Annotated in this window: 46 protein-coding genes (1 of these 46 only partly in view); 28 read left to right on the top strand and 18 right to left on the bottom strand. The window is 66.5% G+C overall.

Annotation, left to right across the window (positions count from 1 at the left end):
* The 6 genes from LPW26_RS13150 to atzF all read left to right on the top strand — a co-directional run.
* A partial coding sequence (locus tag LPW26_RS13150; RefSeq protein ID WP_238735814.1) for an ABC transporter ATP-binding protein occupies nucleotides 1-916 on the top strand: 916 nt, incomplete at its 5' end.
* A gap of 144 nt (nucleotides 917-1060) precedes the next feature.
* Nucleotides 1061-1252, top strand: a complete 192-nt coding sequence (locus LPW26_RS13145; protein ID WP_406677524.1) for a DUF4089 domain-containing protein — start codon at nucleotides 1061-1063, stop codon at nucleotides 1250-1252.
* 28 nt (nucleotides 1253-1280) lie between these two features.
* The gene (locus LPW26_RS13140; protein WP_238735818.1) at nucleotides 1281-2657 is read left to right on the top strand and encodes an AtzE family amidohydrolase; all 1377 of its coding nucleotides are present in this window, start codon (nucleotides 1281-1283) and stop codon (nucleotides 2655-2657) included.
* Nucleotide 2658: 1 nt separating this feature from the next.
* Nucleotides 2659-3054 carry an oxalurate catabolism protein HpxZ gene (hpxZ, locus tag LPW26_RS13135; protein WP_238735810.1) on the top strand — a complete coding sequence of 132 codons (396 nt, stop codon included), beginning with the start codon at nucleotides 2659-2661 and terminating at the stop codon, nucleotides 3052-3054.
* Entirely contained in the window at nucleotides 3051-3779 is a 729-nt protein-coding gene (locus tag LPW26_RS13130) for a GntR family transcriptional regulator (protein WP_238735808.1), read from the top strand. The genes hpxZ and LPW26_RS13130 overlap by 4 nt, the downstream gene beginning before the upstream one ends.
* Before the next feature lie 12 nt (nucleotides 3780-3791).
* Nucleotides 3792-5591: an allophanate hydrolase gene (gene atzF / locus LPW26_RS13125; protein WP_238735806.1), complete on the top strand. Its 1800-nt coding sequence runs from the start codon at nucleotides 3792-3794 to the stop codon at nucleotides 5589-5591.
* Nucleotides 5592-5705: 114 nt separating this feature from the next.
* On the opposite strand, the gene LPW26_RS13120 is transcribed toward atzF, so the two are convergent.
* The gene (locus LPW26_RS13120) at nucleotides 5706-7511 is read right to left on the bottom strand and encodes a chloride channel protein (protein ID WP_238735804.1); all 1806 of its coding nucleotides are present in this window, start codon (nucleotides 7509-7511) and stop codon (nucleotides 5706-5708) included.
* A gap of 239 nt (nucleotides 7512-7750) precedes the next feature.
* Between LPW26_RS13120 and LPW26_RS13115 the strand changes: the two genes are divergently transcribed.
* Nucleotides 7751-8554, top strand: coding sequence for a gamma-glutamyl-gamma-aminobutyrate hydrolase family protein (locus LPW26_RS13115; protein ID WP_238735802.1), 804 nt, complete (start codon nucleotides 7751-7753; stop codon nucleotides 8552-8554).
* Between the two features lie 171 nt (nucleotides 8555-8725).
* Here LPW26_RS13115 and ilvD read toward each other — a convergent pair whose 3' ends face one another.
* The gene (gene ilvD, locus LPW26_RS13110) at nucleotides 8726-10582 is read right to left on the bottom strand and encodes a dihydroxy-acid dehydratase (RefSeq protein ID WP_238735800.1); all 1857 of its coding nucleotides are present in this window, start codon (nucleotides 10580-10582) and stop codon (nucleotides 8726-8728) included.
* Nucleotides 10583-10882: 300 nt separating this feature from the next.
* Here ilvD and LPW26_RS13105 point away from each other — a divergent pair, with 300 nt between their 5' ends.
* A complete protein-coding gene (locus LPW26_RS13105) occupies nucleotides 10883-12094 on the top strand; it encodes a GTP-binding protein (RefSeq protein ID WP_238735798.1) in 1212 nt (403 codons plus the stop codon).
* 20 nt (nucleotides 12095-12114) lie between these two features.
* Here the strand turns inward: LPW26_RS13105 and LPW26_RS13100 are convergent, their stop codons facing one another.
* Nucleotides 12115-12861, bottom strand: coding sequence for a Crp/Fnr family transcriptional regulator (locus tag LPW26_RS13100; RefSeq protein WP_238735796.1), 747 nt, complete (start codon nucleotides 12859-12861; stop codon nucleotides 12115-12117).
* Between the two features lie 160 nt (nucleotides 12862-13021).
* Between LPW26_RS13100 and LPW26_RS13095 the strand changes: the two genes are divergently transcribed.
* The gene (locus LPW26_RS13095) at nucleotides 13022-13246 is read left to right on the top strand and encodes a hypothetical protein (RefSeq protein ID WP_238735794.1); all 225 of its coding nucleotides are present in this window, start codon (nucleotides 13022-13024) and stop codon (nucleotides 13244-13246) included.
* Nucleotides 13247-13377: 131 nt separating this feature from the next.
* Here the strand turns inward: LPW26_RS13095 and LPW26_RS13090 are convergent, their stop codons facing one another.
* Complete coding sequence (locus LPW26_RS13090) at nucleotides 13378-13848, bottom strand: hypothetical protein (RefSeq protein WP_238735793.1); 471 nt, start codon at nucleotides 13846-13848, stop codon at nucleotides 13378-13380.
* Nucleotides 13849-14125: 277 nt separating this feature from the next.
* Between LPW26_RS13090 and LPW26_RS13085 the strand changes: the two genes are divergently transcribed.
* On the top strand, nucleotides 14126-15652 hold the full coding sequence (locus LPW26_RS13085; protein WP_238735791.1) for an acyl-CoA synthetase: 1527 nt from the start codon (nucleotides 14126-14128) through the stop codon (nucleotides 15650-15652).
* Between the two features lie 6 nt (nucleotides 15653-15658).
* Here the strand turns inward: LPW26_RS13085 and LPW26_RS13080 are convergent, their stop codons facing one another.
* From LPW26_RS13080 to LPW26_RS13055, 6 genes are all read right to left on the bottom strand, one after another.
* On the bottom strand, nucleotides 15659-16435 hold the full coding sequence (locus tag LPW26_RS13080; protein WP_238735789.1) for an enoyl-CoA hydratase-related protein: 777 nt from the start codon (nucleotides 16433-16435) through the stop codon (nucleotides 15659-15661).
* Between the two features lie 41 nt (nucleotides 16436-16476).
* A complete protein-coding gene (locus LPW26_RS13075; protein ID WP_238735787.1) occupies nucleotides 16477-17622 on the bottom strand; it encodes an acyl-CoA dehydrogenase family protein in 1146 nt (381 codons plus the stop codon).
* A gap of 9 nt (nucleotides 17623-17631) precedes the next feature.
* Nucleotides 17632-18459, bottom strand: a complete 828-nt coding sequence (locus tag LPW26_RS13070) for an SDR family NAD(P)-dependent oxidoreductase (protein ID WP_238735785.1) — start codon at nucleotides 18457-18459, stop codon at nucleotides 17632-17634.
* A 228-nt stretch (nucleotides 18460-18687) separates the two neighbouring features.
* A complete protein-coding gene (locus tag LPW26_RS13065) occupies nucleotides 18688-19098 on the bottom strand; it encodes a MaoC family dehydratase (RefSeq protein ID WP_238735783.1) in 411 nt (136 codons plus the stop codon).
* Between the two features lie 5 nt (nucleotides 19099-19103).
* Nucleotides 19104-19550: a MaoC family dehydratase N-terminal domain-containing protein gene (locus tag LPW26_RS13060; RefSeq protein WP_238735781.1), complete on the bottom strand. Its 447-nt coding sequence runs from the start codon at nucleotides 19548-19550 to the stop codon at nucleotides 19104-19106.
* Between the two features lie 8 nt (nucleotides 19551-19558).
* Nucleotides 19559-20743, bottom strand: a complete 1185-nt coding sequence (locus LPW26_RS13055) for a lipid-transfer protein (RefSeq protein ID WP_238735779.1) — start codon at nucleotides 20741-20743, stop codon at nucleotides 19559-19561.
* A 99-nt stretch (nucleotides 20744-20842) separates the two neighbouring features.
* Here LPW26_RS13055 and LPW26_RS13050 point away from each other — a divergent pair, with 99 nt between their 5' ends.
* Nucleotides 20843-21556, top strand: a complete 714-nt coding sequence (locus LPW26_RS13050; RefSeq protein WP_238735777.1) for a TetR/AcrR family transcriptional regulator — start codon at nucleotides 20843-20845, stop codon at nucleotides 21554-21556.
* 31 nt (nucleotides 21557-21587) lie between these two features.
* Nucleotides 21588-23144, top strand: a complete 1557-nt coding sequence (locus LPW26_RS13045; RefSeq protein WP_238735776.1) for an acyl-CoA synthetase — start codon at nucleotides 21588-21590, stop codon at nucleotides 23142-23144.
* A 14-nt stretch (nucleotides 23145-23158) separates the two neighbouring features.
* On the opposite strand, the gene LPW26_RS13040 is transcribed toward LPW26_RS13045, so the two are convergent.
* Genes LPW26_RS13040 through LPW26_RS13030 form a run of 3 tightly spaced genes read right to left on the bottom strand, consistent with a single transcriptional unit; the run spans nucleotide 23159 to nucleotide 25733 of the window.
* Nucleotides 23159-23863 (bottom strand): DUF1045 domain-containing protein, encoded by a 705-nt coding sequence (locus LPW26_RS13040; RefSeq protein WP_238735774.1) that lies wholly within the window; start codon nucleotides 23861-23863, stop codon nucleotides 23159-23161.
* Between the two features lie 21 nt (nucleotides 23864-23884).
* Nucleotides 23885-25078 carry an alpha-D-ribose 1-methylphosphonate 5-triphosphate diphosphatase gene (locus tag LPW26_RS13035; RefSeq protein ID WP_238735772.1) on the bottom strand — a complete coding sequence of 398 codons (1194 nt, stop codon included), beginning with the start codon at nucleotides 25076-25078 and terminating at the stop codon, nucleotides 23885-23887.
* A 22-nt stretch (nucleotides 25079-25100) separates the two neighbouring features.
* Complete coding sequence (locus LPW26_RS13030; protein WP_238735770.1) at nucleotides 25101-25733, bottom strand: transferase hexapeptide repeat family protein; 633 nt, start codon at nucleotides 25731-25733, stop codon at nucleotides 25101-25103.
* 173 nt (nucleotides 25734-25906) lie between these two features.
* Between LPW26_RS13030 and phnC the strand changes: the two genes are divergently transcribed.
* The 4 genes from phnC (at nucleotide 25907) to phnE (LPW26_RS13010) (ending at nucleotide 29532) form a co-directional block, all read left to right on the top strand.
* On the top strand, nucleotides 25907-26719 hold the full coding sequence (gene phnC, locus LPW26_RS13025) for a phosphonate ABC transporter ATP-binding protein (RefSeq protein ID WP_238735768.1): 813 nt from the start codon (nucleotides 25907-25909) through the stop codon (nucleotides 26717-26719).
* A 74-nt stretch (nucleotides 26720-26793) separates the two neighbouring features.
* Entirely contained in the window at nucleotides 26794-27735 is a 942-nt protein-coding gene (gene phnD / locus LPW26_RS13020) for a phosphonate ABC transporter substrate-binding protein (RefSeq protein WP_238735767.1), read from the top strand.
* 73 nt (nucleotides 27736-27808) lie between these two features.
* Nucleotides 27809-28687 (top strand): phosphonate ABC transporter, permease protein PhnE, encoded by an 879-nt coding sequence (phnE, locus tag LPW26_RS13015; RefSeq protein ID WP_238735766.1) that lies wholly within the window; start codon nucleotides 27809-27811, stop codon nucleotides 28685-28687.
* Nucleotides 28684-29532, top strand: a complete 849-nt coding sequence (gene phnE, locus LPW26_RS13010) for a phosphonate ABC transporter, permease protein PhnE (protein WP_238735765.1) — start codon at nucleotides 28684-28686, stop codon at nucleotides 29530-29532. Before phnE (LPW26_RS13015) ends, phnE (LPW26_RS13010) begins: the two co-directional genes overlap by 4 nt.
* Nucleotides 29533-29545: 13 nt before the next feature.
* Here the strand turns inward: phnE (LPW26_RS13010) and phnF are convergent, their stop codons facing one another.
* The gene (phnF, locus tag LPW26_RS13005; protein WP_238735764.1) at nucleotides 29546-30274 is read right to left on the bottom strand and encodes a phosphonate metabolism transcriptional regulator PhnF; all 729 of its coding nucleotides are present in this window, start codon (nucleotides 30272-30274) and stop codon (nucleotides 29546-29548) included.
* A 125-nt stretch (nucleotides 30275-30399) separates the two neighbouring features.
* Between phnF and phnG the strand changes: the two genes are divergently transcribed.
* The 9 genes from phnG to LPW26_RS12960 are packed head-to-tail and all read left to right on the top strand — an operon-like array spanning nucleotide 30400 to nucleotide 37330.
* Nucleotides 30400-30858 (top strand): phosphonate C-P lyase system protein PhnG, encoded by a 459-nt coding sequence (phnG, locus tag LPW26_RS13000; RefSeq protein ID WP_238735763.1) that lies wholly within the window; start codon nucleotides 30400-30402, stop codon nucleotides 30856-30858.
* A 1-nt stretch (nucleotide 30859) separates the two neighbouring features.
* Nucleotides 30860-31468, top strand: a complete 609-nt coding sequence (gene phnH / locus LPW26_RS12995) for a phosphonate C-P lyase system protein PhnH (RefSeq protein ID WP_238735761.1) — start codon at nucleotides 30860-30862, stop codon at nucleotides 31466-31468.
* The gene (locus LPW26_RS12990; RefSeq protein ID WP_238735759.1) at nucleotides 31468-32574 is read left to right on the top strand and encodes a carbon-phosphorus lyase complex subunit PhnI; all 1107 of its coding nucleotides are present in this window, start codon (nucleotides 31468-31470) and stop codon (nucleotides 32572-32574) included. The genes phnH and LPW26_RS12990 overlap by 1 nt, the downstream gene beginning before the upstream one ends.
* Nucleotides 32571-33452, top strand: a complete 882-nt coding sequence (locus tag LPW26_RS12985; RefSeq protein WP_238735758.1) for an alpha-D-ribose 1-methylphosphonate 5-phosphate C-P-lyase PhnJ — start codon at nucleotides 32571-32573, stop codon at nucleotides 33450-33452. Before LPW26_RS12990 ends, LPW26_RS12985 begins: the two co-directional genes overlap by 4 nt.
* Nucleotides 33445-34242: a phosphonate C-P lyase system protein PhnK gene (phnK, locus tag LPW26_RS12980; protein ID WP_238735757.1), complete on the top strand. Its 798-nt coding sequence runs from the start codon at nucleotides 33445-33447 to the stop codon at nucleotides 34240-34242. The genes LPW26_RS12985 and phnK overlap by 8 nt, the downstream gene beginning before the upstream one ends.
* A 7-nt stretch (nucleotides 34243-34249) precedes the next feature.
* Nucleotides 34250-34948 (top strand): phosphonate C-P lyase system protein PhnL, encoded by a 699-nt coding sequence (gene phnL, locus LPW26_RS12975; protein ID WP_238735756.1) that lies wholly within the window; start codon nucleotides 34250-34252, stop codon nucleotides 34946-34948.
* A gap of 14 nt (nucleotides 34949-34962) precedes the next feature.
* Nucleotides 34963-36117 carry an alpha-D-ribose 1-methylphosphonate 5-triphosphate diphosphatase gene (locus LPW26_RS12970; protein ID WP_238735755.1) on the top strand — a complete coding sequence of 385 codons (1155 nt, stop codon included), beginning with the start codon at nucleotides 34963-34965 and terminating at the stop codon, nucleotides 36115-36117.
* Nucleotides 36114-36716 (top strand): phosphonate metabolism protein/1,5-bisphosphokinase (PRPP-forming) PhnN, encoded by a 603-nt coding sequence (gene phnN, locus LPW26_RS12965; protein ID WP_238735754.1) that lies wholly within the window; start codon nucleotides 36114-36116, stop codon nucleotides 36714-36716. Before LPW26_RS12970 ends, phnN begins: the two co-directional genes overlap by 4 nt.
* A complete protein-coding gene (locus LPW26_RS12960) occupies nucleotides 36713-37330 on the top strand; it encodes a pyridoxamine 5'-phosphate oxidase family protein (protein WP_238735753.1) in 618 nt (205 codons plus the stop codon). Before phnN ends, LPW26_RS12960 begins: the two co-directional genes overlap by 4 nt.
* A 16-nt stretch (nucleotides 37331-37346) precedes the next feature.
* Here LPW26_RS12960 and LPW26_RS12955 read toward each other — a convergent pair whose 3' ends face one another.
* The 4 genes from LPW26_RS12955 to LPW26_RS12940 form a co-directional block, all read right to left on the bottom strand.
* Entirely contained in the window at nucleotides 37347-38543 is a 1197-nt protein-coding gene (locus LPW26_RS12955) for an amidohydrolase family protein (protein WP_238735751.1), read from the bottom strand.
* A 123-nt stretch (nucleotides 38544-38666) separates the two neighbouring features.
* A complete protein-coding gene (locus LPW26_RS12950) occupies nucleotides 38667-39440 on the bottom strand; it encodes a ferredoxin--NADP reductase (RefSeq protein WP_238735749.1) in 774 nt (257 codons plus the stop codon).
* A gap of 195 nt (nucleotides 39441-39635) precedes the next feature.
* Nucleotides 39636-43187, bottom strand: a complete 3552-nt coding sequence (locus LPW26_RS12945) for a molybdopterin cofactor-binding domain-containing protein (RefSeq protein ID WP_238735747.1) — start codon at nucleotides 43185-43187, stop codon at nucleotides 39636-39638.
* A 14-nt stretch (nucleotides 43188-43201) separates the two neighbouring features.
* On the bottom strand, nucleotides 43202-43702 hold the full coding sequence (locus LPW26_RS12940; RefSeq protein ID WP_238735746.1) for a (2Fe-2S)-binding protein: 501 nt from the start codon (nucleotides 43700-43702) through the stop codon (nucleotides 43202-43204).
* Nucleotides 43703-44008: 306 nt separating this feature from the next.
* Here LPW26_RS12940 and LPW26_RS12935 point away from each other — a divergent pair, with 306 nt between their 5' ends.
* The 3 genes in view from LPW26_RS12935 to LPW26_RS12925 are tightly spaced (at most 4 nt apart) and all read left to right on the top strand, a layout consistent with a single transcriptional unit that may run on beyond the window.
* Nucleotides 44009-45502, top strand: a complete 1494-nt coding sequence (locus LPW26_RS12935) for a 6-hydroxynicotinate reductase (RefSeq protein ID WP_238735745.1) — start codon at nucleotides 44009-44011, stop codon at nucleotides 45500-45502.
* Nucleotides 45503-45506: 4 nt separating this feature from the next.
* On the top strand, nucleotides 45507-46421 hold the full coding sequence (locus tag LPW26_RS12930) for a UPF0280 family protein (RefSeq protein ID WP_238735744.1): 915 nt from the start codon (nucleotides 45507-45509) through the stop codon (nucleotides 46419-46421).
* Nucleotides 46414-46893 carry the 5' portion of an amino acid synthesis family protein gene (locus LPW26_RS12925; protein WP_238735743.1) on the top strand. 105 nt of this gene lie beyond the right edge of the window, so the window shows 480 of its 585 coding nt (coding positions 1-480); it begins with the start codon at nucleotides 46414-46416; its stop codon lies off the right edge, out of view. The genes LPW26_RS12930 and LPW26_RS12925 overlap by 8 nt, the downstream gene beginning before the upstream one ends.

Raw genomic sequence — 46893 nt, 5'->3', positions numbered from 1 at the left:
CCAAGTCGCAGCGCTCGGCACCGTGGAGACGCCCCCTCACCCCAGCCCTCTCCCCGCAGGCGGGGAGAGGGAGACAGCGGCACCCCTCCTCGTCGTCGAAAAGCTGGTCAAAGAATATCCGCGCCAGGGCGCCACTGCGACGCTGAGCCGGCTGTTTTCACGCGGCCCTGCGGTCGAGCCAGACGCCTTCCGCGCGGTCGATGGCATCAGCTTCCAGGTCGGCCATGGCGAGAGCGTCGGGCTGGTCGGCGAGTCCGGCTGCGGCAAGTCAACCACGTCGATGATGGTGATGCGGCTGCTGGATCAGACATCAGGACGGATCACATTCGACGGCGAGGAGATCGGCGCGATTCTGCCGCACGCCTTCGCGCGACTGCCGCAGCGCAAGGCGATCCAGATGGTGTTTCAGGATCCGACCGACAGCCTCAATCCGCGTTTCACCGCCGCGCGCGCGATCATCGATCCGATCCTGCAGCTCGGTGATATCAAGGGCCGCGACGCCCTGCGGGCGTGCTGCGAAGAACTGGCCACGCAAGTCGGGCTGCCGCTCGATCTGCTCGACCGCTTCCCGCATCAGCTCTCCGGCGGCCAGAAGGCCCGCGTCGGCATCGCCCGGGCGATTGCGCTCAGGCCGAAGCTGATCATCCTCGACGAGCCGACTGCCGCACTCGACGTGTCGGTGCAGGCCGTGGTGCTCAACCTGCTGCAGGATCTGAAGCAGTCGATGGGCATGAGCTACCTGTTCGTGTCGCACGACCTCAACGTGGTGCGGCTCCTGTGCGATCGTGTCATCGTGATGCGCGCGGGACGAATCGTCGAACAGGGAACGAGCGAACAGGTGCTGGGCGCCCCGAAGGACGCCTACACTCGCGAACTCCTCACGGCGATCCCGCATCCGCCGCTGCCGGTGACGTGATGAGTGATCCGTGCACCACTTCTCCACCGTCATTCCGGGACGCGCCCCTTGGCGCGGGCCCGGAATCCATACTCACTGTCGGTGGCTATGGATTCCGGGCTCGCGCTGCGCGCGCCCCGGAATGACGAACGCTATTGATCTTTGATGAGGCCCGCTTTGACCGACTCCCTTGATAACTACATCGACGCCGTCGGCTCCGCCCTCGGCCTCAGCATCGATCCCGCATGGAAGCCTGCCGTGCGCGCCAATCTTGAGGTGTCGCTGAAGCTGGCGCGGCAGGTCGATGAGTTCGCGCTGCCCGACGAGACCGAACCGGCGAGCGTGTTCAGTGCCTGAGGTGAAGTCAGCGATGCCCAGCGACTGGATGACCGCCGCCGAGATCGCCGCCGCCGTCAAAGGCCGGACGATGACGGCTCTACAGGCCACCGAGGCCGCGCTGGCGCGGATCGGCAAAGCCGATGCGACGCTCAACGCCTTCACCGCCGTCGTCGCGGATCGCGCGCGCACCCGCGCCCGCGTGATCGACGCCGCGATTGCCCGTGGTGAATCCGTGGGTCCGCTCGCCGGCGTGCCGTTCGCGGTGAAGAACCTGTTCGATGTCGAGGGGCTCACCACGCTGGCGGGATCGAAGATCAATCGTGATCTCCCACCGGCGCGGCGCGACGCGACGCTGATCGAGCGGCTCGAAGCCGCCGGCGCGGTGCTGATCGGCGCGCTCAATATGGGCGAATACGCCTACGACTTCACCGGCGAGAACATCCACGATGGCCCGTCGCGCAATCCGCACGATCCGACGCGGATGACCGGCGGCTCGTCAGGCGGCTCCGGCGCTGCGGTCGGGGGCGGCGAGGTGCCGCTGGCGCTCGGCTCCGACACCAACGGTTCGATCCGCGTGCCGTCGTCGTTCTGCGGCATCTTCGGGCTGAAGCCGACCTATGGACGACTGCCGCGCAGCCGCAGCTTTCCGTTTGTCGCCAGCTTCGATCACCTCGGCCCGTTCGCGCGCAGCACTGCGGACCTCGCTCTGGCGTACGACGCCATGCAGGGCCACGACGCGGATGATGCCGGCTGCGCGGAGCGTCAGCCCGAGCCCGTCGGCGCCGCGCTGGCGCAGGGGCTTGATGGCCTGCGTTTCGCCCGCGCCGGCGGTTACTTCGCACAGAACCTGTTTCCGGAAGCCCGCGAGGCGGTCGACCGTGTTGCGAAGGCGCTCGACATCACCGCCACCGTCGAACTGCCCGAGGCGGCCCGCGCCCGCGCCGCGGCGTTCGTCATCACCACCGTGGAGGGCGCGTCGCTGCATCTCGACCGGCTGCGGCAGCGGCCGGACGATTTCGATCCGGCCGTGCGCGACCGGCTGATCGCCGGCGCGATGATCCCGGCGCCGCTGGTCGATCGCGCCCAGAAATTCCGCCGCTGGTATCGCGCCCGCGTGCTCGAGCTGTTCAAGCGCGTCGACGTGATCATCGCGCCGGCGACGCCCTGCACGGCACCCAAGCTCGGGCAGCAGACGTTCGTGCTCGACGGCGTCGAGCTGCCGGTCCGCGCCAATATCGGCATCCACACCCAGCCGATCTCGTTCATCGGCCTGCCCGTCGTCTCGGTGCCGATCCCGCTCGATCCGCTGCCGATCGGGGTGCAGATCATTGCCGCGCCGTGGCGCGAAGACATCGCGCTGCGTGTTGCGCACGCGCTCGAACAGACCGGCGTCGCTCGTGCGCCACGCCTAAGGGATTTCTGACATGGACATCGATCTGCCCGACGTGCTCGCCGAAGTCGGCGAAGCCTTCGCCCGCTACGAGACCGCGCTGGTGACCAACGACGTCGCCACGCTCGGCGAACTGTTCCGCAACGATCCGCGCACGCTGCGCTATGGCATGGGCGAGAACCTTTACGGCTACGACGAAATCCAGAACTTCCGCTCCGGACGCTCGCCGGTCGGACTGATGCGACGGACCGCCCGGACCGTGATCTCCTCTTACGGCCGCGACACCGCGGTGGCGTCGACGCTGTTCTATCGCGACAACGCGCCCGGCAAGGTCGGGCGCCAAATGCAGACATGGATCCGCTTTCCCGAAGGCTGGCGCATCGTCGCCGCCCATGTCAGCGTCATCGACGAGCCGTCGGCAGCGCCATGAGCCTCGATCCGCTTCCCCTGCCGCCTCGCATCGCCGCGCAACCGCCGGGCCCGGCCGCACCGACACGGCCGGTGACGGTGATCGGCAAGACCACGCGCGCCGAAGAACTGCGCCGGCAGGTCGCCGACGAGATCGTCCGGGGCGCGCTGGCGCCCGGCGCGCCGCTCGACGAGACCGAGCTTGCTGCCCGTTTCAAGGTGTCGCGCACGCCGGTGCGCGAGGCTCTGCGGCAGTTAGTTGCCAGCGGCCTCGTCGAGTCGCGGCCGCATCACGGCGCGGTGGTGGCTCGTCCGTCGTTCGCGCGGCTCACCGGCATGTTCGAGGCGATGGCCGAACTCGAGGCGATATGCGCGGGCTTTGCGGCGGAGCGGATGTCGCCGCTGGAGCGCCGCGATCTCGAGGCGATCCACGCCGAACTGCGGCAGATCAGCCACCACGGCAACCCCGAGCGCTTCCACGAAATGAACGAACACTTCCACAACGCCATCTATGCCGGATCGCACAACGACTACATCGCCGAGATCACGCTGGCGACGCGGGTTCGCGTGCAGCCGTTCCGGCGGGCCCAGTTCCGCAATCTCGGTCGGCTGGCGAAGTCGCACGCCGAACACGACCGCGTCGTCGTCGCGATCATGCGCGGCGATCGCACCGGCGCGGCAGCGGCGATGCGCGGCCACATCGAGCTGGTGCGCGACGAATATGAAATCTACGCCGTCTCGGTGTAAGCGGAGTACCACGTGACTGAAACCATCGCCGAAATCGTCGCCGCGCACCGTGCCGGCACCACCACGCCGGCGCAGACCATCGCGCGCTGCTATCAGCGGATCCGCGCCCACGGCGATCCGGCGATCTTCATCACCTTGCGGGACGAAGCCGATGCGATCGCCGAAGCGGTCGCGCTCGCCGCCAAGGACCCGGCATTGCCGCTGTACGGCGTGCCGGTCGCAGTGAAGGACAATATCGACGTCGCCGGCTTGCCGACCACGGCCGCCTGCCCGGCCTTCGCGTATCAGCCGTCGCAGGATTCCACCGCGGTCGCGCGGCTACGCGCCGCCGGCGCGATCGTGATCGGCAAAACCAATCTCGATCAGTTCGCCACCGGCCTGGTCGGCGTGCGCTCGCCCTACGGCATCCCGCGCAATGCGATGCGCGCCGATCTCGTGCCCGGCGGATCGAGCTCGGGGTCGGCAGTCGCGGTCGGCGCCGGCCTGGTGCCACTGTCGCTCGGCACCGACACCGCCGGCTCCGGCCGCGTGCCGGCGATGCTCAACAACATCGTCGGACTGAAGCCGAGCCTGGGGCTGATTTCGAGCACCGGCCTGGTCCCGGCCTGCCGCACGCTCGATTGCATCTCGGTGTTCGCCCTGACGGTCGACGACGCGGTCGCGGCGCTACGCGTGCTCGGCGCGCCGGATCCGGCTGACGCCTATTCCCGCGAGCGGCCGGTGGCGGCGCTCACCGCGATGCCATCGAAGCTGAAGCTCGGAGTGCCGTTGGACGGCCAGTTGCAGTTCTTCGGCGATCAGCAGGCCGAGCAGGCCTACGCGGCTTCGCTGCAGCGCTGGACCGGGCTCCGCGCCGAGCTGATCGAGGTCGACATCGCGCCGCTCTACGAAACCGCGCGGCTGCTCTACGAAGGCCCATGGGTCGCCGAGCGCTATCTGGCGATCCGCGAGCTGATCGACACACAGCCGGATGCCTTGCACCCGGTCACGCGCGAGATCACGCTCGGCGGCAAGCCGATCTCGGCGGCCGATACGTTCGCGGCCTTGTATCGACTGCAGGCGCTGCGCAAGATCGCCGATCAGATGTTCGCGGGCTTCGACGCGTTGGTGCTGCCGACGGCGCCGACGACCTACACGGTCGATCAGGTGCTGGCCGATCCGATCACGCTGAACAGTCGGCTCGGCACCTACACCAATTTCGTCAACCTGCTCGACCTGTGCGGGCTTGCGGTGCCGGCGTCGATCGACGCTGACGGCCTGCCGTTCGGAATCACCTTGCTGGCCCCGGGAGGCCGCGACGCCCAGCTCGCCAGCATCGGCCGCACCTTCCACGCCGACACGGCGCTGCCGCTCGGCGCGACCGGCAGGCCGCAGCCGCGCCTCCCCGCCGTCGAAGCGGCAAGCAATGTCGAGGCGATCAACATCGCGGTGGTCGGCGCCCATTTGTCCGGCATGGCGCTGAATGGCGAACTCACCAGCCTCGGCGGCGAACTTGTCGGCGCAACTGCGACGGCGCCGGACTACAAGCTCTATGCGCTGAAAGGCACCGTGCCGCCGAAGCCCGGCATGCTTCGCGTTGCGCCTGGCAGCGGCGCTGCGATCGCGGTGGAAGTCTGGGCGCTGTCGCCGGCGGCCTTCGGCCGCTTCGTCGCAGCGATTCCGCAACCGCTGTCGATCGGCACGATCACGCTGACGGGCGGCACAACAGTCAAAGGCTTTCTGGTGGAGCCAGCGGCGCTCGACGGCGCGCGTGATATCACGCAGTTCGGCGGCTGGCGCGCCTATATGGCGGACCTTGCCAAGGCCGGATGAACTCAGGAATAACAGCCGGGACAGCGCGTTGCGCTGTTTCGGGACCTGCACAATTCGAACGAACCGCTTCGCCGACCGGCCTTCGCGAATGGGCTGATGCACGAGGCGGTGAAATCAGCGGAAATACAATTCCTGATTGCGCCGCTCGAGCTCGGTCGAATAGGTGCGCAGCACATGCGCCTCGCTGACCGTGCCGACGACGCGGCGATCCTGCGCGTTGTCGATCACCACGAGGATATCGACCTCGCCGCGATCGAACGCCGCAAGCATGTTGCGAATGCTCGTGCCCGGGAACAGAAACTGATCGTGCTGTTGGGCCACGCTGGCCAGCGTCGCGCCCTCGGTCGCATCGATATCGTGAACGTCGGGCGCGCCCACCACGCCGGCGTAGCGGCCTTCGGCATCGAGCAGCACCAGATGCTTGATCCGCCCCGGCGGAAACAGTTTTTGCGCTTCGGCCAATGGCAAGTCGGCGCGAGCCGTGTCGAAATCCGTCCGCATCAGCGTGACGGCACAGATCTGGTCGACCCAGCCGATGTCCTGCGGCCCGCGGATCGCCTCGCCGCGCAGATGGAAGCGCCATGTCGCGAAGCTGTAGCCGAACAGCTCGCGCACGATCATCGCACTGACCGACGCGGCGACGACGCCGCCGACCGTCACCGAGAAATCGCCAGTGAGTTCGAGCGCCAGACAGATCATGCTGAACGGCGCGCCGAGCACGCCGGTCGCGACCGCCACCATGCCGGCGACCGCCGCCGTCCCCGGCTGCAAGGCGAACATGGGAAAGATCGGACCGAGCACGGTGCTGTAGAGCTGGCCGATCAGCGCGCCGAGCATCAGCGAGGCGAAGAACAATCCGCCGCGATAGCCCGCGCCAAGCGAGATCGCCGAGGCGGCGGTCTTCAGCAGCAGGGTGGTCACCAGCATCAGCCAGGTCGGGTTGCTCAGCAGCAGGATCTGCATCGCGCCGTGCCCGGAGCCGAGCACGGTCGGCGTCAGCATCGCGAGCCCGCTCAGCAGCAGCGCGCCGAGGACGAAGCGCAGCGCGCCACGCAGCACGCTGATGCGCTGGAACGCCCGTTCGGAGAACGCCACCGCCAGCATCACCACGATGCTGAACAGCGCCCCCAGCACGCCGATCGCCATGATCTGGCCGATCATCTCGACCGAGACCGGCGACGGCACCCCCGGAACGATCAGAAACGACGGCCGCACCAACTGCCGCATCACCAGCCATGCCGCGACGGAGCTGGCGATCACCGGGACGAGGCTGGCCGCCGTGTAGGCGCCGAGCACGACCTCGAAGGCGAAGAACGCGCCGGCAAGCGGGGCCGTGAACGCCGCGCTGATCGCGCCGGCTGCGCCGCAGGCGACCAGCAGCCGCATATCGGCACGCCGCGCGGCCAGACGTTTGCCGATCTGCGAGCTGAAGGCCGCACAGATCTGCGTATACCCGGCTTCCAGGCCGACCGACGCGCCGCAGCCGTTGGACAACAGCGTCTGCAGCGAGATCAGAAGGCTGCCGCGCATCGACACCCGCCCGCCATACAGCGCGTTGGCCTCGATGGCGTCCGCGAGCTGGCCCTTGAAGCGCTGGACATAGAACGCACTGATCACCGCCAGCAGCAGGCCGCCGCACAACGGCACCAGCACGATGCGTTGCCAGGGGATGACGCCGTTGGCGCTGAGACGGGTGCCGAACGGAATGCTGAACAGAACCGCATGGGCGAATTCGCTCGCCCGCCAGATGATCGCCACCAGGAGACCGGACAGCAGCCCGATCACCACCGCGACGAGCACTAGCCCGACTTCGCGGGTCCGGACGAAGTTTCGCACCCCGGCCGGCAACCGCCACGGGCCGCTCGCCGCGCGAGCAGCCGCGACGGCGGCTTCCGCCTCGGGGCCGGGCACGACGCTCATCGGCTGCCCCCGGCTGGAAAAACCTTCACCAACATGATGCGGGGCACATTTCTACGGGCATAGGGTTGGCGAGAGGTTGGTTACTGCGGGCGGGCGACGGGCCGCTTGGGCCGTCAGGTTCTACGGGCAGGCCCAGGGCTTTGCCAGCGCAGAGCTGGCCACCGAATTCGGCACCACCCTTGTGTTCGATTTTCGTGACTTTGGCTGTATGGTTCAAAGACATCTCGAGGAGGACTGGAATGAGGCGCAGAGCGGTGGTCGGCGTGATCGGCAACGCCCATCTCGTCGATAATCGGTTTGCGGTCCAGCACGTCGGCGAGCGCAATCTGCGCGCGGTGTCGGAAGTCGCCAATGCGCTGCCGCTGATGTTTGCGGGCTGTCCACAAATCACCGACATCGAAGAGCTACTCGACATTGTCGACGGCATCCTGCTCACCGGCGGGCGCGCCAACGTCCATCCGACCCATTTCAACACCGAGCCCAATCCCAAGCACGAGCCCTATGACGAGGCCAGGGACGGCCTTGCGCTGCAGCTGGTACGGACCTGTGTGGACCGCGGCATCCCGCTGCTCGGCATCTGCCGGGGCCTGCAGGAGATGAACGTGGCGTTCGGCGGCTCGTTGCATCCGGAGATCCGAGAGATCCCGGGCCGGATGAACCACCGCATGCCACGGCTCGAAAACGGCGACATCCATCCCGACGCCACCGTAGTGTTTGCCGATCGCCACGACGTGCAGCTCAAGCCGGACGGCACCTTCTCGCAGCTGTTCGGCCGCGACCTGATCCGGGTGAATTCGCTGCACGGCCAGGGCATCCTCGAGCCGGGCGGCCGGGTGGTGATCGAAGGCATCGCCGAGGACGGCACCATCGAGGCGATCCGGATCGAAGGCGCCCCGGGCTTCGCGCTGGGCGTGCAATGGCACGCCGAATACGACCCGCAGCACAACCCGATCAACCGCGCGATCTTTCTAGCTTTCGGCGAAGCGCTCCGCGCGTATCAGGTGAGTCGGCATCAGCCGGTGAGTTTGAGAAAGTCAGGGTGAGCTGGCCCCGGCATTCCTAAGCGCTGCGTGAGCCGCTTAGTTCGCTTTGTTCTTCCTCCGTCATGGCCGGGCTTGTGCCCGCCATGACGGGTAGAAACGAAACGAGCGCCCTCAGGCGCTCGTCGTGCATGGCCTTCTGGGCGAGCGCACAGGCGCCCGACACGAGCCTTGTTACTTGCGGCCCAGCCGCCGGTTGACGTCGCGGACTGCGCCGTTCGCCGCGCTGGTGGTCAGCATCGCGTAGGCCTGCAGCGCGGCGGAGACGACGCGCTTGCGGTCCTTCGGGGTCCACGCATCGTCGCCGCGGGCGTTCTCTTCCTCGGCGCGCTTCGCCAGTTCGGCCTCGGAAACGTCGAGCGTGATGCTGCGGTTCGGAATGTCGATCGAGATCCGGTCGCCATCGCGCACCAGGCCGATCAGGCCGCCTTCGGCCGCTTCCGGCGAGACGTGGCCGATCGACAGGCCCGACGTGCCGCCCGAGAAGCGGCCGTCGGTGATCAGCGCGCAGGCTTTACCGAGGCCCTTCGATTTCAGGTAGCTGGTCGGATACAGCATCTCCTGCATGCCCGGACCACCGCGCGGACCTTCGTAACGGATTACCACCACGTCGCCGGCGACGATCTTGTTGGTCAGGATCGCCGACACCGCATCGTCCTGGCTTTCGAACACCTTCGCGGGGCCGGAGAAGACCAGAACCGAAGCATCAACGCCGGCCGTCTTCACGATCGAGCCGTCGAGCGCGATGTTGCCGTACAGCACCGCGAGGCCGCCGTCCTTGCTGAAGGCGTGCTCGGCATCGCGGATCACGCCCTTCTGGCGGTCGAGGTCGAGCTCGTCGTAGCGGCGGTCCTGACTGAACGCGGTCTGGCTCGGCACGCCGCCCGGCGCGGCGCGGTAGAAGGTGCGCACGGTTTCGCTGTTGCTCTGGCGAATGTCCCAACGTGCCAGCGCGGCGCCGAGCGTCTCGCTGTGCACGGTCGGACACGAGGTGTGGAGCAGGCCGGCGCGGTCGAGTTCACCGAGGATCGCCATGATGCCGCCGGCGCGATGCACGTCTTCCATATGCACGTCGGGCACCGAGGGCGCGATCTTGCTGAGGCACGGCACCCGGCGCGACAGCCGGTCGATGTCGCTCATCGAGAAATCGAGTTCGGCCTCGCGGGCCGCGGCGAGCAGATGCAGCACCGTGTTGGTCGATCCGCCCATCGCGATGTCGAGCGTCATCGCGTTCTCGAACGCTTTGAAGCTGGCGATGCTCCGCGGCAGCACCGAGGCGTCGTCGCCCTCGTAGTAGCGGCGGGCGATATCGACGATGGTGTGACCGGCCTCGACGAACAGCCGCTTGCGGTCGGCGTGCGTAGCCAGCACCGAGCCGTTGCCCGGCAGCGCCAGGCCGAGCGCTTCGGCGAGACAGTTCATCGAATTGGCGGTGAACATGCCCGAGCAGGAGCCACAGGTCGGGCACGCCGAGCGCTCCATCGTCTGCACGTCCTCATCGCTCATGCTGCTGTCGGCAGCGGCGACCATCGCGTCGATCAGGTCGACCGAATGCGTCTTGCCCTTCAGTACGACCTTGCCGGCTTCCATCGGGCCACCGGAGACGAACACGGCGGGAATGTTGAGCCGCATCGCCGCCATCAGCATGCCGGGTGTGATCTTGTCGCAGTTGGAAATGCACACCATCGCGTCGGCGCAGTGCGCATTGACCATGTACTCGACGCTGTCGGCGATCAGCTCGCGCGACGGCAGCGAATACAGCATGCCGTCGTGGCCCATCGCGATGCCGTCATCGACCGCGATGGTGTTGAACTCCTTGGCGACGCCGCCAGCCGCTTCGATCTCGCGCGCGACGAGCTGGCCAAGGTCCTTGAGATGGACGTGGCCCGGCACGAACTGGGTGAACGAGTTGACCACCGCGATGATCGGCTTGCCGAAGTCGCTGTCCTTCATGCCTGTGGCGCGCCACAGGCCGCGCGCGCCGGCCATGTTGCGGCCGTGGGTCGTCGTTCGGGATCGATACGCAGGCATGAGAATGTCCGTGAGAATGTCCGTCGCCTACGTCGGGCGCTCGCAACCGCGATCAGCTCCCGAAGCGACGAACCGTTGCAATCATCGTCTTGGCTCCAGCCTTACTTCAGAACGTGCGCGCTCTCAATGGTTGGCAGGGCACTGCTGCGCTGCGCGGACGCCGATTGCAACCGGGCTGGGACGGCACTGAACAGCGGCTCCAATCCGCAGGCGGAGTTTGCGATCGCGATCGACACTCTTGCTTGATAGATATGTGATGTTATAACGTTACATCATCCTCCCAAGCTTCAGGGTTCCGCCATGACTCAATCGCTGCTTCCCGTGACCGTGCTGTCCGGCTTTCTCGGTGCCGGCAAGACCACGCTGCTCAATCGGATGCTCGGTAACCGGGACGGGCAGCGCATCGCGGTGATCGTCAACGACATGAGCGAGGTGAACATCGACGCCGAACTGGTGCGGCAGGACGGCGGCCTGACCCGATCGGAAGAAACCCTGGTGGAAATGACCAATGGCTGCATCTGCTGCACGCTGCGGGACGATCTGCTGGTCGAAGTCCGCAAGATAGCGGCGAGCGGACGGTTCGACGCGCTGGTGATCGAGTCGACCGGCATCGCCGAGCCACTGCCGATCGCCACCACCTTCGAATTTCGCGACGAGAACGGCGACAGCCTGTCCGACATTGCCCGCCTCGACACGATGGTGACCGTGGTCGATGCGGCCAGCTTGCTCGCCAACTATTCCAGCCAGGAATTTTTGCGCGATCGCGGCGAAGTGGCGGGCGATGAGGACGAACGCACGCTGGTCGATCTGCTCGTCGAGCAGATCGAATTCGCCGATGTGATCGTGCTGAACAAAGTGTCGGCCACCTCGCCGGCCCGCCGCGAGGCCGCCCGCGCCATCATCCGCTCGCTGAATTCCGACGCGCGGGTTCTGGAGACTGATTTCGGAGACGTGCCGCTGCAAGCCGTGCTGCACACCGGCCTTTTCGACTTCGACAAGGCGCACCAGCATCCGCTGTGGTTCAAGGAGCTGAACGGCTTTGCTGATCACACACCCGAAACCGAGGAATACGGCATCCGCTCATTCGTCTATCGCGCGCGGCGGCCGTTTCATCCGGCGCAGTTTCAAGCCTTTTGCAATCGCAGCTGGCCCGGCGTGATCAGGGCTAAAGGGTTCTTCTGGCTGGCAACTCGACCGCATTATGTCGGCGAGCTGGCACAGGCCGGCGCGATGGTTCGCACCTCGAAGCGCGGGTTGTGGTGGTCCGCCGTAGCCAAGACGCACTGGCCGGACCAGGACTCGTGGCGCCGAGCGATGGAGCCGTATTTCGATCCGGTTTGGGGCGACCGGCGCCAGGAGATCGTGTTCATCGGTACCAAGGAGATGGACGAAGCCACCTTGCGGCGCCAGCTCGACGCCTGCCTGGTCGGCGATTCGGCGCACTTCGCGCCGGAGCAGTGGCGGTCCCTCCCCGATCCCTTCCCGATCTGGAGCAGCACGGCGACGTCATAGATCGCCAGCCATGCGCACCATTACGACGCGTCGGCCGTCACCGCGGGGACCTTCGTCAGGTGCAGATAGCCGGGGTCGAACTGGCCGATTTGCGCCAGACGCGGCCAGTCCAGCACCTCGAGCTCACCGCCCCGGAATTCGATTGCTTGGGCGCTGCGCAGTTCGGCCAAGGTCCGGTTGACGGTCGCGATCGCCATACCGAGCGTCTCGCCGAGTTGCGCCAATCCAATCGGCAGCGACATCACATTGCCGCGGGTCAACCGTGACGCCTCGGCGCGGTAGAACAGCTCGCAGAAAAGATGCGCCATCCGTGCAGTCATGTCGCGGGCGCTGTTGTTGGTGATCGCCTCGCGGAAAATCGCCGCGTCGATAAGCGTTTCCCGCCAAACCGCGAAGCCGACCTGGGGGTGCGTCTCGAACAGCCGGATTAGCTGTTTGTGCGGGATCGATGCCACCACCGCGGCGCCGATCGAGCAGACGGCATGGTCCATCCTGTCGAGAAACAACGTCTGCGAGTCCGGCATGTCGCCTGCGAGGTGAAACGACAAGTACTGGCGGCGGCCATCGGGGAGCAGGTGATAGCGCGCCACCATGCCTTCAACCACCAGCGCAGAGACCTTCGCGGCGTCGCCCTGGTGGATAAAGTCCTCGTTGCGCCCCAGCTCGCAGACAGTGAAGCTGAGTGACTGAATGGCAACCGCGTCCTCGCTGGTGATCTGAGAGTGCTCCCTGAGCTTGTCGATCAGGATGCGATGAATGCGCTCCACGTAGGTCTCCGTTACAGGGACGTATCATTTGATACGTCGATAAGTGCCCTGCAGCACTAAACTCACAGAACGTGAGCGGGTTTCATGATGTCGAGCTTATAACCGACCGGGTCAGGCCCGATTGCAGCCGGCGCTCGTCTGTTAGTGCGGAGACCGCTGCTTGCCCTACCGACAATTTCTCGACCGCATTCGCCGCCTGTTCGATGGGCCGAGCGCGCATTTCGATATGATTGCCGACTCGCTGGCGCAGGGCCGTCTCAAGCAGCCGGTTAAGCCGATGTCCGACCATGAATTGGCGCAGGCGATCCGCGAATTTCAGGGGCTGCCACCCTCGAGCAGCGCCATTGAGAAGCTCCGCTCGCATCTGGTCAGCGACGACAGCTAAGACTGCGGCGAGGTGACGCATCCCTGCTGCGCCAGACCGTCCGCCAGCATGAAGATCGACCTTTTGGGTTGTAATCGGGCGCAGTGGCCTTCGATACCAATGCCGCGGGGCTTGTTCGCGTTGCCCCGCCGCTAAGGTCGCAGCGCGGCGCCCTTGGGTAAGCTGCCTTTCCCGGTGGCAAGGTCTTTGCGCAGCTTGATTCGACCGCCTTGGATCACCGTCAGTTGCGGACGCGGCTGCACGGCTGCAGCGGGATCAAGCTGGTTGCGGCTCGGCTCGACCGGCTCGGCCATGGCGTACGATTCGTGATCCGGCTCACTCTCGTGAGAGGCTGGATCGGCATGATACCTGCATTCGAGACGATCGAGCACGGCGCGGCCAGTCTCGGTGATCTGCCACCCACGCCGGTCCCGCACCACGAGCTTTTGTGTAAAAATGTCGAGGCCGGGCATCCGGGCCGCATAACTACGCATCCGGCTGGTCCAATCGACACTGCCGGAGAGCACAGCCAAATCCGCGTTCAAGGCCACGGGCGACGCGACACCGTCAGGATAGGTCGAAAGGACCTTCAAGATCGCCACATGCACCGACACAACCAACACCCCGACTCAATTACGCAAAGTATCTGCGCTTCTACGGCAAAAGCCAGCCACCCGTTCGTTATCCACATCATGCCGCCCCGCGTAGAACTGGCGGCATCCGGACTCATTGCTGACTCGAATCAGTTGCGGCGAGAGCCGCTCCCGCGGGTAGCATCGAGCCGGCATATCCCGCAATGCAGCGGGCATTCTCCCTGATTGACATCCTTCCGACCCCCGACTTCACTTGCGCGGTGTCAGCCAGCCAGAAGAGCCGGCGGCCGCCGAGGGAGGACACCAGATGACCTTTGCCTATTACGATTGGATCGCTCACCACGCCGAAGTCCGGCCGGACCGCATTGCGACGGTGGACCTGGCGACGCAGCGCCGGCTGACTTACGCCACGCTCGATGAGCGTATCGATCGCCTCGCCGCGTATCTCGACAAGCTCGGCGTCGGTCGCGGTGACCGCGTCGCGGTGCTCGCCGCCAACACCACCGACACGCTCGAAGTGCAATTCGCCTGCTTCCGGTTAGGTGCGATCTTCGTGCCGCTGAATGTGCGGTTGACGGTGCACGAACTCGCTTTCATCGTCGGCGACGCAGCGCCGCGTGTGCTGGCGCATGATTCAGATTTCGCCGCGATGGCCGGCGAACTTCAGGACAAGTGCAGTGTCCCGCATCTGCTGCAGTTCGGCGAACCGTATGAAGCCGCGCTTGCCGCTTCGCCGCGGGTCGGCCGCACCGAAGCGGTGACGCTCGAGGACGTCTCCACCATCATGTACACGTCGGGCACGACCGGCAAACCGAAGGGCGCCATGATCACGCATGGCATGACCTTCATCAACGCGGTCAATCTCGGCATCCCGACCTTCATCTCGCAGCGCACCGTGTTTCTCTGCGTGATGCCGCTGTTCCACACCGGCGGGCTGAACTGCTACACCAACCCGGTGCTGCACGCGGGCGGCACCGTGATCCTGATGCGCGCGTTCGATCCCGCCGAAACGCTGCGGCTGATCGGCGATGTAAGCGTCGGCCTGACGCACTTCTTCGGCGTGCCGTCGATCTATCAGTTCATGTGCCAGCACCCGGCCTTCGCCGACACCGACCTGTCGCGGTTGCAGGTCGCCGGCGTCGGCGGCGCGCCGATGCCGGTGCCGCTACTGAAGATCTGGCAGGAGCGCGGCTGCGTGCTGATGCAGGGCTATGGCATGACCGAGACCAGCCCGGCCGTGCTGATGCTCGACGCCGACGACGCCGCGCGCAAAGCCGGCTCGGCCGGCAAGCCGGTGATGCACGCTGACTTGAAGATCGTCGATCCGACCGGCGAACCGGTGCAGCCCGGCGAGATGGGCGAATTGTGGGTGAAGGGTCCGAATATCACGCCCGGCTACTGGAACAGGCCGGACGCCAACCGCACCAGCTTCACCGACGGCTGGCTGCACACCGGCGACGCCGCGCGCGTCGACGACGAAGGCTTCTACTACATCGTCGACCGCACCAAGGACATGTACATCTCGGGCGGCGAGAACGTCTATCCGGCCGAGGTCGAGGACGTGTTGTACCAACTAAGCGAGATCGCCGAAGCGGCCGTGATCGGCGCACCCGATCCGCAATGGGGCGAGACCGGCGTCGCGATCATCGCGGTCAAGAGCGGTCAGCAGCTTCCCGAAAGCACGCTGCACGCGCATTGCCGCGAGCGGCTGGCGCGGTTCAAATGTCCGCAGCGGGTGATCTTCGTCGAGGCGCTGCCGCGCAACGCCACCGGCAAGGTCCACAAGCCGACGCTACGCGAGCGCTTTTTGGCACGGGAGACGGCGGACGCGTGAGCGGCCCTATCGCCCCGTAAACCTTGCCGCGCGCTTTTCGACGAAGGCGGCGGCGCCTTCGCGGAGGTCGGCGGTGACGAAGGCCTGGCCCTGACGCTCGGCTTCGTCGTCGAGCGTGTCGGCCAATGACGCGCTCCAGGCGCGCTCGACCTGCTGCTTGATCAGGCCGATGCTGATCGGCGGGCCGCTCGCCAGCTGCTCGGCAATCGCCATCGCCTCGGTCATCAGCGCGGCATCGTCGACGGTCTGGAAAATCAGTCCCCACTCCGCCGCCTGCTCGGCACTCAGCGGCCGCCCGAGCAAGGCAAGCGCACGCGCACGCGCGATGCCGACCGAGCGCTGCAGGAACAGCGAGGTGCCGGCATCGAGTGCGGCGCCGAGCTTGACGAAGCTCAGCACGAACTTGGCCGAACGCCCCGCCAGCACAATGTCGCCCGCGAGCGCGAGGCCGACGCCGGCGCCGGCCGCAGGACCGTTGACGGCGACGACGATCGGCTTGCCGGCGCCGCGCATCTTCTCCAGCAGCGGGCTGAGTTCGGCGCGCATCCACGGCGCGACGTTGGCGCCGGCGTCGAAGGTCGCGCCGCCGAGTTGGGCGCCGGCGCAAAAACCCTTGCCGGCGCCGGTGAGCAGGATCGCCCGCACCGCTGCATCCGCGAGCGCGGCCGACAGCGCGGCGTTGAGCTCGGCGAGCAGGCCGGGACGCATCGCGTTGTACTGCTCGGGATTATTGAGCGTCACCACGGCGACCGCGCCACGCACCTCAGACTTCACCCACGCCATGCCTTATCCCCTCGCCTGCCCAGCTTCTTGTGCGTCTGTCGTTACAGCGATCGCGCGATCAGCAGTTTCATGACTTCGTTGGTGCCGCCGTAGATCTTCTGGATCCGCGAATCGACGAACATCCGCCCGATCGGATATTCCTGCATATAGCCGTAGCCGCCGTGCAGTTGCAGGCACTCGTCGACGGTCTCGACCTGCTTCTGCGTCGTCCACCATTTCGCCATCGACGCCGTCACCGCGTCTAGGTCGCCGGCGATCAGCCGCTCGATACAGAAATCGACGAACACGCGGGCGATGAACGCTTCGGTCTTGCGCTCCGCGAGTTTGAAGGCGGTGTTCTGGAAGTCGAGGATCGGCTGCCCGAACGCCTTACGCTCGCGGGTGTAGTCGGTGGTCAGCTTGACGGCGCGCTCCATCGCCGCGACGGCGCCGACCGCGATGATCAGCCGCTCCTGCGGCAGTTGCGACATCAGCTGGACGAAGCCTTTGCCCTCCTCGCCGCCGAGCAGGTTCTCCTTCGGGGCGATCGCGTTCTCGAAGAACAGCTCGGACGTGTCGGAGGCGTGCAGGCCGATCTTGTCGAGGTTGCGGCCGCGCTTGAAGCCGGGATTGTCCTTGGTCTCCATCGCGATCAGCGACAGTCCCTTGGCGCCCGGGCCGCCGGTGCGCGCCACCACGATGATCAGATCGGCATTCTGGCCGTTGGTGATGAAGGTCTTCTGGCCGTTGATGACGTAGTGATCGCCGTCGAGCTTGGCGGTGGTGCGGACGCTCTGCAGGTCCGAGCCGGTGCCGGGCTCGGTCATGGCGATGCCGCCGATCAGTTCGCCGCGCGCCATCGCCGGCAGCCAGCGCTGCTTCTGATCCTCGGATCCGTAGTTCAGGATGTAGTGCGCGACGATGCCGCTCGACACGGTGACGCCGGACAGTGCATCCGGCACGATCGATTCCATGTCCTCGAAGATCGCCGCGTCATAGGCGAAGCTCGCGCCGAGGCCGCCATAGGCTTCCGGTACGCTCGGCACCAGAGCGCCCATCTCGCCGAGCTTCAGCCAGGCGGAGCGATCCACCATCTTCTGCTTGCGCCATTTCTCGGCGTGCGGCGCCAGGTCCTTTTCCAGGAACTTGCGGAACTGGTGGCGGAACGCCTCCAGCTCCTCGGTCATCCAGGGCGATCGATACTGCATTTTTCCTCGCTACAGAATAAGTCCGCCGCCGCACACGACGACCTGCCCACTGATGTAGTTCGATTCCGGGCTGCAGAACAGATAGACGGCGTCGGCCGCCTCTTCGGGCGTGCCGCCGCGGCCGAGCGGGATCATCCGCGCCATCGCGTCGAGCATCTGCGGCTGCACGCCGACCTTGATGTCGCGGCCGGCGACGTCGATCGTCTTCTGCTGCGACTCGATCGGCTGCGTCAGGCGGGTGTTGATCAGGCCGAACGCGACGCAATTGACGTTGACCTTGTAGCGGCCCCATTCCTTGCACAGCGTCCGCGTCAGCCCGATCAGCGAAGCTTTCGCCGACGAGTAGCTCGCCTGCCCGGCATTGCCGTAGAGCCCGGCGATCGACGAGATATTGACGACCTTGCGGAACACCTCGCGGCCGGCCTCGGCTTCCTTCTTGGCGAAGATGCGGATCGGCTCGGCGGCCGCGCGCAGGATGCGGAACGGCGCCACCAGATGCACGTCGAGCATCGCCTGGAACTGCTCGTCGGTCATCTTCTGGATCGTCGAGTCCCAAGTGTAGCCGGCATTGTTGACGATGATATCGAGGCCGCCGAATTTTTCGACCGCCGCGCCGACGAAACGATCGGCAAAGCCCGGCTCGGAGACGCTGCCGTTGATCGCGATGGCCTCGCCACCGGCGGCGTTGATCTCGGCCGCGACCGCATCACCCGGCGCATCGTCGAGATCGTTGACCACCACGCGCGCGCCTTCCGACGCGAGCTTCAGCGCGATGGCGCGGCCGATGCCGCGGCCCGATCCGGTGACGAGCGCCACCTTGCCTTGCAGTTTGGACATGGGATTCCCTCAGGTTGTTAGTAATGGATCGTCATGCCCGGGCATCCGCGCCTTCTGAAGCGGCAGCCGTCATCGCCTGGCTTGACCGGGCGACCCAGTATTCCGGAGCGCTCCTGTTAACATGTGCGCTCTGGGATACTGGGTCCCCCGCATGCGCGGGGGATGACGACCTCCGTCGCGAAAGACGTGGATGGCCGGGACGAGCCCGGCCATGACGGATAGGTTGTACTAAAGGGCAACCACGGCCTCGCCGGCGAGTTTGGTCTCGCCGTGCTGGTCCCTGGTGGTGAGCGCGATGCGGGCGCGGCGTTCGCCGCCGGCCTCGAACAGTTCGGCGATGGTGCCTTCGCAGGTCAGCTCGGCGCCCACTTGCGTGATCGCCGCAAAGCGCGTCGAGAACGCTCGGATCCGATCAGGCGGAAAGGCATCGCTGAGCGCCTGGCCGAGATAGCCCATCACCAGCATGCCGTGGCTGAACACGTCCGGGAAACCCGACGCCTTGGCGAAGTCGATATCGACATGGATCGGATTGTGGTCGCCGGAGGCGCCGCAATACAGCGCCAGGCGATGCCGGCTGATCGTCGGAAACTGCTTGTGCACGACGCGGTCGCCGACCGCTGCTGTCTTCGTATCGGTCATGGCGCTCACCCGTTGCGAACGACGATCGTCCGGGCCGTATCGGCCACATGGACGCCGTCCTGATTGGTGACCGCGGTCGCGACCACGATCAGCGTCATTGCGCCGCCCTTCTTGTCGACGACGCTGGCGACGCGCGAGCTGAAGGTCAGCGTATCGCCGACCACGACAGGAGCGTGATAGGTGAAACTCTGCTCGCCGTGCAGCACTTTGCCCAGATCGATGTCGAGCGCGGTGAGAAACTCGAACGGCTTCTCGTTGTCGAGCATCTCCAGGCAGAACAGATAGGTCGGCGGGATCGGAATGCCCTTGGTGCCGGCGGCCTTGGCCGCATCGGCGTCGCGATACACCGGACCCGTTTCGCCGAGTGTTTCGAAGAAGTAGCGCAGGCGCCCCGGCTCGACATGGGCTGTCACCGGTGTGAACCGGTGACCGACAGCGGATTGATCGACCATGGCGAAGCTCAGGCGCGTTCGTACAGCGTGACGACGCAGGCGCCGCCGAGGCCGAGATTGTGCTGCAGCGCGCGCTTGGCGCCGTCCACTTGCGTGGCCTCGGCGGTGCCGCGGAGCTGACGCGTCAATTCGTAGCACTGCGCGAGGCCGGTGGCCCCGAGCGGATGGCCCTTCGACAGCAGACCGCCCGACGGATTGGTGACGAACTTGCCGCCATAGGTGTTGTCGCCGTCGTCGATGAACTTCTCGGCGCCGCCCTCCGGGCACAGGCCGAGCGCCTCATAGGTGATCAGCTCGTTGTGAGCGAAGCAGTCGTGCAGTTCGACGACATCGATGTCGCTCGGACCGACGCCGGCCTGCTCGTACACCTTGTTGGCCGCGGCGCGCGCCATGTCGTAGCCGACCACCCGCATCATGTCGCCCGCATCGAAGGTCGACGGCGTGTCGGTGGTCATCGCCTGCGCGGCGATCCGGACGTTGGTGGCGAGGCCGTGCCTCTTGGCGAAGGCTTCCGACACCAGCACCGCCGCGGCGCCGCCGCAGGTCGGTGGACAGGCCATCAGCCGCGTCATCACGCCGGGCCAGATCACCTGATCGCCCAGCACGTCGTCGGCCGTGACTTCCTTGCGGAACAGCGCCAGCGGGTTCTTCGTCGCATGGCGACTCGCCTTGGCGCGCACCTTGGCGAAGGACGACAGCGGCGTGCCGTGCTTCTGCATGTGGCTGAGGCCGGCGCCGCCGAAATAACGCAGCGCCAGCGGAATGCCGGGCGCGTCGATCAGGCGATCCGCAGCCGCATCGAAGTCCTCGAACGCGCTGGGACGATCGACGAACACCGAGCCGAGCGCGCCGGGCTTCATCTGCTCGAAGCCGAGCGCCAGCACGCAATCCGCCGCACCCGAGGCGATCGCCTGCCGCGCCAGATACAGCGCGGTCGAGCCGGTCGAGCAGTTGTTGTTGACGTTGACGATAGGCACGCCGGTCAGGCCGACCTGATACAGCGCGCGCTGGCCGCAGGTGGAGTCGCCGTAGACATAGCCGACGAAGGCCTGCTCGACGACGTCGTAGCCGATGCCGGCGTCGCTGAGGGCGCGACGCGCGGCCTCGGCGCCCATCAGGTGATAAGGCTCGCTGGCGCCCGGCTTCATGAACGGGATCATGCCGACGCCGGCGACGTAGACGGGTGACGCCATCTGTATTTCTCCCAATCTTACTCGTTGGACTTTTTCTTACCCGTGAGTAATATAAGCCGTCGTCGCCGGAGTCAATCGGCGCCGCTTCACGGATGCATGATGGACGGACGCCCCGCCAACGACCCCTCGCCCTGGATGACGTTCGAAAACCGCCGCCGCGCCCGCGACGAAAAGCGCGAGGCGGTGCTGCGCACGGCCGTGCAGTTATTTCTCGAGCAGGGCTATCATCGCGCCACGCTCAACGAGGTGGCCGAGCGGCTGAACATCACCAAGCCGGCGCTGTACAACTACTTCCGCAGCAAGGAGGACATTCTGTTCGAATGCTGGGCGCTGGGGCAGGAGCAGGTCGACGGCTTCATAGCCGCGATCGACGGCAGCCAGCAGAACGGCCTCGGCAAATTGCGCGCGCTGGTGCATTCCTATGCGGAGACGATGGCGACCGACTTCGGCGCCAGTCTGGTACGGTTCGATCCGCGCGACCTCAGCCCGAGCAACGCCAAGACCGTGCGCGCCGCCAAGCGCGGCATCGACCAGACCTTCCGCCGCTACATCGCTGAGGGCATCGCGGACGGCTCGATCAAGCCGTGCGATCCGAAAATGGCGGCATTCGCGATCGCCGGCTCGCTGAACTGGATCGGGCATTGGTACCAGCGCGGCGGTCCGCTGACGGCGGACGCGATCGCGGACGATTTCGCCGAGCGCCTGACCGAAGGACTTGCAACCGCAAGATCGAACAAGCCGCGGCCGAATAAACCAGCTACCAAGACCAAGAAGAGCGTCGTCAGGGCGACCACGCACCGCAAGACAAAATAATCCAAGAAGAAACATACCACGGGAGGACTGCATGAATATCACTCACGGCCTGCGGCGGGCGCTGCAGATCAACGCGGACGGCCTCGCCACCGTGTTCAACGGACGGCGTCGCACCTGGCGCGAAGTCGGCGACCGGGTCGCGCGGCTCGCCGCCGGGCTGCGCGCGCTCGGTGTCGGCGAAGGCGAGCGCGTCGCCGTGCTGTCGATGAATTCCGATCGATATCTCGAAATGTATCTGGCCGCCGGCTGGTGCGGCGGCGTGATCGTGCCGCTCAACATCCGCTGGAGCGCGCTGGAGAACGAGGACGCGCTGCGCGACTGCCGCGCGGTGGCGCTGGTGGTGGACAAGGCGTTCGCGGCGACCGGCGTGGCGCTGGCGAAAGCGATGCCCGGCATGGCGATGATCTATGCCGACGAGGGCGATGTGCCGGACGGCATGCGAAGCTACGAGGACGTGGTGGCGCAGCACGAGCCGATTCCGGATGCGATGCGCAAGGCCGAGGACCTCGCCGGCATCTTCTACACCGGCGGCACCACCGGCCGCTCCAAGGGCGTGATGCTGAGCCACGGCAACCTGATGGCCAACGCGCTCAATGCGCTCGGCGAGGGCCTGTTTCCCGGCAGCTCGGTGTATCTGCACGCCGCGCCGATGTTCCACCTCGCCAATGGCGCCGCGATGTACTCGCTGCTGCTCTCCGGCGGCTCGAACGTGATGGTCCCGTCGTTCACGCCCGAGGGCGTGATGCAGGCGATGCAGAACGAGCGCGTCACCGACGTGCTGCTGGTGCCGACCATGATCCAGATGCTTGTCGATCATCCCGCGCTGAAGAATTACGACCTGTCGGCGCTGAAGAATATCGTCTACGGCGCCTCGCCGATCAGCGAGGCTGTGCTGGCTCGTGCGAGTGCCGCCCTGCCCCATGTGCAGTTCACACAGGCGTACGGCATGACCGAACTGTCGCCGATCGCGACGCTGCTGCACTGGAAGGAGCATATCGGCGACGGCAAGGCCAAGGGCCGCCAGCGCGCCGCCGGCCGTGCGACGCTCGGCTGCGAGGTGCGCATCGTCGATGCCGACGACAAGCCGGTGCCCTTCGGCACGGTCGGCGAGATCTGCGTGCGCGGCGACAACGTGATGATGGGCTATTGGGAGCGGCCGGAAGAGACCGCCCGCGCGCTGGCCGGCGGCTGGATGCACACCGGCGACGGCGGCTACATCGACGAGCACGGCTTCGTGTTCGTCGTCGACCGCGTCAAGGACATGATCATCTCGGGCGGCGAGAACGTGTACTCGGTCGAGGTCGAGAACGCTGTGGCGCAACATCCCGCCGTGGCGCAATGCGCCGTCATCGGCATTCCGCACGAGGCCTGGGGCGAGCAGGTCCACGCCGTCGTCGTCACCAAAGCCGGAGCGAGCGTGACGGCGCACGAACTGATCGCGCACTGCAAGGTGCTGATCGCCGGCTACAAGTGCCCGCGCAGCGTGGAGATCACCGAGACGCCGCTGCCGCTGTCGGGCGCCGGCAAGATCCTCAAGCGCGAGCTGCGTCAGCCCTATTGGGAAAATCGCGAGCGCCACGTGAGCTGAGGCTCGCGCAACCTCTACAGCATCGGCCGGAATTGAACCTGGCCGATGCTGCGGAATCGCTCGCCCGCCTCGTCCTGCCGGCAGACCGCGATGCGGTCGATCGCCAGCGTACCGAGATCGAGCGCGGCGAATTGCTTGCGGAGCTGGCCAAGCAGGTCTTCCTGCCGGTCGCGCGGCAACGATCCCGTCAGCGTCATGTGGAAGCGGAATTCCTCCATGACGTAGGGATAGCCCCATTGATCGAGATACTGCACCTGCTGCGGCGTCAGCCGCGCAGGATTTCGGCGCGCCCGGTCCTCGGCCGACAACGGCGCGCGAAAACTGTCGAAGCTACGCACGCAGTCGGCGGCGAGCTGCGCAAGCTCCTCCGACGGGAGCGACGGCACCAGCGCAATGAAACTCCCGATCGCCCGCACGACCGGCGTGATCACCGGGATCGCCCGCGGCGTTTCGGCGAAGGTGGCGCAGGCCCACAACAGCTCGGCCTCGGTGAGCCCGGACGCCAGCGCGATCGGCGCCTTGAGCGTGGCGTGGAAGCCGTATTTGCGCGGCTCGGTCGTGACGTCGGCCCAATCCGGAACGGCTTGCAGCATCTCGGGCGGAAACGGCACGTCCGCTCCCGAGAACACGTCATAGCCCAGCAGCGCCGCCCCGAAGTGGTCGAGCGCGCTGCCGGGCGGCGGGAGATAGTAGATGGCGTAACGGGGGAAATTCGACATCGTCGGCAGAATAGCCGCGTCTCAGGCGGCCGCAACGGCCGCGTGCCGCGACCTCTGCGACATCACGAAGCGTTCCGGCTCGTCGATGTGAACCAACCGGCCACCCGCGATCGCCGCAACCAGCCGAGGGCGCAGCGCCACGCGGTCGTCCACGATCAGGATATCAGCGCGCTTGCCGCCGCCGAGCACACCGCGATCGACCAGCCCGGCAGCACGTGCGGGCCCTTCCGAGATCAACTTCCAGGCCTGCGGCAGCGGCAAAATGCCGTCATGCACCAGCCGGAACGCGGCGAGCAGCGGCGCCGGATAGTAATAGTCCGACGCCAGCACCGAACAGAGGCCCTTGGCGATCATGTCGGCCGCCTTGGTCCAGCCGGTGTGGCTGCCGCCGCGCACCACGTTCGGTGCGCCGAACACGATGAAGTCATCAGCCGACGCCGCGTCCCGCGCCGTCTCCTCGGTGGTCGGAAATTCGGCGATTCGGACTCCGAGCGCCCGATAGTCCTGGCGCATCCGCGGCGTATCATCGTCGTGTGACAGCATCGGCAGGCCGGCGGCGCGGGCGCAGGCGGCGAGGCGCGCAATCGCGTCCGGCACCTCCGCGGTGCGCGAGGCGACGCGCTCGACCAGGCGATCGAACTCTTCGCCGGACAGCCCCGTGCGCTCCACCATGCGGCTGCGCCGCTGCGGCCGCGACAGGTCGCGCAGCGTCGAATCCATGTGGTCGTTGAACGCGAACAGGTCCACCCGGCGCTCGCCGATCCACTGCGCGATCTCCTCGACCGCATCGAGATTGAAGGTCTCGTGGCGCAGATGGATGCGGGTGTCGACGGCCAGCCGCGGCCGGGTCAGGTCAATCGCGTCGAGCATCCGGCGCGCATTGGCGGCGCTGCGCAGGCCCGGCTCCCACGACCAGGTGACGGCATGGAACATCGTGGTGATGCCGTTGGCGATCGCCTGCCGGTCGCTGTCCGCCAGCGCCACGTCGATCGGAAAATCGACGCCGGGCCGAGGCATCATCTGACGCTCGAATGCGTCGCCGTGCAGGTCGACGATGCCCGGCAGCACCAGCAGCCCGCCCGCATCGATCCGCATCGCGGCATGACCGGCGCTCGTGCCGGCGCTATCGATCAGACCGCCGACCACCGCCAGCGACGTCTCGGCCAGTTCGTCCTGCAGCAGCACCCGGCCGCCTTCGATCAGGATATCGGTCATCTCGTTCTCCCGTTGCGGCGCGTCAGGCGGGCACAGTGGCTTCGTATTGGTCGAGAAACGCCTCGACCGGCAGCTTGCGGAAATCCGGCAGCGCGCGGCGCAGCGTCTCGTGGTCCCAGTCCCACCATGCCAGATTCACCAGGCGGTCGGCGACCTCCTCGGAAAAACGTCGCTTGATCACGCGCGCCGGATTTCCCGCCACGATGGTGTAGGCCGGCACTTCGCGCGTCACGATCGCGCCGGCCGCGATCACAGCGCCGGTGCCGATGCTGCGGCCCGGCAGCACGATGGCGCCGTGGCCGATCCAGACGTCGTGCCCGATATGGACGTGATGGGCACGGCGCCAGTCGAAGAATTCGGCGTCGTCTTCTTCACCGGGGAAGTAAGCGCTGGCCCGATAGGTGAAATGCGCCTGGGTCGGGCGCTGCATCGGATGGTTGCCGGGATTGATCCGCGTCATCGCCGCGATCGAGCAGAACTTGCCGATGGTCGTGTAGGTGATCTGCGAGTCGTTCACCACGTAGGAGTAATCGTCCATCGTCACTTCGTGCAGGATGGTGCGCGCACCGACCTCGCAATAGGCGCCGATCTTCGTATCTTGAAGACGCGCAGATGGATCGACAGTGGGTTCGACCGAGAGTGATTTAGCAACCATGAGTTCCGTCACTTGATGAGCGGGGGAAGAGGTTCTTCGTCGCACTCGGTGACGGCTTCGTGACACGCGCATGACAAACAACACCTGTGTATAGATCGTCGACTACGACGTCTGTCATATGCCTGCAAAATACCGGCGCTAGCGATAGAGCAACCAATTGCTTGGAGCAGCGCATGCTGGTCGTTGAAGGACTTACCTGCTGCTTCGGCAGCAAGGCGGCCGTGGACAACGCATCGTTCTCGGTCGAACGCGGCAGCTTCGTCGGCGTGATCGGCCGTTCCGGCGCCGGCAAGTCGACGCTGCTCCGAATGCTGAACCGCCTCGCAGATCCGACCGACGGCCGCATCCTGTTCGAAGGCACCGACGTCACTGCGCTGCAGGGCCGCCAACTGCGCCAGTGGCGCGCTCGTTCCGCGATGATCTTCCAGCAGTTCAATCTCGTCGGCCGTCTCGACGTCATGACCAACGTCCTGATGGGACGGCTGTCCCATGTGCCCGCCTGGCGCTCGCTGGCACAGGCTTGGCCCGAAAAGGACCGCGCGCTGGCAATGTCGGCGCTCGATCAATTCGATATCGCGCCGCTCGCCGCACAGCGCGCCGATCAGTTGTCCGGTGGCCAGCAACAGCGCGTCGCGATCGCCCGCGCGCTGGTGCAGGAACCCGATCTGATCCTCGCCGACGAGCCGATCGCCTCGCTCGACCCGCGCAACACCAAGGTGGTGATGGACGCTTTGCTGCGCATCAACAAGCATTTCGGCATCACCGTGCTGTGCAATCTGCACTCGCTCGATCTCGCCCGCAGCTATTGCGACCGGCTGATCGGCATGGCGAACGGCCGCATCGTGTTCGACGACGTCCCGGCGGCACTGACCGACAGCATCGCTCGCGAACTTTACGACCTCGAGGCCAACGAGGTGATGGGGGCCGCGCCGGTTCACGCCCCGGCGAAGGGCCTGATGCCAGAGCTCGGCACCGTCGCGGCCTGAGGCCGCGCGGGTCGCTTTCAAGAGAAGCCCGCGGACCGCGGGCCAGCAACGCGTCAACACACAGGGATGTCACTATGACGATTGATCGCCGCTCCATTCTGCTCGCCGCCGCCACGCTGGCGTTCACGGCGCCCACCGCATTGGCGCAGGACTACAAGACGAAATATCCGGAGCTGACCTTCGCGGTCGTGCCCGCCGAGAACGCGTCGGGCGTCACCGAACGCTGGACGCCGTTCGTCGCCTATCTGTCGAAGGAACTCGGCGTCAAGGTGAACCTGCGCATCGCCAACGACTACGCCGCGGTAATCGAGGGCCAGCGCGCCGGCAACATCCAGATCGCCAGCTACGGGTCGGCCTCGTTCGCCCGCGCCCGCCTCACCGGCGTCAAGACCGAAGCCTTCGCCAACGACATCAACGCAGACGGCTCGACCGGCTACTACTCGGTGTTCTTCGTCAAGGCGGCGAGCCCCTACAAGTCGATCGACGAGCTCAAGGGCAAGAACCTCGGCCTGGTCGACCCGAACTCGACCTCGGGCAACAACGTGCCGCGCTTCGAGCTCGACAAGATGGGCATCTCCGATACCGAGAGCTATTTCGGCAAGGTGGTGTTCACCGGCAGCCACGAGAACGCCATCCTGGCGCTGTCGCAGGGCACGGTCGACGTCGCCGCTAATCAGTGGACCAACGACAACGACTCGACGCTGCAGCAGATGCTGCACAAGGGCATGCTGAAGAACGCCGACGGCAGCGCGATGAAGAAGGAAGACTTCCGCATCGTTCACAAATCCGCTCCGATCATCAACGGTCCCTACGCCTACAACGCCGACCTGCCGCAAGATCTGAAGGCGGCGATCGCCAAGGCGTTCATGGATGCGCCGACCAAGGACAAGGCCGCGTTCGATCGTCTCTCGGACGGCCAGAAGAAGGGTTTCCACGCCGCCACCACCAAGGATTGGGACGCCACCATCGAGCTGATCAAGTTCGTCGACGCCCTGCGTAAGAAGAAGGCGTCCTGAGTTTCATCTCGTCCCACGGGCCGGATCCTTCGGGATCCGGCCTTGTTTTTTGCGCATCGAGAGCCCTCACCGCATGGCCCTGGCCGTATCGCTGCTTCCCGAGTCTCAGCTCGACGCTCTGAACGCGGCCTACAACAAGTCGATCGCGCGACGACGATGGCGAACGGTGCTCGGCTTCGCGATCTCGCTCGCCGCACTGGCCGTCGCGGCAGTCGGCGCCGAAGTCGACATCGGCACTTTCGTCGGCAAGATCGGCAACTTCTTCAGCTATTTCGATCGCATCTTCCGGCTCGACAGCGGCGCACGGGTGTGGACCGACCCGGCCGAGTGGTTCTGGGGCTGGCACAAATGGCTGGGGCTGCTCGGCGAGACGCTGCTGATCAGCTATGTCGGCACACTCGCCGGCGCCGTGCTGGCGCTGCTGCTGAATTTCTTCGCGGCGCGCAACACCGCGCCGCAGCCCTGGCTGCTGTTCGTTATCCGGCGCTTTCTCGAGATCTGCCGCACCGTGCCGGATATCGTATTCGCGCTGGTGTTCGTGATCGCGTTCGGGCTCGGCCCGATGGCTGGCGTGCTGGCGATCGCGATCCACTCCACCGGCGCGCTCGGCAAGCTGTTTTCGGAGATCGTCGAGAACATCGACATGAAGCCGGTCGAGGGCGTCCGCTCCACCGGCGCCGGCTGGGTCGCCTGCATGCGCTTTGCGGTGCTGCCGCAGGTGACGGCGGGTTTTGCCAGCTACGCGCTGCTGCGGTTCGAGATCAACGTCCGCGGCGCCTCGGTGATGGGATTCGTCGGCGCCGGCGGCATCGGGCAGGAACTGATCGTGTCGATTCGCAAGTTCTACTATTCGGACGTCAGCGCCATCCTGCTGCTGATCATCGTCACCGTGTTCGTCATCGACATCTCGACCGGCTGGATCCGGGGCCGACTCGCCGGAGCACGGACATGACCGCGCGCACGCAGACCGACATCGCCGACCTGAAGGCGCGTCACCCGCATCTGTTCGAACGCCCCGCCGCCGCTCAACTCGGCGTCCCCGCGATTGCACTGGCGGCGCTGGCGCTGTTTATCTACGGGCTGGTCGAGTTGGACTTTTCGCCGCAGCGCATTCTCGCCGGGCTGAGCCAGCTCGGCTGGTTCGCGATGCTGATGATTCCGCCGGACCCAGGCTCGTCGCTGCCGGCCTATCTCTCGGCGATGGGCGAGACGCTGTCGATCGCGCTGCTCGGCACCACGCTGGCGGCGCTGATGGCGCTGCCGGTCAGCCTGCTCGCCGCGCGCAACATCATCCCGACGCAGCTGATCCGCTTCCCGGTTCGCCGCTTTCTCGACGGCGTGCGCGGCATCGACACGCTGATCTGGGCGCTGGTCTGGATCAATGTCGTCGGGCTCGGCCCCTTCGCCGGCGTGCTTGCGATCGCGGTGTCGGACTTCGGCGCGTTCGGCAAGCTGTTCTCCGAAGCGATCGAAACCGCCGACCGCAAGCAGGTCGAGGGCGTTCGCGCTTCCGGCGGATCGCCGTTGCACGAGATCCGCTTCGGCCTGATGCCGCAGGTGCTGCCGGTGATCGCCGGCCAGGTGCTGTACTTCATCGAGTCGAACACCCGCTCGGCCACCATCATCGGCATTGTCGGCGCAGGCGGAATCGGCCTGCAGCTCGCCGAGCAGATCCGCGTGCTGGAATGGCAGAAGGTGTCGTTCCTGATCCTGATGATCCTGATCGCCGTCGCCGCCATCGACTGGATCTCGACCCGCCTTCGCTTTGCGATCATCGGCAAACGGGCGATCGCGTAGCGCGGCGCCCCAGCTACTCCGTCTCCACCACGAACTGCACGCGTTCCGCAGCAAATCGCGTGCGGAGCGCCAGCAGGGGGCGACCTTTGCCGTCGACGTCGAGCCCCTCGACGATCAGCACCGGCCGGCCGATGCCGAGATCGAGCCGCGCCGCATCGCCGGCATCGGCGATCGCGGCGGTGATCCGTGTCGAGGCGCGGCGATAATCGCGGATGCCGTGCTGCGCCAGCACCTTAGTCATCGAGCCGAAACGGCGATACAGCTCCTCCGCATCGGGGAAACGTTCAGCGGACAGCCAGGTGCTGCCGACGCAGATCGGTGCACGGTCCGCCAGCCGTAAGCCGTCGATGCGGATCAGCGGCGCACCGATCGGAAGGTCGAGTTCGCGAGCGAGTTCGCGCGTCGCCTCCTCCCGACTCGCCGAGAGCAATTGCCCCCGCGGCTCGTGCCCGCCGGCGCCGACGATCTCCGAAAAGCGCGTGCGCGAACGCAGCGGATAGGCGATGCGCGCCGTCTCGACATAGGTGCCGCTGCCGCGCTCTGCCCGCACCAGTCCACGCTCCGCGAGTGACGCCAAGGCACGGCGCACGGTGTGGCGATTGACCCGATGCGACTCCGCGAGCTCCATCTCGCCGGGCAGCTTTTCACCTGCCGGATAGCCGCCCTGCGCGATCTCGCGCTCGATCGAGTCCGCCACCTTGCGCCACAAGGTGACGCCGGAATCCGGCTGCAGTGTCGACATGTTGTCCTTCGCTCTGCCTCGTGCGCGCCGATCTAGCATTTCACGACCTCGTCATCAAAAGGTCATGGCGCACCGATATGAAGTTGTCTATTATAGCAGACAACTTGAAGCAGGCTACAGGCGAGATGGCAGCGACCTTCGAAACCACCACGCAGACCCGGCAGGCCGCAATGGCCGTGCTGGTCCATGCCGAAGCCGACGAGATCGCGGCGCGGCTGTCCGCACTTGATCTTCCTGCGAGCGAAGCCTTGCGCGAGCCGGAGAACGGCCTGGTAATGGTGCGCGGGCGTATCGGCGGCGATGGTGCCCCGTTCAACCTCGGCGAAGCCACGGTGACGCGCGCGGCCGTCCGGCTCGAAAGCGGCGAATGCGGCTTCGGCTACACGCTCGGCCGCGATCGGGAGAAGGCGCGGCTGATCGCACTGTGCGATGCACTGATCCAGCGCCGCGACTACGCAGCGAAGATCGAGGCCGACGTGCTGGCGCCGCTGCGTGCCGAGCAGGCCGCAGAGCGGCAACGCCAGGCCGAACAGACGGCCGCCACCCAAGTCGACTTCTACACACTGGTGCGGGGCGAGGGCTGACATGAGCATGGCATTCGACCTTTCGGCCGGCTTCGCCGACAAAGTGACCTCGGCGCAATCGACGTTTCGCGCCGTGATGCAGGCGATGGCGCGGCCCGGCACAGTGCAGCGCGTCGAGGGCGGCCTGCGGCAAGTCCCGGCCCCCCTCACGCCGGCAACGGCTGCGATCGCCCTGACGCTGTTCGATCACGATACGCCGCTGTGGCTCGACGAGGCCACGCGCGCTCTGGCGGTGACGCAGTGGCTGCGCTTCCACACGTCGGCGCCGCTTGTCGACGAAGGGGACATGGCGGCATTCGGGTTGATCGCCGATCCCCTCTCGATGCCGGCGCTCGAGCGCTTCGCGCTCGGCAGCAACGACTATCCGGATCGCTCCACCACGCTGATCCTGCAGCTCGGCAGCCTCGCTGACGGGTCGGAATTCGAACTGTGCGGCCCCGGCATTCGCGGCACCGCTACGCTGCGCGCGCCGTTGCCCGCATCATTGCTGGCGCAGCGCGACGCACTGACGCCGCTGTTTCCGCGCGGCCTCGATCTGATCCTCGCGGCCGACGATGCGATCGTCGCGCTTCCGCGTACCACGCGGCTTGTCGCCAAGGGAGGCAACTAATGTATGTGGCCGTCAAAGGTGGCGAGCGCGCCATCGACAATGCTCATCGGCTGCTGGCACACGAACGCCGCGGCGACCGCGCGGTGCCCGAAGTCACGCTGGATCAGATCTCCGAGCAGCTCGCGCTCGGCGTCGACCGGGTGATGGCCGAGGGCTCGCTGTATGATCGCGAGCTGGCCGCGCTGGCGATCAAACAAGCCCGCGGCGACATGATCGAGGCGATCTTCCTGCTCCGTGCGTTCCGCGCCACGCTGCCGAGATTCGGCGCCACCGAGCCGCTCGACACCGGCATGATGGCCGTGCAGCGCCGCGTGTCCTCGACCTTCAAGGACATTCCCGGCGGTCAGATCCTCGGCCCGACCTTCGACTACACGCATCGCCTGCTCGATCCGCAACTCGCGGTCGGCGGCGAGCCGGAGATGCCTGCGAGCGCCTCGGTTTCGAACGAAGCAATGCCGCGCGTCACCGACATTCTCGGCCGTGACGGATTGATCGAACCCTCGCCTGCGCCGGCCCCCGATGCGCCGGTCGGCGATCTCACCCGCGAGCCGCTGGGCTTTCCGGCCGACCGCGATCTGCGGCTGCAGAATCTGGCGCGTGGCGACGAGGGCTTCCTACTCGCGCTGGGCTACTCGACACAGCGCGGCTATGGCCGCTCACATCCGTTCGCCGGCGAAATCCGGTTTGGCGAGGTCGAGCTCGACTTCGTCGCCGAGGACGCCGGCTTCGCCGTGCCGCTCGGCAGCATCGCGCTGACCGAATGCCAGATGGTGAATCAGTTCAAGGGCTCGGCCACTGAGCCGCCCTGCTTCACCCGCGGCTACGGCCTCGCCTTCGGCCAGAGCGAACGCAAGACAATGGCGATGGCGCTGGTCGATCGTGCGCTGCGCGCGCGTGAGCTCGGTGAAGAGGCGCTGGCGCCCGCGCAGGACGAGGAGTTCGTGCTGTCGCATTCCGACAATGTGCAGGCCACCGGCTTCGTCGAGCACCTGAAGCTGCCGCACTATGTCGACTTCCAGTCCGAACTCGGGCTGATCCGCCGGCTGCGGCAGGACTTCGCCGATGCCGCCGAACGACCCGACACCCTGCGGGAGGCCGCCGAATGAACGCGCCGACTTACAACTTCGCTTATCTCGACGAGCAGACCAAGCGGATGATCCGCCGCGCGATCCTCAAGGCGATCGCGATCCCCGGCTATCAGGTGCCGTTCGCCAGCCGCGAAATGCCGATGCCCTATGGCTGGGGCACCGGTGGCGTGCAGGTCACCGCGGCGATCCTCGGGCCCGACGACGTGCTGAAAGTGATCGACCAGGGCAGCGACGACACCACCAACGCGATTTCGATCCGCAAGTTCTTCGCCAAGACCGCGGGTGTCGCCACCACCACGAATACAAGCGACGCGACGGTGATCCAGACGCGGCATCGCATCCCCGAGGCGCCGCTGCACGAGCGCCAGGTGCTGGTGTATCAGGTGCCGATACCCGAGCCGCTGCGCTTCCTCGAACCGCGCGAGACCGAGACGCGGCGGATGCATGCGCTCGCCGAATACGGCCTGATGCACGTCAAGCTCTATGAAGACATCGCCAAGTTCGGCCACATCGCGACGTCATATGCCTATCCGGTGAAGGTCAATGCGCGCTACGTGATGGACCCGTCGCCGACGCCGAAGTTCGACAACCCGAAGATGGACGATTGCGCGGCGCTGCAGTTGTTCGGCGCCGGCCGTGAAAAGCGGATCTACGCGATCCCGCCCTACACGCAGGTGGTGTCGCTCGATTTCGAGGATCACCCGTTCACGCGCTATCGCCAGAACGCGCCCTGCGCGCTGTGCGGATCGGAGGAGTCATATCTCGACGAAATCGTCACGGACGATCGCGGCGGGCGGATGTTCGTCTGCTCCGACACCGACTATTGTGAGACGCGCCAGGCGCAGGGCCACCGCGGCAGCGAAAGCGCGCCGCATCAGGAGCACGCCGATGCTTGACCGCACTGCGATCCCCGCCGATCAGCCGCTGCTCGTCGCCGAGCATCTGTCGAAGTCCTACGGCCGGCTGCAGGCCTGCCAGGACATCTCGTTCAAGCTCTATCCGGGCGAAGTGCTGGCGATCGTCGGCGAGTCCGGCTCCGGCAAATCGACACTGCTGCAGATGCTGTCAGCGCAGCTCACGCCCAGCACCGGCAAGGTCTCCTACCGGATGCGCGATGGCGTACTGCGCGATCTGGCGAAGCTGGGCGAAGCCGAGCGGCGGTTTCTGTTCCGCACCGATTGGGGATATGTGCATCAGGACCCGGCGCAGGGCCTGCGCATGGCGGTGTCGGCCGGCGCCAATGTCGGCGAGCGGCTGATGGCGGTCGGCTGGAATCACTACGGCAAGATCCGCGACACCGCCTCATCCTGGCTGTCGCGCGTCGAGATTGCGGAGGATCGCATCGACGACGCGCCGCGCACCTATTCGGGCGGCATGCGGCAGAGGCTGCAGATCGCGCGCAATCTGGTGACCGAGCCGCGGCTGATGTTCATGGACGAGCCGACCGGTGGTCTCGACGTCTCGGTGCAGGCGCGGCTGCTCGATCTGCTGCGCGGCTTCGTCACTGAACTCGGTCTCGCCGCAGTGGTCGTGACTCACGATCTCGCGGTGGCGCGACTCCTGTCGCATCGGGTGATGGTGATGCAGGGCGGCCGCGTGATCGAGACCGGTCTCACCGACCAGGTCCTCGACGATCCGCACGAGCCCTACACCCAGCTCCTCGTCGCCTCCATCCTGCCCGCATGAGCCAGCCATGACCGCGATGATCCAACTCAGCAATGCCCAGAAGTCCTTCGTGATGCACCTGCAGGGCGGCCTTCGCCTGCCCGTGGTGCGCGGCGTCTCGTTTCAGGTCGCCGCCGGCGAATGTGTCGTGCTGGCCGGCCCGTCGGGCGCCGGCAAGTCGTCGATCCTGAAGATGATCTTTGGCAATTATCGCTGCGACGGCGGGCAGATCGACATCCTGCATCGCGGCGCGACCATCGATCTCGCCAGCGCTGAGCCGCGCCAGGTGCTGGAGCTGCGCCGCTTCACCGTCGGCTATGTCAGCCAGTTTCTGCGCGCGGTGCCGCGTGTCGCGGCGATCGACGTCGTCGCAGAGCCGCTGCTTGCCAACGGCGTGGCGAAAGACGAAGCACGCACCCGCGCCGGTGCGTTGCTGAAGCAGTTGAACATCGCCGAGCGGCTGTGGACACTGCCGCCCGCGACCTTCTCGGGCGGCGAACAGCAGCGCGTCAATATCGCGCGTGGCTTCATCGCGCATTTTCCGATCCTGCTGCTGGACGAACCGACCGCGTCGCTGGACACCGCCAACCGCGAAGTGGTGATGGATTTGGTCGCGGAGAAGAAACGCGACGGCGTCGCAATGATCGCCATCGTGCACGACGACGAGGTGCGGGCCCGGATCGCCGATCGGCTGATCGACGTCACCAGCTTCGCCGCGGCCGCCTGACGAGAGAGACAGTGATGACGACGAATTCCGACTTCATACTTCGCAACGCCCGCATCGTGCTGGCCGACCGGGTGATCGAGCACGGCTGGCTCGCGATCGACAACGGCCGCATCGCCGAGATCGGCGACAGCGGTGTGCCCGCCGGCAGCTTCGACATGGGCGGCGACCTGCTGATGCCCGGCCTGATCGAACTGCACACCGATCACCTCGAGGCGCACTACATGCCGCGCCCGAAGGTGCAGTGGAATCCGGTGGCGGCCGTCGTCTCCTATGACGGTCAGCTCGCCACCTGCGGCATCACCACCGTGCTCGACTCGCTGCGGGTGTGGCGCGAGGAAGGCGCCGAGGACGTCGACGGCCAGGCGATCGTGCTGGCCGGAGCGATCTCGGCGGCGCGCGACGCCAATCTGCTGCGCGCCGACCACTTCCTGCATCTGCGCTGCGAAATCCCGATGCCCAACGTCGTGGACGAGGCCAAGGAGCTGATCGACCGGCCGGATATCCGGCTGATGTCGCTGATGGACCACACGCCGGGCCAGCGCCAGTTCCGCGACGAGGAAAAGCTGCGCGACTACTATCGCGGCAAGGGTGCCGGCATGACCGACGCCGAACTCGACGTGATGTTCGCGCGCCGGGTGTACTGCAAGGAGAATTACGCCGACGCCAACATGCGCGCGATCGTCGCGCTGGCGCATCAGCATGCGATCCCGCTGGCGAGCCATGACGACACCACCGAGGAAAACGTCGTCGAGGCGATCCGCGACAAGGTGGCGGTCGCCGAATTCCCGACCACGCTGGAGGCCGCACGCAGCCTGCACGACGCGGGCATCGATATCCTGATGGGCGCCCCCAACATGGTGCGCGGCGGCTCGCACTCCGGCAATATCGCCGCTATCGATCTGGCGCGCGAGGGACTGCTGGACATCCTGTCGTCGGACTACATCCCGTCGAGCCTGCTGATGGCGGCGCTGCAACTGCCGCTGCGCGCGCCGGCGATCGATCTGCCGGCGGCGGTGCGCACCGTCACCAAGGCGCCGGCCGAGGCGGTCGGCCTGCCGGATCGCGGCGAGATCGCCGTCGGCAAGCGCGCCGATCTGATCCGCGTCCATGTCGCCCACGACGTGCCGGCAGTACGCAGCGTCTGGCGCGAAGGACATCGGGTGGCATGACCGAGCTCGCGCCGATCGCCCCGCAGCCAAGCCGGATCGGACCCGGCCGGCTCGTGCTGGTCGTCGGGCCGAGCGGCGCCGGCAAGGATACGCTGCTCGGGCTCGCCAAGATCGCCTGCCTGGGCGAGAGCGACGTTGCGTTTGCACGGCGCGTGGTGACGCGTGAGCCCTCACCGGCCGAGGACAATCTGCAGAGCACGCCCGAGGCGTTCCGCGCCATGATCGCGGCGAACGAGTTCGCGCTGCACTGGCAGGCGCACAGCCATTCCTACGGCGTCCTGCGCGCGATCGATAACGACATCCGCGCCGGCCGCACGGTCGTGGCGAATGTCTCGCGCACGGTGATTGGCGAGGCTCGTCGAACCTACGACAATGTCGACGTGGTGATGATCACCGCACCGCCGGACGTGCTGGCGAGGCGCATCGCGCTCCGGGCACGGACCAGCGACGCGATGAGTTCGGATCGCCTCGGACGGATCGTCGGCGAGAACCTTGCGGACTTCACGATCATGAACGTGGCGAGCCCCGAAGATCACGCCCGCGAGCTGCTGGCGATCATCCGCAACACCCAGGTCGCCGGCAGGAGCGTAGCGCGATGACGATTTCTTCGATCACGTCGGTCAGCGAACTCGAGCAGATCTACAGTGTACCCAACGACGCTTCGACCGAAAAGGTCGCGCACCGCATCACCTCGGCCTATCGCACGCTGATCGAGCGCTCGCCGTTCGCGGCACTGGCGACCGTCGGCCCCGAAGGGCTCGACTGCTCGCCGCGCGGCGACCTGCCCGGTTTCATCCATATCCACGACGACACGACGCTGATGCTGCCCGACCGGCGCGGCAACAACCGCATCGACTCGCTGCGGAACGTGGTCCGCGATCCGCGCGTCGCGCTGATGCTGCTGATCCCCGGCTCGCTCAATGCGCTGCGCATCAACGGCCGCGCCATCATCAGCGCGGACGCGGCTCTGCTGGAGTCCTTCCGCGTCGAAGGCAAGGCGCCGCGCACCGTGATGGTGATAAGCGTCGAGGAGATCTACTTCCAGTGCGGCCGGGCGCTGATCCGCTCCGAGCTGTGGAATCCCGACAGGCACATCGATCCCGCCACGCTGCCGACCCCCGGGCAGATCCTTGCGTCGATGACCGAGGGCCGCGTCGGCGGCGACGACTACGACCGCGCCTGGCCGCGGCGCGCCAGCGAGACGATGTGGTAAGTGCCGGGCGCAGACCTCAGCTCTTCACAATCGACGGAAACCGCGTCGCCGGCGGCGTGTTGCGCGAGCGCTCGGAGCGGACGATGCCATCGATGATGGTCATGCCGATGCCCGGCAGATCGCCGAGCCGCACGCTCTCCAGCAGTGTCGATCCGCCCGAGTGCTGCGCGACGTCCATGATCACTAGGTCGGCGGCGCGGCCGACTTCGATCAGGCCGCAATCCAGCTCGCGCATCCGTGCGGTGTTGCCGGTGGCGAGACAGAACGCCTGCTCGGCCGGCAGATCGCCGAGCGACGACAGCAGCGACACCATGCGCAGGATGCCGAGCGGCTGCACGCCGGAGCCGGCGGGACCGTCGGTGCCGAGGATGACGCGATGCAGGTCGCCCATCTCGCGCGCGATCCGCAGCGTGTACAGCGCCGAGCGCTCGTTGCCGTTATGGACGAGTTCGAGGCCCGCCTTGCAGCCCTCGCAGATGCAGCGGATCTGATCGTCCGGCAACGCGGTGTGGCCACCGTTGATGTGGCCGACGACGTCTGTGCCGGCTTCGAGCACGACGTCCTTGTCGATCAGTCCGGAGCCGGCGATCGACGGGCCGCCGGTGTGAATGGTCGACTGGATGCCGTATTTGCGCGCCCACGCCACCATCTTCTTGGCGGTGGGGCCGTCCTTGACGCCGCCGAGGCCGACTTCGCCGAGCAGCTTGACGCCGGCATCGGCGAGCTCCTTGAAGTCGTTCTCTTCCATCTCGTGTTCGATCACCGGCGCGCCGGCATGGACCTTCACGCCGGTGGCGCGGAACGCCGAGAAGCTGCGCTGCGCGGTGATCGCCAGCGCCTTGATGCCGATGACGTCGCGCGGCCGGCCCGGATAGTGCACTTCGCCGGCGGAGATCATGGTGGTGACGCCGCCATGCAGCGAGGAGTCGATCCAGTTGAGCTGGCTCTGCCGCGGCGTCCAGTCGCCGGCGACCGGATGGACATGGCTGTCGATCAGGCCGGGCGTCACCGCCGCACCGGCTGCGTCGACCGTCGTGGTGGCGCCTTCGGTGTCGACGTCCTTGAAGCGACCGATCGCGGTGATGCGGCCGTTCTCGGCCACGATGGTGTCGGCTTCGAGGATCGGTTGATTGAGATCGCCGCTGAGCAACAGCCCGATGTTCCGAACCACCAGCTTGGTGGGCCCCTGCGGGGCGGGTGCGTCGTGAGCCATTGTGCTATCTCCCTCAACGATCCGACCCGTGGGGCCTAGCGGCCCGGGGGCTGTTTGTTTGCCAGCATAAGAACTCCGCGGCGTCGCGCAACGGCGATTGCTGCGCCGGCGCCGCGCCTCAGCTCAGCGCTCGGCGAACGCTTTCTCGAGCACGAAGTCGCCGGCTTCGCCGTGATTGCCTTCCTCGAAGCCGAGGGCTACCAGGCGGCTCTTGAGGTCGACCATCATCTGGGTCGAGCCGCACAGCATCACCCGATCCTGAGATTTGTCGAGCGACGGCAGGCCGATGTCGGAATAGAGCTGACCGTTGTCCATCAGCTTCGAGATCCGGCCCTCGTGGACGAACGGCTCACGGGTCACGGTCGGGTAGTAGATCAGCTTCGCCTTGACGTCGTCGCCGAGGAATTCGTGATCCTGCAGCGCCGTCACCATCGAGTCGCCGTAAGCCAGTTCGGCGATCTGCCGGCAGCCGTGGACCAGAACGATTTTCTCGAACCGCTCGTAGGTCTCGGGATCGCGGATGATGGAGAGGAACGGCGCGACGCCGGTGCCGGTCGCCAGCAGATACAAATTCTTGCCCTCGCGCAGATTGTCGATCACCAGCGTGCCGGTCGCCTTGCGGCCGACGATGATGGTGTCGCCCTCCTTGAGGTGCTGCATCCGGGAGGTGAGCGGGCCGTTCGGCACCTTGATCGAGTAGAATTCCAGCGTCTCTTCGTAGTTCGGGCTCGCGACCGAGTAGGCGCGCAGCAGCGGTTTGCCGTCGACCTTGATGCCCGTCATGGTGAACTCACCATTGCGGAACCGGAAGCCGGAATCGCGGGTGGTGGTGAAGCTGAACAAACGATCGGTCCAATGACGAACGGAGAGAACGCGCTCTTCCATCAGATTGCTCACGGCAAAACTCCGGAGTTGGTGTTGATCGGCCGGGACGCGAAAACGCCAGCGGGCGCCAGCTCGGCAGATTGTTTGTACACGAATGAAAATAGGATCGCACCCTGGCCCCTGTCAACGCGGCGAACGCCCGTACCGCGCGGACATTTCAGGCATAGCGCGCCGATTTATCGGGCAACCTGAAGGGAAAGACGACGATCAGTGAGAGCCTTGGTGGGCGCGCAGGCGCGACACCGCTTGTTCAACGCCGCCCCAGGCGGGCGCCTGCGGAGCGAAGGAGGCGCGCAGATAAGTGACCAGCGCCGCGATCTGGTTATCGTCGAAACTGTGGCGGAACCCGGGCATATCGCCCAGTTCGGCAGCTGCGGGACTAGGTATTCCGTCTAGAATGACCCTAATCAGATTGTCCGGTTCCATTGCGTGGACATTCGTGTTGAGCGCCAGCGCCGGGCGGACGCCGAACAGCGTCGGGCCGGTTTCGGCGTGGCAGGACGCACAGGCGCCTTCGTAGAGCCGGCCGCCCAGCGTATCCAGCGGGCGCAGCGCGGACGCTGCCTCGGTCTGCAGCGCCGCGGCACGTTGCACCGGGTCGGGCTCGGCCGTCGGCGCAAACGACGCCAGATAGGTCGCCATCGCGCGGATATCTGCATCGGGCAGCGGTGCGAGTTGCTCGACCACCGCTGCCATCGGGCCCGCCGCGGTGCCGTGAAAGCGCGAGAAGCCGCTGCGCAGATAGGCGAACAGCTCGGCTTCGGTCCACGGGATCGGTGCGCGCGAAAGGGCCGTGAGCGCCGGCGCGTGCCAGCCATCGACGGCGCCGCCGGCCAGATAGTCGGTCTTGGCCTTCTCGGCACCGAGCGCGTTGCGCGGGGTATGACAGGCGCCGCAATGGCCGAGGCTCTCGACCAGATAGGCGCCGCGATTCCATTGAGCGGGCCGGGCCGGATCGGCCTGCATCGGTCCAGGCCGCAGAAACAGCAAGTTCCAACCCGCCATCAGCGGGCGAATATTGAATGGAAACGACAACTTAGCCGCGGGCGTCGCGACCTTCACCGGCGCCTGCGACATCAGAAAAGCGTACAGCGCCTGCAAATCGGTGTCGCTGCTGCGGGTGAACGACGCGTAGGGAAACGCCGGATAGAGGTGGCTGCCGTCGCGGGCGATGCCCTCGCGCATCGCCCGCTCGAACGCCGCGTAAGACCAATGGCCGATGCCGGTCTCGGGATCGGGCGTCAGATTGGTTGCGTACACGGTGCCGAACGGCGTTTCCATCGCGCGGCCGCCGGCATTTGTAATCCCGCCGGGCACGGTGTGACAGGTCGCGCAGCCGCCGAGCGCGGCGAGTTGTCGGCCGCGCGCGATCATGTCGGACGAGAACGTCGACGGATCGGGCGGCGCGATCGGGGCGATGGCGCCGCGGATCGGCAGCGCGATCGCCGCCATGCCGAGCGCACCGACCAAGGCGGCGCCCGCCATTGCGAACCAAGAGCGCTTCTTTACCGGCGGCGGAACGGGCTGCGGGGGTTGAGGCAAACCTAAGGCAGCGCGGACGCGGTCCGGCGTGAACGGCGGCTCGCGCAGCCGCACCCCAGTGGCGTCAAAAATCGCGTTGGCGATCGCCGCCGCGGAGGGCACCGAGGCCGACTCGCCGCTGCCGAGCGGCGGATCGTTCGGCCGCGGCATCAGCACGACGTCGATCACCGGCACCTCGGGGAAGGTGATGATCGGGTACGCGCCCCACTCCTTGTCGGCGACCGCAGTGTCGGTGAAGCTGACGCTCTCCTTCAGCGCGCGGCTGGTCGACTGGATGACGTTGCCGTGGATCTGATGCTCGATCCCGGCCGGGTTGATCATCAGTCCGGAATCCTGACCGACCACGACGCGCTTCACCGCGACGTCGCCGGTCCTGGTATTCACTTCGACATCGGCGACCCAGGCCGACCAAGCGGCGCCGTAGCCGGGAAACTTGGAGTGGACGTAGAGCGCGTAGGCGAGCCCCTGCCCGCGCACGACGTCGCCTTCGACGATCTCGCGGCGCGGTCCGGTGCGGTGCGCCCAGTTAGCTCGCGCGGCGACTTCCTTGACCAGATCGACGGCGCGCGGATCGTGCAGATAGCGCAGCCGATAGTCCAGCGGATCGACACCGGCCGCAGCCGCCAACTCATCGATGTAGCTTTCATGCGCGAATGAATTCGGCAGCGCCGAGACGCCGCGGAGCCAGGCCGCGCGGACGATCGGCGCCATGTCGTGCACGCGCACGCGGATGTTATCGTAGGCGTAAGGCGGGATCGCGGTGCGATCGCCCATCTCGAACACCGGATTGTTCGCCGGCACCCGCCCCGTGAGAAGTAGCGCCAGCGTCACGGCGGCGTTGGATGGATAGCGTGTGGCGAAGTCATAGGCGGCCGGGCTGCCGTCGGCGGTCAGGCCGCCGGAAATTTCCATCAGTTGCGCGGCGCCCTTCGGCTCCCAGGCATGCTCCTGCTCGCGCGTCAGCTGCACGCGCACCGGCCGCCCGACCGCGCGGGACAGCAGCGCGGCGTCGGCGCAGACATCGTCGGCACAGTTACGGCCATAGCAGCCGGCGGCTTCGAAGCGCAGGATCTCGACATCTGCCTCCGGAATGCCGAGCAGGATCGAAATATCCAGCCGCAGCGGATACGGGTTCTGCGTGCCCGACCAGATCCGCGCAAAACCATCACTTACATCGGCGACGCCACAGGACGGCCCGATCGAGCCGTGCATCTGATACGGCCAGACGTAGGTGCGATCCATCGGCACGGTCGCGGAACTACGCGCGGCCTCGACATCGCCCTTGTCGAGCAGCGTGCGCGTCGTCGCGGGATTGGCGCGTAGCGCGGTGGCGAGATCGTCGAGCTTCGGCAGCGGTGGCGGTGGCTTCCACTTGACGTCAAGGACGCGCGCGGCCTCGGCAGCCTGCTCCTCGCGCTCGGCAACCACACCGACGAAATCCCCCATCGTGACGACCGCGACCACGCCGGGAATATGCGCGATCGAGGCTTCGTTGACGCCGAGCAGGCTGTTGCCGATGAAGTCGCCGGCGTCGATGCCCGCATAAGGCGGCCGCACGACGCGGCCATGCAGCATGCCGGGCACGCGGACGTCGTGCACATAGACGAAGTCGCCGGTCGCCTTCGCCGGAATATCCGAGCGCGCGACGCGGTGGCCGACGATGCGATGCTCGCTCACCGGCTTGACCGCGACATCGTCCGCCAGCATCAACCGCTCGCTGCGGCCTTGCAGCAGCGACGCGTAGGACACGCCACGATTGGACGCATCGCGCGGATGCACGATGCCGTCGGTAACGGTGAGTTGGTCGGCCGCAAGCTCCAGCTCCTGCGCGGCGAGCGCCACCAGATGATGCCGCGCCTGCGCCGCGGCCTTGCGCAGCGGCACGGCACTGACCTGAATGCTGTCGCTGGCGATGGTGGCGCCCTGGTTGGGCGTGCCGGAGGTGTGGCCGAGCACCATGGTGACGGACCCAAACGGCACGTCGAGTTCTTCGGCGACGATCTGCGCCAGGGCCGTGCGGATGCCGGTGCCGAGATCGACATGGCCGCTGAAAGCCAACACCTGGCCGGCGGCGTCGAGATAGAGAAACAGATCGAGCGCGCCCTCGGGCGGCGGCTCGGTCGGGACTAATCCCTTGACGTGTTGCGAGGGCCGCAGCACCGCCAACGTGCCGGCACCCGCCAGCAACTCCGCGGTGTCGGGCGTCGGCTCGGTCATCGGGCGCTCACTCATCACAGGGCCGCCTGCGCCACAGCGGCATCCGTAGCAGCCCCCGCCGCGACCAGCACGGCGCGGACGATTTCCACATGCGTGCCGCAGCGGCACAGATTGTAGCGCAGCGCCTCGCGCACTTCGTCGATGCTCGGCGTCGGGTTACGCGCGAGCAGCGCCGTCGCCGTCATGATCATGCCGTTGAGGCAATAGCCGCATTGCGCCGCCTGCGCCTCGATGAACGCCGCCTGCACCGGGTGCAGCGCATCCTGTGTCCCAAGCCCCTCGAGCGTCGTAACGGATCGGCCCTCCGCGGTCTTCAGCGTCACGACGCAAGACCGCGCCGGAACGCCGTCGATCAGCACCGTGCAGGCGCCGCACTCGCCGAGGCCACAACCGAACTTCGGTCCGTTGAGGCCGAGATCGTTGCGCAGCACATAGATCAGCTTGGTGTCGCGCGGCAGGTCGAAGGAATGCTCGGTTCCGTTGACCGTGAGACTCACCGGGCCGCCCGAATTCATCGGCACCGCCTCGCGAACAGGACGTCGTGACGCGCACGGCAATCAGCGTGCATCGCAACAAACAACGGCGCGCTCTGACTACTATAGGGCATTCCGGCGCTCCCGCCTGTCTCGCCTACTGATGCCATGATTGTTTCTACACGAATGAAATTCGTCAAGCATGGTGTGCGCTGCGACAATGTTTGTGCATGTGCTGCCCATTCCTTATGCTTGACTTCGAAGCAGCCCTCGCTTTTCATTAGTATACATATGAAATGAAGGCAGCGCCGGATCACCAAGAGCCGACGGCCTGGAGCCAGCAGTCCCATGAGTGACAGCATTCCCGAGGCGCAGACGCCGAGCGACGACAAGATCCGCTGCGATGCGTGTCCGGTGATGTGCTACATCAAGCCCGGCGCCAGCGGCGCCTGCGACCGCTACGCCAACGACAACGGCGAGCTGGTCCGCGTCGATCCGCATGTCGTGCTCGACCGCGCGCTGGCGCATGGCGCCGCGGTAGTGCCGTTCCATCGCGATGGCTCGTGGGACGGCAAGCTGATTGCGTCGCCCGACACCTTCGTCACCGCGATCGGCGCCGGCACCACCTATCCGGACTACAAGCCCGCGCCGTTCATCGTGTCGTCCGAAGTCAACGGCGTCGACATGGTGACGGTCGTCACCGAGGGCATTTTCAGTTACTGCGGCGTCAAAGTGAAGATCGACACCGACCGCTTCCTCGGCCCCGAACAGGCGACGGTGCGCGCCGGCGGCGAAGCAGTCGGCCACGTCACGACATCGGAATACGGCTCACAGATGCTGTCGCTCGGCGGCGTGCATCACCTCACCGGCGGCAGCAAGAAGGAAGGCCGCATCACCTGCGAAGCGCTGCTCGATCTGTGCAACGGCAAGCCGGTCGAGCTGACGATCGACGGCGGCTCGACCGTGATGGTGCAGGCCGGCCAGGCGCCGATCGTCAACGGCATCAAGGAAGAGCGCATGCGCGTCGGCTGCGGCTCGGCGACGATCGGCATGTTCGCCAAGCAGTGGCTCGGCCTGGTCGATGACGTCGTCGTGGTCGACGATCACATTACCGGCGTGTTATCCGAACATCAGGCCGGCAAGGTTCTGGGCATTGCCGACACCGGCATCAAGATCAAGGGGCGGCGCTCGACGCCGGGTCGTTACTTCCAGGTCGCCGAGCCGGGCACCGGCTGGGGCGGCACCAATATCTCCGATCCGCTGTCGATCCTCGGCCCGTTCGATCGCAAGGTCGCCTGGCCCGGGCTGCGGCTGTATTTCATCTCCACCACCGGCGAACATGCCGCTTACTTCGAACTCGACGACGAGCTGACGCCGCGTGAAAAGGAAATGCCGGCGGAACTCGCCGCGCTGTCGCAGCGGGTCAAGGACAATTGCGAGCCGGCGCTGTCGACCGTGCTGTTCATGGCTGGCGCCGGCGGCTCGCTGCGAGCCGGTGTGACGGAGAATCCGGTCCGCCTGACCAACTCGGTGAAGGACGCGCTGACTTATGTGACCTGCGGCGGCGCACCGGTCTATGTCTATCCCGGCGGCGGCATCACCATCATGGTGGACGTCACCAAGATGCCGGAGAACGCCTTCGGCTATGTGCCGACGCCGGCGCTGGTGGCGCCGATCGAATTCACGCTGCGGCTATCGGACTATCAGGAACTCGGCGGCCACATGGCGGAGGTTCGCCCGGTGTCGTCGATCACGCTCGACGACGGCCGCCGCCCGGTCGCGCCGCATGCCGACAATCCGTGGCCGCTCGCGCCCAACTCCGTCAAACGTTACTTCGGCTGATCGCATGGCCGCCCCGCAACCCATCTCGCCGGTTCGAGGACGGCCCATCCAGGCGGCGCTGCTGGCCGATGGCCGCCGTTTGCATCTCCAGGACGGCCCGATCGACCTGATCATCGAGGCGACCGGCGAGGCCGAAGCCGTGCGCTACGCTTATGACGCCGCGGTGCGACGCTTCACCGGGCTGCTCGACGCGCTGTGCGCCGAACTCTCGGCGCTGCGTGCGCCGGCTGGCGGCAACGCGCCGACGCTGGTTCATCCAGTCGCGCAGCGCATGGCCGCGGCGGTGGCGCCGTTCGCCGATCCGATGTTCATCACGCCGATGGCGGCGGTCGCAGGCGCGGTGGCGGATGAGATACTGAAGGCGCTGCTCTGCCCCGGCATCACCCGCGCCTACGTCAACAATGGCGGCGATATCGCGCTGCATCTGGCGCAGGGCGCGAGCTACACGGTCGGACTGGTCGACCGCCCCGACCAGCCGCGGCTGATCGGCTCGGCCGCAATCACTGCAGACAGTCCGGTGCGCGGCGTCGCCACCAGCGGCTGGCGCGGGCGCAGCTTCTCGCTCGGCATCGCCGACGCGGTGACGATTCTGGCGCCGACCGCCGCGATGGCGGATGCGGCCGCGACCGTTGTTGCCAACGCCGTCGACCTACCGGATCATCGCGGCGTGATCCGCCGGCGAGCTTGCGACATCCAGCCCGACAACGATCTCGGCGATCGCCGCGTCACGCGCGAGGTCCCGATGCTATCCGACGCCGAGCGCGCACAGTCGCTGTCTGCCGGCCTTGCGGTCGCGCGCGACCTGATGTCGCGTGGATTGATCTGCGCCGCGGCGCTGCATTTGCAGGGCGAAACCGTCAGTGTCGGCGATGCCGCCTTCCTTTCCTCGCACCCACAACAAGAGCGAACCAATGCCTGAGGTCAAAGTCCGGAAGAAAGTGCTGATCACCGAGGAAGTCTTCCACGAAGGTGGCCCGGTGGCGGCGACGCCGCGGCGGCGCGGCGCGATCATCGCGGTGATCGAGAACCCGTTCGCCGGCCGCTACGTGCCGGAGATCTCAGGCTTCATGGACGACCTCACGCCGCTCGGCGTCGCGCTGGCGGGCGAGCTGCTGCAGGCGCTCGGCGGCGACGCCAAGGCGATCGACGGCTACGGCAAGGGCGCGATCGTCGGCGCCAATGGTGAGCTCGAGCACGGCGCGCTGTGGCACGTGCCCGGCGGCTACGCGATGCGCGAGATCCTCGGCGACGCCAAGGCCATCGTGCCGTCGACCAAGAAGGTCGGCGGCCCGGGCACGCGGCTCGACGTGCCGATCACCCACGTCAACGCCTCCTACGTGCGCAGCCATTTCGACGCGATGGAAGTCGGCGTCACCGACGCCCCCAAGGCC

The sequence above is a fragment of the Rhodopseudomonas infernalis genome (assembly GCF_022271405.1).
Taxonomy (GTDB): domain Bacteria; phylum Pseudomonadota; class Alphaproteobacteria; order Rhizobiales; family Xanthobacteraceae; genus Rhodopseudomonas; species Rhodopseudomonas infernalis.
This window is presented reverse-complemented; position numbering and strand designations above follow the sequence as displayed.

Bases quoted from the DNA above. Each gene is read 5' to 3' on its own strand.
- LPW26_RS12945 (WP_238735747.1), bottom strand. From the start codon at position 43,187: ATGACCGAGCCGACGCCCGACACCGCGGAGTTGCTGGCGGGTGCCGGC.
- phnD (WP_238735767.1), top strand. From the start codon at position 26,794: ATGACGATTGATCGCCGCTCCATTCTGCTCGCCGCCGCCACGCTGGCG.
- hpxZ (WP_238735810.1), top strand. From the start codon at position 2,659: ATGGACATCGATCTGCCCGACGTGCTCGCCGAAGTCGGCGAAGCCTTC.
- LPW26_RS13080 (WP_238735789.1), bottom strand. From the start codon at position 16,435: ATGGCGTGGGTGAAGTCTGAGGTGCGTGGCGCGGTCGCCGTGGTGACG.
- LPW26_RS12930 (WP_238735744.1), top strand. From the start codon at position 45,507: ATGGCCGCCCCGCAACCCATCTCGCCGGTTCGAGGACGGCCCATCCAG.
- LPW26_RS13035 (WP_238735772.1), bottom strand. From the start codon at position 25,078: ATGACCGATATCCTGATCGAAGGCGGCCGGGTGCTGCTGCAGGACGAA.
- LPW26_RS13050 (WP_238735777.1), top strand. From the start codon at position 20,843: ATGGACGGACGCCCCGCCAACGACCCCTCGCCCTGGATGACGTTCGAA.
- LPW26_RS13075 (WP_238735787.1), bottom strand. From the start codon at position 17,622: ATGCAGTATCGATCGCCCTGGATGACCGAGGAGCTGGAGGCGTTCCGC.
- LPW26_RS13060 (WP_238735781.1), bottom strand. From the start codon at position 19,550: ATGGTCGATCAATCCGCTGTCGGTCACCGGTTCACACCGGTGACAGCC.
- LPW26_RS13045 (WP_238735776.1), top strand. From the start codon at position 21,588: ATGAATATCACTCACGGCCTGCGGCGGGCGCTGCAGATCAACGCGGAC.
- ilvD (WP_238735800.1), bottom strand. From the start codon at position 10,582: ATGCCTGCGTATCGATCCCGAACGACGACCCACGGCCGCAACATGGCC.
- LPW26_RS13055 (WP_238735779.1), bottom strand. From the start codon at position 20,743: ATGGCGTCACCCGTCTACGTCGCCGGCGTCGGCATGATCCCGTTCATG.
- phnE (WP_238735765.1), top strand. From the start codon at position 28,684: ATGACCGCGCGCACGCAGACCGACATCGCCGACCTGAAGGCGCGTCAC.
- LPW26_RS13085 (WP_238735791.1), top strand. From the start codon at position 14,126: ATGACCTTTGCCTATTACGATTGGATCGCTCACCACGCCGAAGTCCGG.
- LPW26_RS13105 (WP_238735798.1), top strand. From the start codon at position 10,883: ATGACTCAATCGCTGCTTCCCGTGACCGTGCTGTCCGGCTTTCTCGGT.
- LPW26_RS13145 (WP_406677524.1), top strand. From the start codon at position 1,061: ATGAGGCCCGCTTTGACCGACTCCCTTGATAACTACATCGACGCCGTC.
- LPW26_RS13040 (WP_238735774.1), bottom strand. From the start codon at position 23,863: ATGTCGAATTTCCCCCGTTACGCCATCTACTATCTCCCGCCGCCCGGC.
- LPW26_RS12960 (WP_238735753.1), top strand. From the start codon at position 36,713: ATGACGATTTCTTCGATCACGTCGGTCAGCGAACTCGAGCAGATCTAC.
- LPW26_RS12990 (WP_238735759.1), top strand. From the start codon at position 31,468: ATGTATGTGGCCGTCAAAGGTGGCGAGCGCGCCATCGACAATGCTCAT.
- phnC (WP_238735768.1), top strand. From the start codon at position 25,907: ATGCTGGTCGTTGAAGGACTTACCTGCTGCTTCGGCAGCAAGGCGGCC.
- LPW26_RS12940 (WP_238735746.1), bottom strand. From the start codon at position 43,702: ATGAATTCGGGCGGCCCGGTGAGTCTCACGGTCAACGGAACCGAGCAT.
- LPW26_RS13140 (WP_238735818.1), top strand. From the start codon at position 1,281: ATGACCGCCGCCGAGATCGCCGCCGCCGTCAAAGGCCGGACGATGACG.
- phnE (WP_238735766.1), top strand. From the start codon at position 27,809: ATGGCCCTGGCCGTATCGCTGCTTCCCGAGTCTCAGCTCGACGCTCTG.
- LPW26_RS12970 (WP_238735755.1), top strand. From the start codon at position 34,963: ATGACGACGAATTCCGACTTCATACTTCGCAACGCCCGCATCGTGCTG.
- phnL (WP_238735756.1), top strand. From the start codon at position 34,250: ATGACCGCGATGATCCAACTCAGCAATGCCCAGAAGTCCTTCGTGATG.
- LPW26_RS13120 (WP_238735804.1), bottom strand. From the start codon at position 7,511: ATGAGCGTCGTGCCCGGCCCCGAGGCGGAAGCCGCCGTCGCGGCTGCT.
- phnH (WP_238735761.1), top strand. From the start codon at position 30,860: ATGAGCATGGCATTCGACCTTTCGGCCGGCTTCGCCGACAAAGTGACC.
- LPW26_RS13130 (WP_238735808.1), top strand. From the start codon at position 3,051: ATGAGCCTCGATCCGCTTCCCCTGCCGCCTCGCATCGCCGCGCAACCG.
- LPW26_RS12935 (WP_238735745.1), top strand. From the start codon at position 44,009: ATGAGTGACAGCATTCCCGAGGCGCAGACGCCGAGCGACGACAAGATC.
- LPW26_RS13030 (WP_238735770.1), bottom strand. From the start codon at position 25,733: ATGGTTGCTAAATCACTCTCGGTCGAACCCACTGTCGATCCATCTGCG.
- LPW26_RS12985 (WP_238735758.1), top strand. From the start codon at position 32,571: ATGAACGCGCCGACTTACAACTTCGCTTATCTCGACGAGCAGACCAAG.
- LPW26_RS13115 (WP_238735802.1), top strand. From the start codon at position 7,751: ATGAGGCGCAGAGCGGTGGTCGGCGTGATCGGCAACGCCCATCTCGTC.
- phnF (WP_238735764.1), bottom strand. From the start codon at position 30,274: ATGTCGACACTGCAGCCGGATTCCGGCGTCACCTTGTGGCGCAAGGTG.
- phnK (WP_238735757.1), top strand. From the start codon at position 33,445: ATGCTTGACCGCACTGCGATCCCCGCCGATCAGCCGCTGCTCGTCGCC.
- LPW26_RS13070 (WP_238735785.1), bottom strand. From the start codon at position 18,459: ATGTCCAAACTGCAAGGCAAGGTGGCGCTCGTCACCGGATCGGGCCGC.
- LPW26_RS13065 (WP_238735783.1), bottom strand. From the start codon at position 19,098: ATGACCGATACGAAGACAGCAGCGGTCGGCGACCGCGTCGTGCACAAG.
- LPW26_RS12955 (WP_238735751.1), bottom strand. From the start codon at position 38,543: ATGGCTCACGACGCACCCGCCCCGCAGGGGCCCACCAAGCTGGTGGTT.
- phnG (WP_238735763.1), top strand. From the start codon at position 30,400: ATGGCAGCGACCTTCGAAACCACCACGCAGACCCGGCAGGCCGCAATG.
- phnN (WP_238735754.1), top strand. From the start codon at position 36,114: ATGACCGAGCTCGCGCCGATCGCCCCGCAGCCAAGCCGGATCGGACCC.